The sequence below is a fragment of the Gordonia alkanivorans genome, from assembly GCF_004011905.1.
Lineage (GTDB): Bacteria > Actinomycetota > Actinomycetes > Mycobacteriales > Mycobacteriaceae > Gordonia > Gordonia alkanivorans.
Map to the genome: position 1 here is coordinate 3,042,512 of NZ_CP027114.1, position 56,860 is coordinate 3,099,371.

At 69.2% G+C, this 56,860-nt stretch carries 52 protein-coding genes and 1 pseudogene (2 of these 53 cut by a window edge); 26 read left to right on the forward strand and 27 right to left on the reverse strand.

Annotated features, from left to right (window positions below):
- Together pfkB and C5O27_RS13840 are read right to left on the reverse strand one after the other, a co-directional pair.
- A protein-coding gene (pfkB, locus tag C5O27_RS13835) for a 1-phosphofructokinase (protein WP_127962949.1) crosses the window boundary here: on the reverse strand, window positions 1-879 show its 5' portion. The gene continues 81 nt to the left of window position 1, outside the view; only the first 879 of its 960 coding nucleotides appear in the window; its start codon is at window positions 877-879; its stop codon lies off the left edge, out of view.
- Window positions 876-1,646 (reverse strand): DeoR/GlpR family DNA-binding transcription regulator, encoded by a 771-nt coding sequence (locus C5O27_RS13840; RefSeq protein ID WP_127962950.1) that lies wholly within the window; start codon window positions 1,644-1,646, stop codon window positions 876-878. The genes pfkB and C5O27_RS13840 overlap by 4 nt, the downstream gene beginning before the upstream one ends.
- Window positions 1,647-1,782: 136 nt before the next feature.
- Here C5O27_RS13840 and C5O27_RS13845 point away from each other — a divergent pair, with 136 nt between their 5' ends.
- A complete protein-coding gene (locus C5O27_RS13845) occupies window positions 1,783-3,483 on the forward strand; it encodes a putative PEP-binding protein (protein WP_127962951.1) in 1,701 nt (566 codons plus the stop codon).
- Here the strand turns inward: C5O27_RS13845 and lexA are convergent.
- On the reverse strand, window positions 3,461-4,168 hold the full coding sequence (gene lexA / locus C5O27_RS13850) for a transcriptional repressor LexA (protein WP_042375778.1): 708 nt from the start codon (window positions 4,166-4,168) through the stop codon (window positions 3,461-3,463). The genes C5O27_RS13845 and lexA overlap by 23 nt on opposite strands.
- A 237-nt stretch (window positions 4,169-4,405) precedes the next feature.
- Between lexA and C5O27_RS13855 the strand changes: the two genes are divergently transcribed.
- Together C5O27_RS13855 and nrdR are read left to right on the forward strand one after the other, a co-directional pair.
- Entirely contained in the window at window positions 4,406-4,942 is a 537-nt protein-coding gene (locus C5O27_RS13855) for a LysM peptidoglycan-binding domain-containing protein (RefSeq protein WP_006359511.1), read from the forward strand.
- A gap of 99 nt (window positions 4,943-5,041) precedes the next feature.
- On the forward strand, window positions 5,042-5,509 hold the full coding sequence (gene nrdR / locus C5O27_RS13860; RefSeq protein ID WP_035754175.1) for a transcriptional regulator NrdR: 468 nt from the start codon (window positions 5,042-5,044) through the stop codon (window positions 5,507-5,509).
- Here nrdR and hrpA read toward each other — a convergent pair.
- Entirely contained in the window at window positions 5,483-9,469 is a 3,987-nt protein-coding gene (hrpA, locus tag C5O27_RS13865) for an ATP-dependent RNA helicase HrpA (RefSeq protein ID WP_127962952.1), read from the reverse strand. The two genes, nrdR and hrpA, sit on opposite strands and share 27 nt — an antisense overlap.
- 22 nt (window positions 9,470-9,491) lie before the next feature.
- Between hrpA and C5O27_RS13870 the strand changes: the two genes are divergently transcribed.
- Window positions 9,492-10,769, forward strand: coding sequence for an aminotransferase family protein (locus tag C5O27_RS13870; RefSeq protein ID WP_127963847.1), 1,278 nt, complete (start codon window positions 9,492-9,494; stop codon window positions 10,767-10,769).
- A 72-nt stretch (window positions 10,770-10,841) separates the two neighbouring features.
- On the opposite strand, the gene C5O27_RS13875 is transcribed toward C5O27_RS13870, so the two are convergent.
- Both C5O27_RS13875 and C5O27_RS13880 read right to left on the reverse strand, forming a co-directional pair.
- Window positions 10,842-11,375 carry an alkyl hydroperoxide reductase gene (locus tag C5O27_RS13875; protein WP_006359507.1) on the reverse strand — a complete coding sequence of 178 codons (534 nt, stop codon included), beginning with the start codon at window positions 11,373-11,375 and terminating at the stop codon, window positions 10,842-10,844.
- Between the two features lie 14 nt (window positions 11,376-11,389).
- A complete protein-coding gene (locus tag C5O27_RS13880) occupies window positions 11,390-11,977 on the reverse strand; it encodes a peroxiredoxin (protein WP_006359506.1) in 588 nt (195 codons plus the stop codon).
- A gap of 126 nt (window positions 11,978-12,103) precedes the next feature.
- Here C5O27_RS13880 and C5O27_RS13885 point away from each other — a divergent pair, with 126 nt between their 5' ends.
- Window positions 12,104-13,036, forward strand: coding sequence for a hydrogen peroxide-inducible genes activator (locus C5O27_RS13885; protein WP_006359505.1), 933 nt, complete (start codon window positions 12,104-12,106; stop codon window positions 13,034-13,036).
- Between the two features lie 3 nt (window positions 13,037-13,039).
- Here the strand turns inward: C5O27_RS13885 and C5O27_RS13890 are convergent, their stop codons facing one another.
- Window positions 13,040-15,121 (reverse strand): DEAD/DEAH box helicase, encoded by a 2,082-nt coding sequence (locus C5O27_RS13890; protein WP_127962953.1) that lies wholly within the window; start codon window positions 15,119-15,121, stop codon window positions 13,040-13,042.
- A gap of 20 nt (window positions 15,122-15,141) precedes the next feature.
- Window positions 15,142-16,122, reverse strand: a complete 981-nt coding sequence (locus C5O27_RS13895) for a PAC2 family protein (protein ID WP_006359503.1) — start codon at window positions 16,120-16,122, stop codon at window positions 15,142-15,144.
- A 254-nt stretch (window positions 16,123-16,376) separates the two neighbouring features.
- Between C5O27_RS13895 and C5O27_RS13900 the strand changes: the two genes are divergently transcribed.
- Complete coding sequence (locus C5O27_RS13900; protein ID WP_127963848.1) at window positions 16,377-17,042, forward strand: hypothetical protein; 666 nt, start codon at window positions 16,377-16,379, stop codon at window positions 17,040-17,042.
- 91 nt (window positions 17,043-17,133) lie between these two features.
- The gene (locus C5O27_RS13905; RefSeq protein WP_006359501.1) at window positions 17,134-18,225 is read left to right on the forward strand and encodes a DUF4192 domain-containing protein; all 1,092 of its coding nucleotides are present in this window, start codon (window positions 17,134-17,136) and stop codon (window positions 18,223-18,225) included.
- 49 nt (window positions 18,226-18,274) lie between these two features.
- Here C5O27_RS13905 and C5O27_RS13910 read toward each other — a convergent pair whose 3' ends face one another.
- Window positions 18,275-18,970: an iron-dependent transcriptional repressor DtxR gene (locus C5O27_RS13910; RefSeq protein WP_127962954.1), complete on the reverse strand. Its 696-nt coding sequence runs from the start codon at window positions 18,968-18,970 to the stop codon at window positions 18,275-18,277.
- A gap of 160 nt (window positions 18,971-19,130) precedes the next feature.
- Between C5O27_RS13910 and C5O27_RS13915 the strand changes: the two genes are divergently transcribed.
- Window positions 19,131-20,387 carry an acetoin utilization protein AcuC gene (locus tag C5O27_RS13915; protein ID WP_006359499.1) on the forward strand — a complete coding sequence of 419 codons (1,257 nt, stop codon included), beginning with the start codon at window positions 19,131-19,133 and terminating at the stop codon, window positions 20,385-20,387.
- A complete protein-coding gene (locus C5O27_RS13920; RefSeq protein WP_208651364.1) occupies window positions 20,380-23,217 on the forward strand; it encodes a bifunctional acetate--CoA ligase family protein/GNAT family N-acetyltransferase in 2,838 nt (945 codons plus the stop codon). The genes C5O27_RS13915 and C5O27_RS13920 overlap by 8 nt, the downstream gene beginning before the upstream one ends.
- Window positions 23,218-23,230: 13 nt before the next feature.
- On the opposite strand, the gene C5O27_RS13925 is transcribed toward C5O27_RS13920, so the two are convergent.
- Window positions 23,231-24,169: a sigma-70 family RNA polymerase sigma factor gene (locus tag C5O27_RS13925; RefSeq protein ID WP_174310882.1), complete on the reverse strand. Its 939-nt coding sequence runs from the start codon at window positions 24,167-24,169 to the stop codon at window positions 23,231-23,233.
- Between the two features lie 255 nt (window positions 24,170-24,424).
- Complete coding sequence (locus tag C5O27_RS13930; RefSeq protein ID WP_127962955.1) at window positions 24,425-24,862, reverse strand: DUF3099 domain-containing protein; 438 nt, start codon at window positions 24,860-24,862, stop codon at window positions 24,425-24,427.
- A gap of 133 nt (window positions 24,863-24,995) precedes the next feature.
- Here C5O27_RS13930 and C5O27_RS13935 point away from each other — a divergent pair, with 133 nt between their 5' ends.
- Window positions 24,996-25,268, forward strand: a complete 273-nt coding sequence (locus tag C5O27_RS13935) for a DUF3039 domain-containing protein (RefSeq protein ID WP_005197294.1) — start codon at window positions 24,996-24,998, stop codon at window positions 25,266-25,268.
- A 21-nt stretch (window positions 25,269-25,289) separates the two neighbouring features.
- Here the strand turns inward: C5O27_RS13935 and C5O27_RS13940 are convergent, their stop codons facing one another.
- Window positions 25,290-26,555, reverse strand: a complete 1,266-nt coding sequence (locus tag C5O27_RS13940) for a YihY/virulence factor BrkB family protein (RefSeq protein ID WP_127962956.1) — start codon at window positions 26,553-26,555, stop codon at window positions 25,290-25,292.
- A 268-nt stretch (window positions 26,556-26,823) separates the two neighbouring features.
- On the opposite strand from C5O27_RS13940, the gene C5O27_RS13945 reads away from it, so the two are divergent.
- A complete protein-coding gene (locus C5O27_RS13945) occupies window positions 26,824-28,581 on the forward strand; it encodes a DEAD/DEAH box helicase (protein WP_127962957.1) in 1,758 nt (585 codons plus the stop codon).
- A 95-nt stretch (window positions 28,582-28,676) separates the two neighbouring features.
- On the opposite strand, the gene C5O27_RS13950 is transcribed toward C5O27_RS13945, so the two are convergent.
- The 3 genes from C5O27_RS13950 to ppgK form a co-directional block, all read right to left on the reverse strand.
- Window positions 28,677-28,886, reverse strand: a complete 210-nt coding sequence (locus C5O27_RS13950; protein WP_005197291.1) for a DUF7455 domain-containing protein — start codon at window positions 28,884-28,886, stop codon at window positions 28,677-28,679.
- Window positions 28,887-29,112: 226 nt separating this feature from the next.
- Complete coding sequence (locus tag C5O27_RS13955) at window positions 29,113-30,657, reverse strand: RNA polymerase sigma factor (protein ID WP_279636544.1); 1,545 nt, start codon at window positions 30,655-30,657, stop codon at window positions 29,113-29,115.
- Between the two features lie 56 nt (window positions 30,658-30,713).
- A complete protein-coding gene (gene ppgK, locus C5O27_RS13960; RefSeq protein WP_035754137.1) occupies window positions 30,714-31,502 on the reverse strand; it encodes a polyphosphate--glucose phosphotransferase in 789 nt (262 codons plus the stop codon).
- 131 nt (window positions 31,503-31,633) lie between these two features.
- Here ppgK and C5O27_RS13965 point away from each other — a divergent pair, with 131 nt between their 5' ends.
- Window positions 31,634-32,521, forward strand: a complete 888-nt coding sequence (locus tag C5O27_RS13965) for an inositol monophosphatase family protein (RefSeq protein WP_127962959.1) — start codon at window positions 31,634-31,636, stop codon at window positions 32,519-32,521.
- A gap of 7 nt (window positions 32,522-32,528) precedes the next feature.
- Here C5O27_RS13965 and cei read toward each other — a convergent pair whose 3' ends face one another.
- Complete coding sequence (gene cei, locus C5O27_RS13970; protein WP_035754138.1) at window positions 32,529-33,221, reverse strand: envelope integrity protein Cei; 693 nt, start codon at window positions 33,219-33,221, stop codon at window positions 32,529-32,531.
- A gap of 444 nt (window positions 33,222-33,665) precedes the next feature.
- Between cei and C5O27_RS13975 the strand changes: the two genes are divergently transcribed.
- Window positions 33,666-33,965 carry a DUF4193 domain-containing protein gene (locus tag C5O27_RS13975; protein ID WP_005197286.1) on the forward strand — a complete coding sequence of 100 codons (300 nt, stop codon included), beginning with the start codon at window positions 33,666-33,668 and terminating at the stop codon, window positions 33,963-33,965.
- Window positions 33,966-34,085: 120 nt separating this feature from the next.
- On the opposite strand, the gene C5O27_RS13980 is transcribed toward C5O27_RS13975, so the two are convergent.
- On the reverse strand, window positions 34,086-34,640 hold the full coding sequence (locus C5O27_RS13980) for a DUF3093 domain-containing protein (RefSeq protein WP_035754139.1): 555 nt from the start codon (window positions 34,638-34,640) through the stop codon (window positions 34,086-34,088).
- 23 nt (window positions 34,641-34,663) lie between these two features.
- Here C5O27_RS13980 and dut point away from each other — a divergent pair, with 23 nt between their 5' ends.
- Together dut and C5O27_RS13990 are read left to right on the forward strand one after the other, a co-directional pair.
- Window positions 34,664-35,134, forward strand: coding sequence for a dUTP diphosphatase (dut, locus tag C5O27_RS13985; protein WP_006357275.1), 471 nt, complete (start codon window positions 34,664-34,666; stop codon window positions 35,132-35,134).
- A gap of 76 nt (window positions 35,135-35,210) precedes the next feature.
- Complete coding sequence (locus tag C5O27_RS13990; protein ID WP_127962960.1) at window positions 35,211-36,077, forward strand: DUF3710 domain-containing protein; 867 nt, start codon at window positions 35,211-35,213, stop codon at window positions 36,075-36,077.
- 26 nt (window positions 36,078-36,103) lie between these two features.
- On the opposite strand, the pseudogene C5O27_RS13995 reads toward C5O27_RS13990, so the two are convergent.
- Window positions 36,104-36,826, reverse strand: a pseudogene (locus C5O27_RS13995) (alpha/beta hydrolase); the annotation flags it as partial.
- Between the two features lie 187 nt (window positions 36,827-37,013).
- Here C5O27_RS13995 and C5O27_RS14000 point away from each other — a divergent pair.
- Together C5O27_RS14000 and C5O27_RS14005 are read left to right on the forward strand one after the other, a co-directional pair.
- Entirely contained in the window at window positions 37,014-37,391 is a 378-nt protein-coding gene (locus C5O27_RS14000) for an OB-fold nucleic acid binding domain-containing protein (protein WP_006866415.1), read from the forward strand.
- Window positions 37,388-38,068, forward strand: coding sequence for a DUF3159 domain-containing protein (locus C5O27_RS14005; RefSeq protein ID WP_127962961.1), 681 nt, complete (start codon window positions 37,388-37,390; stop codon window positions 38,066-38,068). Before C5O27_RS14000 ends, C5O27_RS14005 begins: the two co-directional genes overlap by 4 nt.
- A 3-nt stretch (window positions 38,069-38,071) precedes the next feature.
- Here the strand turns inward: C5O27_RS14005 and C5O27_RS14010 are convergent, their stop codons facing one another.
- On the reverse strand, window positions 38,072-38,734 hold the full coding sequence (locus C5O27_RS14010; protein ID WP_035754141.1) for a potassium channel family protein: 663 nt from the start codon (window positions 38,732-38,734) through the stop codon (window positions 38,072-38,074).
- A gap of 43 nt (window positions 38,735-38,777) precedes the next feature.
- The gene (locus C5O27_RS14015) at window positions 38,778-39,443 is read right to left on the reverse strand and encodes a potassium channel family protein (protein ID WP_006357281.1); all 666 of its coding nucleotides are present in this window, start codon (window positions 39,441-39,443) and stop codon (window positions 38,778-38,780) included.
- Window positions 39,444-39,521: 78 nt separating this feature from the next.
- On the opposite strand from C5O27_RS14015, the gene C5O27_RS14020 reads away from it, so the two are divergent.
- The 3 genes from C5O27_RS14020 (at window position 39,522) to dxs (ending at window position 44,930) form a co-directional block, all read left to right on the forward strand.
- Window positions 39,522-41,537 carry an APC family permease gene (locus C5O27_RS14020; protein WP_127962962.1) on the forward strand — a complete coding sequence of 672 codons (2,016 nt, stop codon included), beginning with the start codon at window positions 39,522-39,524 and terminating at the stop codon, window positions 41,535-41,537.
- Entirely contained in the window at window positions 41,534-42,826 is a 1,293-nt protein-coding gene (locus tag C5O27_RS14025) for a class I SAM-dependent RNA methyltransferase (RefSeq protein ID WP_127962963.1), read from the forward strand. Before C5O27_RS14020 ends, C5O27_RS14025 begins: the two co-directional genes overlap by 4 nt.
- Window positions 42,827-42,971: 145 nt before the next feature.
- Entirely contained in the window at window positions 42,972-44,930 is a 1,959-nt protein-coding gene (dxs, locus tag C5O27_RS14030; protein ID WP_127962964.1) for a 1-deoxy-D-xylulose-5-phosphate synthase, read from the forward strand.
- Between the two features lie 48 nt (window positions 44,931-44,978).
- On the opposite strand, the gene C5O27_RS14035 is transcribed toward dxs, so the two are convergent.
- The 3 genes from C5O27_RS14035 to C5O27_RS14045 form a co-directional block, all read right to left on the reverse strand.
- Window positions 44,979-45,407 carry a type II toxin-antitoxin system Rv0910 family toxin gene (locus C5O27_RS14035; RefSeq protein ID WP_006357285.1) on the reverse strand — a complete coding sequence of 143 codons (429 nt, stop codon included), beginning with the start codon at window positions 45,405-45,407 and terminating at the stop codon, window positions 44,979-44,981.
- 80 nt (window positions 45,408-45,487) lie between these two features.
- Window positions 45,488-46,774: an HRDC domain-containing protein gene (locus C5O27_RS14040; RefSeq protein WP_127963850.1), complete on the reverse strand. Its 1,287-nt coding sequence runs from the start codon at window positions 46,772-46,774 to the stop codon at window positions 45,488-45,490.
- A 5-nt stretch (window positions 46,775-46,779) separates the two neighbouring features.
- Entirely contained in the window at window positions 46,780-47,415 is a 636-nt protein-coding gene (locus C5O27_RS14045) for a DUF3000 domain-containing protein (RefSeq protein WP_035751407.1), read from the reverse strand.
- 143 nt (window positions 47,416-47,558) lie between these two features.
- Here C5O27_RS14045 and hemE point away from each other — a divergent pair, with 143 nt between their 5' ends.
- The 5 genes from hemE (at window position 47,559) to C5O27_RS22995 (ending at window position 51,623) form a co-directional block, all read left to right on the forward strand.
- The gene (hemE, locus tag C5O27_RS14050) at window positions 47,559-48,620 is read left to right on the forward strand and encodes a uroporphyrinogen decarboxylase (RefSeq protein WP_081724786.1); all 1,062 of its coding nucleotides are present in this window, start codon (window positions 47,559-47,561) and stop codon (window positions 48,618-48,620) included.
- Window positions 48,620-50,029 (forward strand): FAD-dependent oxidoreductase, encoded by a 1,410-nt coding sequence (locus C5O27_RS14055; protein WP_127962965.1) that lies wholly within the window; start codon window positions 48,620-48,622, stop codon window positions 50,027-50,029. Before hemE ends, C5O27_RS14055 begins: the two co-directional genes overlap by 1 nt.
- Window positions 50,030-50,067: 38 nt before the next feature.
- The gene (hemQ, locus tag C5O27_RS14060; protein ID WP_006357290.1) at window positions 50,068-50,763 is read left to right on the forward strand and encodes a hydrogen peroxide-dependent heme synthase; all 696 of its coding nucleotides are present in this window, start codon (window positions 50,068-50,070) and stop codon (window positions 50,761-50,763) included.
- 185 nt (window positions 50,764-50,948) lie between these two features.
- Window positions 50,949-51,230: a hypothetical protein gene (locus C5O27_RS14065; protein WP_006357291.1), complete on the forward strand. Its 282-nt coding sequence runs from the start codon at window positions 50,949-50,951 to the stop codon at window positions 51,228-51,230.
- 240 nt (window positions 51,231-51,470) lie between these two features.
- Window positions 51,471-51,623 carry a hypothetical protein gene (locus C5O27_RS22995; protein ID WP_244216512.1) on the forward strand — a complete coding sequence of 51 codons (153 nt, stop codon included), beginning with the start codon at window positions 51,471-51,473 and terminating at the stop codon, window positions 51,621-51,623.
- A 203-nt stretch (window positions 51,624-51,826) separates the two neighbouring features.
- Here the strand turns inward: C5O27_RS22995 and msrB are convergent, their stop codons facing one another.
- From msrB to C5O27_RS14090, 4 genes are all read right to left on the reverse strand, one after another.
- Window positions 51,827-52,252, reverse strand: a complete 426-nt coding sequence (msrB, locus tag C5O27_RS14075) for a peptide-methionine (R)-S-oxide reductase MsrB (protein WP_006357292.1) — start codon at window positions 52,250-52,252, stop codon at window positions 51,827-51,829.
- A gap of 122 nt (window positions 52,253-52,374) precedes the next feature.
- Window positions 52,375-53,631 (reverse strand): glycosyltransferase family 87 protein, encoded by a 1,257-nt coding sequence (locus C5O27_RS14080; RefSeq protein WP_127962966.1) that lies wholly within the window; start codon window positions 53,629-53,631, stop codon window positions 52,375-52,377.
- A 71-nt stretch (window positions 53,632-53,702) separates the two neighbouring features.
- A complete protein-coding gene (locus tag C5O27_RS14085; protein WP_231380833.1) occupies window positions 53,703-55,271 on the reverse strand; it encodes an alpha/beta hydrolase in 1,569 nt (522 codons plus the stop codon).
- Window positions 55,272-55,325: 54 nt separating this feature from the next.
- The gene (locus C5O27_RS14090; protein ID WP_035751411.1) at window positions 55,326-56,141 is read right to left on the reverse strand and encodes a dihydrofolate reductase family protein; all 816 of its coding nucleotides are present in this window, start codon (window positions 56,139-56,141) and stop codon (window positions 55,326-55,328) included.
- A gap of 35 nt (window positions 56,142-56,176) precedes the next feature.
- Here C5O27_RS14090 and zapE point away from each other — a divergent pair, with 35 nt between their 5' ends.
- Window positions 56,177-56,860, forward strand: the 5' portion of a protein-coding gene (zapE, locus tag C5O27_RS14095) for a cell division protein ZapE (RefSeq protein WP_006357296.1). 330 nt of this gene lie beyond the right edge of the window; 684 of the gene's 1,014 nt are visible here — the first part of the coding sequence; the start codon lies at window positions 56,177-56,179; the stop codon falls past the right edge of the window.

Consider the following 56,860-nt stretch of genomic DNA (forward strand, 5'->3'; position numbering starts at 1 on the left):
GAGCGCGGCGGCCGCCGAACCGTAGGCGACGGCGGAGCGGAGACATTCCGGAGCCGACGCACCGCGCGTCTGGGCGATGAGGAAGCCGGCCAGGGACGAGTCGCCCGCGCCGACGGTGCTGCGCGGGACGATCGGCGGTGGGGTCGCGCACCAAGTGCCCGCAGCGGTGACGAGGACGGCGCCCCGCGCCCCCAGCGTCGCCAGGACGCTGCCGCCGATCTGCTCGACAAGGGCCTGCGAGGCGGTCACGACCGGCCGGAGATCGTTGCGCGACAGGGAATCACGGAGCTCGGCGGCATCGGCGCCGGTGAGTTCGGCGAGTTCGTCCTCGTTGGGTTTGATCAGGTCGACACGTCCTGCCGCGGCTGCGCGCAACGGTGCTCCCGAGGTGTCCACGGCCACGCGGCATCCGGCGGTGACCAGCGCGTCGGCGACCGTCCGGTACCAGTGCTCCGGCACGCCGGGTGGAAGTGATCCACACAGCGTGACCCACTCCGCGCCGTTCGCGTGGGTGCGGATCAGAGTGGACAGCGACTCGAGCTGAGCTGCTGTCAGGGTCACGCCCGGGGCGTTGATCTTCGTGGTGGTGCCGTCGGATTCGGCGATGGTGACGTTGGAACGGACCTCGCCGTCGACGGGGACGGCGTCGTAGGGGAGTCCGAGGTCGTCGAGCGCGGCGAGCAGGGGGTCGCCGGTGCGAGCGGGCAGCAGGGCCCGTGTCGAGAGACCGGCGGCGGCGACGGTGCGGGCGACGTTGACGCCCTTGCCGCCCGGTTCGGCGCGGACGACGCCGGCCCGCTGGACCTCGCCGCGTCGCAGCGGGGTGGCGAGTTCGAGGGTGCGGTCGACGCTGGGATTGGCGGTGACGGTGAGGATCACGCGATCACGACCTCGACGCCGCGGGCGGACAGTGCGGCCGAGAACTGCGGATCGATGCCGGAATCGGTGATGAGAACGTCGATGTCGTCGATGCCGGCGAAACCGGACAGCTCCTCGCGCTCCATCTTCGAACTGTCGGCGAGGACGACGACGCGGCGGGCTGCGGCGACCATCGCCGCCTTCACCGCCGCCTCGTCGGGATCGGGGGTGGACAGACCGTGCGCCTCGCTCAGGCCGTTGGTGCCGATGAACGCGGTCGTCACGCGGAGTCGGCCGAGCGCGGCGACCGTTTCGGCGCCGACCGTCGCCTGCGTGAGTCCGCGGACGCGACCGCCGAGGGAGTGGAGACCGTCGGCATGGCGTCCGGCGAGCAGCCCGGCGATCGGGAGGCTGTTGGTGATCAGTGTGAGATCGCGGTCGCGCGGCATGGCCTCGGCGGCCCGGAAGGTGGTGGTGCCGGCGTCGAAGAGCACCGATCCGCCGTCGGGCGGGAGGAAACGAAGCGCGGCACGGCCGATCGCGGCCTTCTGCTCGGTCTGTTCCGTCTCGCGCTCGTCGATGCCGAGTTCACCGATCACGCGCAGGACCTCGGGGCGGACGGCACCGCCGTGGACTCGCTGCAGGTGCCCGGCACGTTCGAGCACCGCGAGGTCGCGGCGGACCGTCTCACTGGTCACGTCGAACTTCGCGGCGAGCTCGGCGACCGAGGCGCGTCCTGCGACGCGTACCTCCTCGGCGATGGCCTGCTGTCTCTCCTCGGCGTACACACCGGCTCCGTTCTGATCGTTCCCGTGGCGCTGATCGGGTCGTCCAATGTGGGAACATGCGGCTTTGCGTGTTGTAGTAATTGTGTTTACGCCTGTTTGTGTTGACAAGTCAAGAAGAATTTGTAACCGTGGTCACATGACGCAGATTCTGACGGGGACGCCGGTTGTCGGTGGTGTGGCTCTCGGGCCCGCACTCTGGCCGGGACGCCGACCCGACCACTCCGCAGAGGCACTGGGCGCAGGCGTCGAGATCGCCGAGGACCGTCGCGCCGACGAGGCCGAACGGTTCACCGCCGCGGCGGCCGCGGTCGCCGCGCGCCTACGTGAGCGTGCATCGCAGAACACCGGCGTCGCCGCCGAGGTGCTCACCGCAACGGCCGGACTCGCGGAGGACCGCGGCTGGATCGGTGCCGCCTCGGGTCTGATCGCCAAGGGCGCCTCGGCGCCGTCGGCCGCCGTCGCCGCCACCGAACAGTTCGCCGCCGTGTTCACCAAGCTCGGTGGGCTCATGGCCGAGCGCGTCACCGATCTCAACGACGTCCGCGACCGCGTCCTCGCCGAACTCCTGGGCCTCCCCGAGCCCGGCGTGCCCACGCCGGACGTGCCCTCGGTCCTCCTCGCCGACGACCTCGCGCCCGCCGACACCGCGGGGCTCGATCCCGCCACCACCATCGCGCTGGTCACCCGCCTGGGCGGGCCCACCAGCCACACCGCGATCATCGCCCGGCAGCTCGGCATCCCGTGTGTCGTCGCGGTCCCCGGTCTCGCCGGGATCGACTCGGGCACGGTGATACTCGTGGACGGCACGACAGGCGAGATCGTCGTGCAACCCGACAACGCCGCCGCGCGGGCCCGTGTCGACGAGTACACGCGTCAGGCCGCACGGGTCGCCGGCTGGTCGGGCCCGGGTCGCACCGCCGACGGTGTGGAGGTGGCGATCCTGGCCAACGTCGCCGACGGATCGTCGGCCCGTGCGGCCACCGATCATCCGGTGGAGGGCGTCGGACTGTTCCGCACCGAACTGGCCTTCCTCGAACGCGCCGACGAGCCGTCGGTGGAGGAACAGGCGGACATCTATCGCGAGGTGCTCGACGCGTTCGGCGGCCGCAAGGTCGTCATCCGTACCCTCGACGCCGGCTCGGACAAGCCGCTGCGCTTCGTGTACCAGCCCGAGGAGGCCAACCCGGCCCTCGGTGTGCGCGGCGACCGGATCGCCTTGGCACACCCCGAGATCCGTGCCCATCAGCTCGACGCGATCGCGCGCGCCGCGGAGGGTTCCGAGACGAGCCCCTGGGTCATGGCGCCGATGATCGCCTCACCGGCCGAGGCGGCCGCCTTCGCCGCTCAGGTACGGGAACGCGGACTGGTCGCCGGGGTGATGATCGAGGTCCCCGCCGCCGCGATCCTCGCGCCGGCGATCCTGGCCGAGGTCGACTTCGTCTCGATCGGCACCAACGACCTCACGCAGTACACGATGGCCGCCGACCGGATGTCGGCCGATCTCGCATCGCTGACCGATCCGTGGCAGCCGGCGGTCCTGCACCTCATCGCGACGGTCGCGCGGGCCGGACGGGACCAGGGGAAACCGGTGGGCGTGTGCGGCGAGGCCGCGGCGGACCCGATCCTCGCCTGTGTGCTCGTCGGGTTGGGTGTCACCTCGCTGTCGAGTGCTCCGGTGGCGGCCGCCGCGGTCGGTGCCCGCCTCGGCGGCGTCTCACGGTCGACCTGCGAGAACGCGGCGACAGCCGCGCTCGCCACCACCGATCCGGCTGCGGCGCGCGCGGCTGCCGCCGCGGTTCTCGAGAACGAAGAGGTCAGATACGCCGCATCACGGTGACGACCTTGCCGAGGATCACGGCCTCGTCGCCCGGGATCGGGTCGAACAGCTCGTTGTGCGGCATCAGCCAGACATGACCCTTCTGGCGCTTGAAGGTCTTGACCGTGGCCTCGCCGTCGATCATCGCGGCCACGATGTCGCCGTTGTCGGCCACGTTCTGCTGGCGCACGACCACCCAGTCGCCGTCGCAGATCGCGGCGTCGATCATCGACTCGCCGACGACCTTCAGCAGGAACAGCGAACCCTCGCCGACGAGCTCGCGGGGGAGCGGGAAGACGTCCTCGACGGCTTCTTCCGCGAGGATCGGGCCGCCTGCGGCGATCCGGCCGAGCACCGGCACGAAGGTGGGCTCGGGTAGCGCACCACCGGTCGGTGAGGTGGGCGTCGGCGGCTCACTCGGTGCGATGTTGACCGCTCGCGGACGATTCGCGTCGCGCTTGAGGAGGCCCTTGCGTTCGAGCGTCCGCAGTTGGTGGGCGACGGAGGAGGTCGACGTGAGACCCACCTCGTCACCGATCTCGCGGATGCTCGGCGGGTAACCGCGCTCGCGCACGGATCTGCGGATCACCTCGAGAACTCCGCGCTGCCGCGGCGTCAGCGAGGCCTCGGCCGCCGCCATGTCTGCCGGGGCGACGGGCTCGTCGGCGCCCCGCGCTCCGGTGCGCTTACCGCCGTCATCGCTCATGATCGGGTTCCTCTCGATTCCGAACGTGCTGGTAGATCGCTTGTCTGACGACGACCCTAGCCGAGAATGCCGACCGCATCAAACATTTGTTCGACGTGTTGCGAGACAAGTGTCGGCGTGCCGTGCTACAAATCGAACATCAGTTCATCGAACAGATGATCGACAATCGAACAGTTCGAACGCCGACGACGCAGCCGGAGCACGGACAAGCGTTCGACCGGAAACACGGAGGGCATCATGCGCACCGCCACTCTCATCGACCCCGACCGCTCCACCGATTCGGTCCGTGGTGACGTCCTGGAGCGTCCGCGCCCGATGCGCCGCGGCGACGGCCGCCGGCCCGTCGACGGGCGTCCGGTGCCGGAGTCGGCGGTCCGGGTCCGCCGGGTCGCCTCCACCCGGTGCGCCTCGCCGGTCGGTATGCGGGGTCGTGCACCGGTCGTACCCGTCTCGCGTGTTGCGCATACCGCGCCCTCGGCCGTCATCCGGCGGCGTCGGCGCACGGCGACGGCAATTCTCGCCGGCGTCGGGCTCGCTCTGGCCGTGTGGGTCATCGCGGTCGTCGGTCAGAACTACGCCGCGACGGTCACACCTTCTTCGGTCGGCACCGAGGTCGTACACGTGCGGTCGGGCGACTCGCTGAGCACCATCGCATCGCGCGTCGCCCCCGAGATGCCGCGTGAGGCGGTCGTCGACGAGATCATCCAGCTGAACGACCTCCCGTCGAGCGGGCTGCGCGTCGGTCAGCCGCTGCTCGCCCCCCGGTACCACTGAGCACGGGCGGTATCCTCGATGTCACAGGGACCGGCCGACTACCGGCCTGGCATGCGGCGCGGCTGCACCAGAGTGTCCCGTGACCTGCGTGAGGATACGATGCGCTGCCCCTTCTGCAAGAACGACGACACCAAGGTCATCGACTCGCGTGTCGCTGATGAGGGGCAGGCCATCCGGCGCCGCCGCTCCTGCGTGGAGTGCGGGCGACGCTTCTCGACCGTGGAGAGCGCGGTGCTCGCGGTGGTCAAACGCAACGGCGTCACCGAACCGTTCAGTCGCGAGAAGGTGATGAGGGGCGTCCGGCGCGCATGCCAGGGACGCCACGTCGCCGAGGACGCATTGGCGCAGCTCGCCCAGCAGGTCGAGGACACCGTACGTGCCAGTGGATCGGCCGAGATCCCCAGCAACGAGGTCGGTCTCGCGATCCTCAAGCCGCTGCGCGACCTCGACGAGGTCGCCTACCTGCGGTTCGCGTCGGTCTATCGCTCGTTCGACTCCGTCGAGGACTTCCAGCGCGAGATCGACGACCTCCGAGCCGCCTCAGCCGAGTCGGTCAAGAGTTCGTAGGACCCGCTTCTCCGACACCGGGTACGCGGTGCCGAGCCGTTCGGCGAACAATCCCACCCGCAGCTCCTCGACGAGCCACTGGGCCTCGTCGTTGACGTGCGCCTTCCGGTGGTCGGGCACCTGAGTCAGTCGTTGCGCCCACCGCTCGGTCACCCGGTCGACGACGGCTACTCCGGCCTGATCCCGGGCCGCCGATGCGGGGAGCGCCGACAGGCGGGCCTCGGCGGCCGCGAGGTAGCGCGGCACATTCTCCAGATGTCGTCGTGCGGTGGCGGCGACGAATCCGTCGAAGACGAGATTGTCCAGCTGTTCGGCGACGTCATCGGCCGCGAGTGAACCGGCATGTCGGTCGATCGCGGCACGGACCGGTGCCACCCAACCGAGGGATTCGACGGCGAGAGAGAAGTAGTCCGGTGCCGACTCGGTGATCCGTGGACGCAACTTCTCGGTGAGCACGCGGAATGTCTCGGGAGAGCGCACCGCCGACAGGGTGCCGGCGTCGAGGCCCGCCACGACATCGCGGATGGCGCGACGTGTGCAGTCGGCCAGCAACGCATCGAGATCCGGGTAGGGGCTCTGGCTCAGCGCGAGTCGACCCGCGGCCCCGAGGGAACCGGCCACGCGGCGGTGCAGGGGCGGGATCGCCAGGTCGAGGAGCGCGACGATTCCTCTCGCCGCCAATCGATCACGGGTCTGCTCCGACGCGGCGTCGATCACGACCACCCCGCGCGTGCGTCCGGCGTCGTCGGTGATCGCGTCGATGGTCGGGTAACGGGTGAGGCGTTGTCCGGCGATGTCGACGGTCCGCTGTGCGGCGAGAGTGCCGATGCCCTCGTCGGTCCAGGCGCGATACAGGGTGCGCTTCACCGTCTTCGACGCTGCCGGGGTGGCCGCGCGCTGCAGTTCGGCGATGGAATCGGCTCGCGCGGTGATCTCCCCGGCGTCGTCGGCGACCGCGAAATGCATCCGTAGGTGGGCCGGAATCCGGTCGACGTCGAAATCGCCTGCGGTGACCGTCATCTGCGTGATCGTGGTGAGCTCGCGAGCGAGCCCGACCGTGAGTGGCTCGCTCCGTGGGGTGAGGCGGGCCAGTGCCAGTTCGGCGAAACGCTGTGCCGGCGACATCGACTTGCGTAGCTGCTTCGGCAACGACTTCACCAGTGCGGTGGCCAGTTCCGTCCGCATGCCGGGCACCGACCAGTCGAAACCCGCCGGGCGCACGTGGGGGAGCAGTGCGCGCGGGATCATCACGGTGACACCGTCATCGGGGGTGCCGGGCTCGAACCGGTAGCGGAGTTCGAGTCGGGTGTCGCCCTGCTGCCAGGCGCCCGGATAGTCGGTGGGGGCGGCTTCGGTACTCGCCGCGACGTCCTCCGGCTTGAGATCGAGCAGAGCCGCATCGGAGCGCCGCGCCTTCTTCCACCACGTGTCGAAGTGCCGTGCGGAGGTGACCTCGGCGCCCACCCGCTTGTCGTAGAACTCGAACAGCTGGTCCTCGGTGATCACCAGTCCGCGTGTGCGCATACGGTTCTCGACGTCGGAGGCGGCCTCGAGCAGTGCGCGGTTGCGTTCGAAGAACGGGTGCTGCGTGCGCCAGTCGCCCTCGACGAGGGCGTGGCGGATGAACAGTTCGCGTGAGACGACCGGGTCGATGGGGCCGTAGTCGACGCGACGACGCGCGACGAGGGTGACGCCGTAGAGGGTGACCCGCTCGTAGGCCATCGCGGCACCGCGCTTGGACGACCAGTGCGGTTCGCTGTGCGTGCGCTTGACCAGATCGCCGGCCAGCTTCTCCGCCCACAGCGGGTCGATGCCGGCGACCGTGTGCGCGAACAGTCGCGAGGTCTCGAGGACCTCGGCGGCCATGATGAACGGCGGCGGCTTCTTGGCGAGCGGGGACGCCGGGAAGATCATCAGCGTCGTGTTGCGCGCCCCGGTGAACTCGCGGCCCTCGGTGTTGCGCGCCGCGATGTTGGAGAGCAGTCCTGACAGGATCGCGCGATGGACCGCATCGGCGTCGACCTCGGGCAGGTCGGAACCGGCCGGACTCACCGGCCAGTCGAGATCCTTGACGATCTCGGTGAGCTGGCGATGCAGGTCCCGCCATTCCCGGATTCGCAGGAAGTGCAGGAACTCCCGTTCGCACATCCGACGGAACTTGCTGCTGGACAGCTCCTTGCGCTGTTCGTCGAGGTAGCGCCACAGCTCGACGTAGGACAGGAAGTCCGACTGCGGCACGACGAAGCGCCGGTGCGAGGCGTCGGTGGCCTCGCGATGTTCGGCCGGACGCTCGCGGGGGTCGGGCAGGGACATCGCGGAGGCGATGACCAGCAGGTGGTCGAGGCAGCCGAGTTCGCGACCCGCGATCAGCATCCGCGCGATCCGCGGATCCACCGGGATCCGGGACATCGAGCGCCCGACGGGGGTGAGGCGCGGCGGGCCGCCCTCACGGCTCACGGTGATCGCCCCGAGTTCGGTGAGCACGCCCATGCCGTCGCGGATGGCGCGCTCGTCGGGCGGCTGGACGAACGGGAAGTCCGCGATCTCACCGAGTTTCAGCGAGGTCATCTGGAGGATGACGGCGGCGAGGTTGGTACGCAGGATCTCCGGGTCGGTGAACGCGGGCCGGGCGTCGAAGTCGTTCTCGCTGTAGAGCCGAATGCACACACCGGGGGCGACGCGACCGCACCGGCCGGCGCGCTGGCGGGCGCTGGCCTGCGAAACCGGTTCGATGGGAAGGCGATTGACCTTGGTGCGGGTCGAGTACCGGCTGATACGAGCGGTGCCGGTGTCGATGACGTAGCGGATGCCGGGGACCGTCACCGATGTCTCGGCGACGTTGGTGGCCAGCACGATGCGGCGACCGTTCGACGGGGCGAAGACCTTCTGCTGGTCGGCGATCGACAACCGCGCGAACAGCGGGACGATCTCCGCGCCGCCGTTGCGGCCCGTTCCCGTCCGGCGCTTCAACGCATCCGCGGTCTCGCGGATGTCGCGTTCGGTGGGGAGGAAGACCAGGATGTCGCCGCGGCCGCCGGCCCACAGTTCGTCGATCGCGGCGTCGATGCCCTGGATCTGGTCGAGGTCGGCGTGTTCGCCGCCGCCGGTGTCGTCGCCGCTGTCGGGGCGCTCCTGCAGACTCAACGGCCGGTAACGGACCTCGACGGGGTAGGTGCGACCCGACACCTCGATGACCGGGACCGACATCTCGGGTGTGCTGAAATGCCGTGCGAAGCGGGCGGGTTCGATCGTCGCCGAGGTGATGATCACCTTCAGGTCCGGTCGTTGCGGTAGCAGCCGTCGCAGATAGCCGAGGATGAAATCGATGTTGAGGCTGCGCTCGTGGGCCTCGTCGATGATGAGGGTGTCGTAGCGCCGCAGCATCGGATCGGTGGCGATCTCGCGGAGCAGGATGCCGTCGGTCATCACGCGGATCAGGGTGTCGGCGCCCGAGCGGTCGGTGAACCGGACCGAATAGCCGACCGCGTCACCGAGTTCGGTGTCGGTCTCGTCGGCGATGCGCTTGGCCACCGAGCTCGCCGCGATACGACGCGGCTGCGTGTGGCCGATGGTGCCGCGGATGCCCCGGCCGAGTTCGAGGCAGATCTTCGGCAGCTGCGTGGTCTTGCCGGAACCGGTCTCACCGGCCACGACCACGACCTGGTGGTCCCGGATCGCGGCGGCGATCTCCTCGCGGGCGGCCGAGACGGGGAGTTCGTCGGGGAAGCGCAGCACCGGCACCGTGGCCCGGCGACGGTCGAGGCGGTGCCGGGCCTTCTCGACGTCGGCGACGAGCTGTTCCCATCTGTGCGGATCGGGGGTGCGGCCGAGTTTGTCGACCCGGCGGCGCAGACGGTGGGCGTCGACGATCGCGACCGCGTCGAGCGACCGCAGCAGTTCGGAACGGGAGATGCCGGGCTGAGGATCTCGCGGGGCTGGATCTGAGGACTCGACCGACATGATGACTCCAGGATATGGGTCGATGCCGGGGGCGCTCACCTCGCCCGGCATCATGGTGGGCATGTCTGAAACTTCTGGTGCTCTGTGGCACGGCTTCGCCGACATGGGTGCGGTGACCGCGAGTGGCCCCTTCGTCGTGACCAAGGGTGAGGGGACCCGTATCTGGGACCGCGAGGGCAAGGAATACATCGACGCGACCGCCGGTCTGTGGTTCACCAACGTGGGCCACGGGCGTACCGAGATCGCCGACGCGGTGTCGCGTCAGCTCGGCACCATCGCGCACTACTCCAACTTCGGGGACATCGCGAGCGACGTCACGCTGCAGCTCGCCGACGAGCTCGCCGCGATCGCGCCGGTGCCCGGGTCGAAGATCTTCTTCACCTCGGGCGGCAGCGACTCGATCGACACCGCGGTCAAGCTGGCCCGCCGCTACTGGGTGGAGCAGGGCAAGCCCGCCAAGCGCGTCGTCATCAGCCGCACCAAGGCCTATCACGGCATGCACGCCGCCGGTACGTCGCTGGCGGGCATCCCGCTCAACCACGACGGCTACGGCGAACTCATGCACGACGTGCAGAACGTCGACTGGGATGACGCGAAGAGCCTGCTCGGTCTGATCGAGCGGGTCGGCGCCGAGAACATCGCCGCGTTCTTCTGCGAGCCGATCATCGGCGCCGGTGGCATCTACCTGCCGCCGGCCGGATACCTGGACGAGGTCCGTGCGATCTGCCGCGACCACGACATCCTGTTCGTCGTCGACGAGGTCGTCACCGGCTTCGGCCGTATCGCCGGCAACTCGTGGTTCGCCTCGGCACGTTTCGACCTGCAGCCGGACATGATCACCACCGCCAAGGGGCTCACCTCGGGCTACGTGCCGATGGGTGCGGTCTTCATCGCGCCGCGCCTCGCCGAACCGTTCTTCGCCGGCGGCGTCTGGTGGCGCCACGGCTACACCTACGGCGGTCATGCCGCGGCCGCGGCCGCCGCACTGGCCAACCTCGAGATCATCCGCCGGGAGGACCTGCTCGCGGAGGCCACCCGACTCGAGGGCGACCTCGCGGTGGCCCTGTCCCCGCTGGCCGACCTCGACGCGGTGGCCGAGGTGCGCACCGGGCTCGGTGCGGTCACCGCGGTGCAGCTCGCCGATCCGGCGACGGCGCCGGCCACGGTGGTGAAGCTGCGTGAGCACGGCGTCAGCACACGCGCCGCCGGGCAGGGTGCGCTGCAGATCTCGCCCTCGTTCGTCATGACGACCGACGAGGTCGGCGAGATGGCCGACCGCATCCGTGCCGCGCTGAGCTGACGGCCCGAACACTGTCGAACAACACGAAGCCCGGCTGCCGAAAGGCAGCCGGGCTTCGTCGTGTTGCCTGGATCAGGCGTTCGCGAGCACCTCGGTGGTGGCGATGGCCTGGGCCACACCGGTCACGATCGAGGCGACCTTGAGGGCCTCGAAGATGGCCTCGCGGTCGACGCCGGCCTCACGCAGGGTGTTCTCGTGGGCGGCGACGCAGTGTCCGCAGCCGTTGATCGAGGACACGGCGAACGACCACAGCTCGAACGCGGCCTTGTCGACACCCGGGTTGCCGATGATGTTCATCCGCAGGCCGGGACGCAGGTCGTCGTACTTGCCGTCGAGGAAGCCGCGACCGCGGTAGAACACGTTGTTCATACCCATGATCGACGCGGCACCGAGTGCGGCGTTGTAGGCCTCGGCCGACAGGTTGTCAGCGGCCTCGTCGGCGATCTCGCTGAGCACCTTGGCGCTCTTGGTGGCAGCGGCGGTCGACAGCAGGGTTCCCCACAGCTGCTCCTCGTTCAGCGCGGTGGTGCGGCTGATCGAACCGAGGTTGAGCTTGAGGTCCTTCGCGTACTCCGGAAGGGCTTCCTTGAGATTGTCGATGCTCATCTTGATCTCCTTCTCTAGACGCCCGAGGACATGAGCTCGCCGGCGTCGATCGTCGGGTCACCCTTCTTCCAGTTGCAGGCGCACAGCTCGTCGGACTGCAGGGCGTCGAGGACGCGCAGCACCTCGTCGACGTTGCGGCCCACGGAACCGGCGGTGACCGACACGAACTGGATCTCGTTGTTCGGGTCGATGATGAAGGTGGCGCGATCGGCGACCCCGTCGGCGTTGAGAACGCCTGCAGCGGTGGCCAGCTCACGCTTCAGATCGCTCATCATCGGGAACGGCAGGGTCTTCAGGTCCTCGTGCTGTGCACGCCACTGGAAGTGGACGAACTCGTTGTCGACCGAGGCGCCGAGCACCTGGGTGTCACGATCGGCGAACTCGTCGTTCAGCTTGCCGAACGCGGCGATCTCGGTCGGGCACACGAAGGTGAAGTCCTTCGGCCAGAAGAAGACGACGCGCCACTGGCCGGGGTGGTCGTCGGAGGTGACGGTGGTGAAGTAGTCATCGGGCTGCTGGGCGTTGACCTTGCTGAGGTCGCCACCGATCACGGCGGTGAGGTTGTAGGCGGGGAACTGGTCACCGATGGTGAGCAGGGCCATGTATCGCTCCTTCAGCTGAGGGGGTGTACCGGAATTGCGCGCGAAAGACTTTCGCGACGTACGAGTACTATCGTGCCGGAAATTCGACAAAAGCGAAACGTGATTAGTAGCACTACACTGATAGCCATGCCCGATAAAACTTATCAGCCCACCATCGCCGGTCTGCGCGCGTTCGTGGCGCTCGCCCAGCGCAGACACTTCGGGTCCGCCGCCGCGGACCTGGGAGTGAGCCAGCCGTCGCTGTCGCAGGCCCTGTCGGCGCTCGAGACGGGTCTCGGGGTGACGCTCGTCGAACGGACGACGCGCCGGGTGCTGCTGACCCAGGACGGCGAGGAACTGCTGCCGCGGGCGATCGCGGCCGTGGACGCCGTCGACGAGTTCACCGCGGCGGCCGCGGGTGCCGGTCAGCCGCTGCACGGGGCGATCCGGCTGGGAGTCATCCCGACGGTCGCGCCCTACGTGCTGCCCGCGGTGCTGCGCGGACTCGCCGAGAGGCTTCCGGACCTGCGGCCCCGCGTCGTCGAGGAACAGACCGGGCGGCTCGTCGAACAGCTGCGGGGCGGCACGCTCGACGTGGCGCTCCTGGCGCTGCCGCTCGACGTGCCCGGAATCGCCGAGATACCGCTCTACCGTGAGGATTTCGTCCTCGCCCTGCCGGCCGGGCACGCTCTTGCCGGCAAACGACGGGTGGACCCGAGCGCATTGGCCGACCTGCCGTTGCTGCTGCTCGACGAGGGGCACTGCCTGCGGGACCAGGCGCTGGAGGTGTGTGCTCTCGCTGGGGTCCGGCCCGACCTGGGGCAGACGCGCGCGGCATCGCTGACGACGGCCGTGCACTGCGTCGTGGGCGGGCTCGGGGTGACCCTCATCCCGCAGACGGCGGTCGCGTCGGAGACGGCTTCGGGGGACCTGGCGATCGCCACCTTCGCCTCGCCGCGACCGGGGCGGCGGATCGGGGTCGTCTTCCGCCGGTCCGCACGCCACGACGACGCGTATCGACAGCTCGCGACGATCATCGGGGAGATCGTCGCCGACACCGGCGCCGTCACGCCGGTGTGAGGGTCAGACCTCCGCGGCCTGGGCGGCGAGTGCCTCCCACTCGTCGACGAGACTCGAGTCGACCTCGCGGACCATGGTGCCGAGATCGGCCACGATCTGTTCGATCTCCGGCGTCACCGCACTGGTCGGAACGCCCTGGCGGAGAACCCGATAGCAGTCGGACAGGTAGCGCAGCACCACGCCCTCGCTGCGGGCGAGACCGTAGGCGGAGATCAGCTCGGTGAAGGTCATCGCCTTCTCCAGCATCTCGCGGAGCACCGACTTCGGGTTGGGTGGGAACGACGCCACCCAGGGGTGACCGCGCCGGTAGATCTCGAAGGCGCCGAAGATCTCCTCGAAGAGCGGCTGCGGCCAGGTAATGTCCTCCAGCCGCGTCATCCGTTCCTCGTACTCGATGCCGTCGGCCTTCATCTCGGCGATCGCGGCGTCCCGGGCGACCTTGCGCTGGGCGAGCAGCAACGGTCGCGGGTTCTCCAGCGTCGACTCGAGAACGGAGATGACATCGAGGGCGTACGTGGAGGATTCGGGGTCGAGGATCTCGAACGTGGCCATCGCGAACGCGGACAGCGGGTTGGTCAGCGCGAAGTTCTCCGGCATGTCCACGCTGAGCGCGATGTGCCGGCCGGTCTCGTCCGGTTGGTCGAGCTGCACGACGATGCCGGCATCGCGCAGGCCGCGATAGAGCTCGATGGTGTGCTTGATGTGGCGCAGCTGCCGATCTCGCGGTTCGTGGTTGTCCTCGAGCAGGTGCCGGATGGCGGCGAAACAGTCGCCGGGACGGCCGAGGACCTCGAGCAGCATCGCGGTGGTCATCTGGAAGTGCGACCGCAGCGGCTCGTCGGGCGCGTCGATCAGCTGGGTGAAGGTCTTCTCGCCCCACGACACGAATCCCTCGGGAGGCTTGCGGCGCACCAGTTTCCGCAGCTTCTTCGGATCGTCGCCGGCCTTGGCGACGGCGCGGGCGTTCTCCACGTCGTGCTCGGGTGCCTGAGCCACCACATACCCGACGGTGTCGAAGCCGGCGCGGCCGGCGCGGCCCGCGATCTGATGGAACTCCCGCGCCCGGAGGCGACGGACGCGGCGACCGTCGTACTTGCTCAACCCGGCGAACAGCACCGTGCGGATCGGCACGTTGATGCCCACGCCCAGCGTGTCGGTGCCGGCGATCACCTTCAGGAGTCCCTGCTGCGCAAGACGTTCGACGAGGCGACGGTAGCGGGGGAGCATCCCGGCGTGGTGGACGCCGACACCCGAGCGAAGCAGCTTCGACAGGGTGTTGCCGAAGCCGGTGGAGAAGCGGAAGTCGCCGATCGCCTCGGCGATGGCGGCCTTCTCCTCCTTGTCGCAGATCTTGACGCTCAGGAGCGCCTGGGCGCGTTCGACCGCGGCGGCCTGGGTGAAGTGCACCACGTAGATCGGGGCGCGACCGCGGTCGACGAGATCGGCGATGGTCTCGTGGATCGGGGTCATCGCATAGTCGTGGACGAGCGGCACGGGCCGCTGGGCGCCGGTGACCTCGACCGTGTCGCGGCCGGTGCGGCGCGCGAGATCGTCGACGAAGAACGAGACGTCACCGAGCGTTGCCGACATCAGCAGGAACTGCGTGGAGGGCAGCTCGATGAGCGGGACCTGCCACGCCCAGCCGCGGTCGGGTTCGCCGTAGTAGTGGAACTCGTCGGCGACGAGCGTGCCGATGTCGCTGTCGCCACCGGCGGCGAGGGCCAGGTTCGCGACGATCTCGGCGGTGGCGCAGACGATCGGCGCATCCGGGTTGACCGACGCGTCACCGGTCAGCAGACCGACCTGGTCGGCGCCGAACATCCCGCACAGTTCGAAGAACTTCTCGCTGACGAGGGCCTTGATCGGCGCGGTGTAGAAGGCCCGCTCGCCCCGGCAGCGCGCGAAATACAGTGCGCCGGCGGCCACGAGCGACTTGCCCGAACCGGTCGGGGTCGCCAGGATGACGTGGCTGCCGGCGAGCAGCTCGAGCAGGGCCTCTTCCTGGTGTTCGTACAGGTCGAGGCCACGATCGGTCCACCACTGTGTGTAGGTGTCGAGCGCCTGGTCCTCATCGTCGACGGGCACCAGGGCCGTCGGGCTCGCGGTCAGATCGACGATCGCGGTCCCTCGTCTCCGGGCTCATCGTCCTTCGGGGTCTGCTCGGCTGCCTGCTCGGCGAGGAACCGTTCGAGTTCGGCGCCCAGTTCGTCGCCGCTGGGCAGCGACTCCTCGGCGGCGAGCAGCGACGCGCGCTCCTCGGCGGCCTGGGTGAAGGTGTCGTACTGCGTCTCCAATGCGGCGACGACCGACTCGATCTCGGAGTTGCCCTCGACCTCGGTGTCGACCTGGGCGCGCACCTTCTCGGCGGCGCTCTCGAGCGCGGCGAGCGGCAGGTCGAGACCGGCCAGTTCGGCGACCGCGGACAACAGTCGCGCAGAGGCCGCCGGGTAGTTGGTCTGCGCCAGGTAGTGCGGCACGTGGACCGACAGGCCGGAGGCCCGGTAGTCGTGCTCACCCATCCGCAGTTCGAGCAGCATCGAGGCGCTCGCGGGCAGCTTCATCGCCGAACCCCAGCGCGGGAGGTCGCCGAGGGCGTCGGGGTCGCTCCCGTGCGCGGTGATCGACGGCGGACGCGTGTGCGGCACGGCCATCGGGATGGCGTTGAGTCCGATCACATCGGTGACGCCCAGCCGGTCGGACAGGCGGCGCACCGCGTCGACGAACTGCTCCCAGCGCAGATCGGGTTCGGCGCCGGCCAGCAGCAGGAAGCCCTTCCCCGAGTTGTCGCGGATCGCGTGCAGGGTCAGCGCCGGCATCTCGACCTCGGTGAAGGTCTCACCGCTGAACGAGATCGTCGGGCGGCGGGAGCGGTAGTCCATCAGCTCGTCGGACGAGAACGTCGCGACCAGTTCCGACTCCAGGCTGTCCCGGAGGTGGGCGGCCGCGAGAGCGACGGCGTGGCCGGCGTCGGCGAACCCCTCGAGAGCATGGATCAGAACGGGGCCCGTGCCGTCGGCGCGGGTGACCTTCGGAGCGGGAAAGGCGAGTTCGTACAGCGCGTCGTTCCGCGCGGGTTGCTCGTCCACGTCATCCCTCCTTGTACGTGGCGGCCGTGACACAGCACGGCCGGATTCTCGTCATATGTCCCATTGTCTCGCACCTCCGGTCGCGGTTGGGCACCGGCGTCCGGCGAGACACCGAATATGTAACGACATAGCCGCGCCAGGGATTCCCTCGTCGGGTGTGTCACCCGCACGGGCGGGCTCTCGCGGTGGCACAGTAGATCGCTGTGACCCCGGCAACCGCTGCACCCCCTACGTCCTCCGGACGCCGCCTGCCCGTGCTCGTGCTGGCCGCCGCCTGCGTCTTTTTCGCCGGTGGTGTCCTCTCGGCGTGTTCGATCGCGGGTGACGCCCAGTCGGCGAACCCGGACCTCTCGTCGAGGTCGGTGCTGGCCTCGGACTTCCCGGGTGGACCGGCGAGCCCGATCCCGCCCCAGGCGGTGGCCAACGCACTGGCCGACGTGACCGGCAGCCCGGCGCCGGGGCAGGGGGCCGACACCGAGGTCTCACCGGCCGACTGCGCACCTGCCCCGGTCTCCGCCGACGGCGCCGTCGCCTTCCTCGGCCCCGGCACCGCGGAACGCTCGACCCTGACCATCGTCGTCGCCCACGTCGACACCCCGCTCGCCGAGGTCGTGCAGCGCGCCGAGAGGTGCCCGGAACTGACGACGACCACCTTCGGGGCGTCGTCGACGGTGACCACCGAGGTCCTGCCCGCCCCGCCCGCACGGGACGGCGTCGAGACCGCGACCATCCGCCGCACCATCGTCACCGGCGGTGGTACCGCACCGGTCACCACCAGCTCGCTCGCATTGACAGGCCAGCGCGACGGGGTCCGTGTGTACGCCGAATATCGTTGGCCCGCAGCAGGTCCGGTGCCCGCCGAGGATTCGGCTGCGCTCGACGAGCTGTTCACCAAGGCGGTGTCGGCCGCCTTCGGCTGAGACGACCACGGCCTGTGGACGGGCCGCCGCGGTTGTCCACAGGTCAGCCGGCGCGCCGTCGAGGCGCCCTCACGCGGCCGATGCTTCGTGCATGCCCGCCTTCGCGTCCTCCCGTTCCGTCCGTGACCCCATCGACCCGACGACGCTGCTGACGGCGATACCGGCGTTGCTCGGCTTCATCCCGGAACGCTCGATCATCGTGGTCGCCTTCGCGCCCGACCGGGGGATCTCGGCCACCATGCGCCACGATCTCGCCCTCGACGACGCCGGCGAACCGACATCCGAGCTGTCCACTGTGCTCGCGGGACTCGGGGCGATCACCCACTCCTACGGCGCCGACGAGGTCGTGGCGATCATCGCCGACAACCGCTATCCGGCGGACAGTCCTCGGTATCGACGGGTGCTCGCGATCGCCGACCGCCACTTCGACGCCATCGGGGGTGTCGCCGCCGGATTCGCTCTGTCCGCCTTCGATGCCGGGGCGGCGTGGTCGGTGATCTGGTGTCCCGACGGGCAAGCGTGGTCGGTCGACGTCCTCGACGACCGCGAGGGCGTCCTCGACGATCCGCAGACCTGTCCGACCGCCATCGCCGAGGCGGTGAAATCCGGCCGGCGCATCCTGCCGCGCCGGTCGGAGATGCGGGCCATGCTCGAACCGGTCGCCGGGGAGTGCAGCGCCGGACGGCCCTGCCCGGACTGCACCCGCGGCGTCGTTCCACTCGGGCGGGCGATGTCCGACGCGCAGCTGCTGGACCTCACGATCGGATCGGTCGCCGACGGCGGGGGACCGCTGGACTGCGCGGAGGTCGCCGTGCTGGAACAGGCCGTCCGACGACCTCAGGTCCGCGACGCCGCGCTGGCGCTCGCCGTCACCGACCTACGAGAAGACGCCGAATCGGTGTGGCGAGAACTCACACGCCGCCTGGCCGGACCCGGCCGTGCCGGAGCGGCCACCCTCCTGGCACATCTGCACTACATCGGCGGGGAAGGGGCGTACGCCGGAGTCGCACTCGACGTCGCCCTCGAAGCCGACCCGGACGCGAACCTGGCCCGACTCCTCGACACCGCCCTGCGGGCCGGCGTCCGGCCGACGATGCTGTGGGAGATGATCGACGGTTCCTACGGCACCGCCCGGGAACTCGGGGTCCAGATGCCAGAGATCACCCGGCGCGCCGCCGGGTGATCTCCGAGATTTTGTGGTGCCGGCCTCGTTGGGCCAGATCGCTGCCGCGTCAGACCTTCTCCACGACCTTCTCGACGAAGACCGAATGCGCCATGTCGGCGGAGAGCTCCAGGCCCTCGTGTCCGGGGGTGTTGATCGTGATGGTGCCGGCGACGTTGGTCACGGTCACGCGGGCGTTCGGAACCACGCCGGCCTCCCGCAGATGCGAGATGAGACCCACGTCGGACTGTGCGTGCTCGGACAGTCGCCGCACGATGACCGCCACGGTGTCGCCTGCGGGCAGATCCGCGATCCGGGTCGCACCGTCGTCGGTCGAGGACACCTCGACGCCGAGCAGATCCAGACCCGGGATCGGGTTGCCGTAGGGCGAGGTCGTCGGGTACTCGAGCACGGCGAGCAGACGACGCTCGACGTTCTCGCTCATCACGTGCTCCCAGCGGCAGGCCTCCTCGTGGACCTGGTCCCAGGGCATGCCGATGACGTCGACCAGGAGCCGCTCGGCCAGGCGGTGCTTGCGCATGACCGCGACGGCCAGCGACCGGCCGCGCTCGGTCAGTTCGAGATGGCGGTCGCCCGCGACGCGCAGAAGTCCGTCGCGTTCCATCCGGGCGACGGTCTGGGAGACGGTCGGGCCGCTTTGGTCCAGGCGCTCGGCGATACGCGCCCGCAGCGGCACGATCCCCTCTTCCTCGAGGTCGTAGATCGTCCGCAGATACATCTCGGTGGTGTCAACCAGATCGTTCACTGTGCCCAATCCCTTTCGTCCCCGCCAAGATTACCCTGTTCGCCCACGGTGACAGCCCTCTCACGAGGCCGCGGCACATGGCGACGACCCCGACCGTACCCACATGTGGTCGAACCGACATCGTCCACCCGCCCGCCAGGTGAACCACTAGCCTGAACCTGTGACCGACACTTCCACGACGGCCGTCATCTGGAGCGAGGACTTCCTGTCCTACCGGTGGGCCCACACCCACCCGATGAATCCCGTGAGGCTCGCGCTGACGATGACCCTCGCCCAGAGCCTCGGGGTGCTCGACGACGTCGAGACGGTGCCGCCGCAGGCCATCGACGACGACGCCCTCACCGCGGTGCACACCCGCGACTACATCGACGCCGTCCGCGCGGTGGGTTCCGGCACCGCGTCGCTGTCGGGTCCGCTGCTCGAGCGGCTGTTCGGACTGGGCGACGCGGACAACCCGGTGTTCGCCGGGATGCACGAGGCCGCCCGGCTCCTCGTCGGCGGTACCCTCGCCGCCGCGCAGACCGTGGCGTCGGGTGCCGCGACCCGCGCGGTCAACATCGGCGGTGGCATGCACCACGCGATGAAGGCCCGGGCCGCCGGGTTCTGCATCTACAACGACTGCGCGATCGCGATCCGATACCTGCTGGACAAAGGCTTCGACCGGATCGCCTACATCGACGTCGACGCCCACCACGGCGACGGCGTCCAGGTGGAGTTCGCGGCGGACCCGCGCGTGATGACCGTCTCGCTGCACCAGCATCCCGCGACGCTGTGGCCGGGGACGGGCTGGCCGACCGAGGTCGGCGACGGCGACGCGCAGGGGAGTGCGGTCAACCTCGCGCTGATGCCCAACACCGAGGATCGCCTGTGGCTGCGGGCATTCCATGCCGTCGTGCCGTCACTGATCGCCGGGTTCAAACCGCAGATCATCGTCAGTCAGTGCGGCGCCGACAGTCATCGCGCCGATCCCCTCACCGACCTGTCGCTCACCGTCGAGGGGCAGCGCGCGGCGATGATCGCGATGCGTGATCTCGCCGACAAATACTGTGAGGGACGGTGGATCGCGGTCGGCGGTGGTGGCTACGGCGTCGTCAACGTGGTGCCGCGCAGCTGGACCCACCTGCTCGGCGTCGCTCTCGACCGGGAGATCGACCCGACCACGACCATCGACGAATCCTGGTGCGCCACAGCCGAACAGATCTCCACCCAGGTGCACTCCGACTATGCCCGGCCGCCGGTCGGGGTGATGGGCGACGGCGGCGACGTCGACTATCAGCCGTGGGACGGCGATGCGGGTCAGGAGCCATTCGAGGGGGTGAGTGCAACGGCACAGCGACAGACCGATCGCGCGATCCTGGCGACCCGCCGCGCGGTGTACCCTCTGCACGGTCTCGACCCGGAGGATCCCCGTGACTGATCAGGACGTGTCGTCCACCCCAGAGCAAACGCCGACCACGCCGGAAACACTGGCCGATCAGCCCGAACCCCGTGGCGCGTGGGACTATCCGCGACACTGGATCGCCGACGTGCTGGCCTCCGACGGCGGGGTCGTGCACCTGCGTCCGATCGTCCCCGACGACGCCGAGCGGATCGTCGCCTTCCATTCCAAGCTCTCCGAACGCACCCGCTACATGCGGTACTTCGGCCCGACACCGACGCTGCCGCCCCGCGAGGTCGCCCGGATGACGACCGTCGACCATCAGCAGCGCGTGGCGATCGTGGCGGTGCTCGGCGGCGAGATCATCGCCGTCGGCATCTACGAGGGACTCGCCTTCGACGGCAAGCCGGAATCGGCCGAGGTCGCCTTCGTCGTGGCCGACGAACACCAGGGCCGCGGTCTCGGACCGATCCTGCTCGAACACCTCGCCGGCGCCGCGGCCGAGAACGGTTTCACCCGCTTCGAGGCCGAGGTGCTCAGCGAGAACCCGAACATGGTCGCCGTGTTCCGCGACGCCGGCTACCAACTCGCCCGCAGCTTCGACGGCTCGACGGTGCACGTGGAGTTCCTGATCGACCCGACCGAGGCGCTCCTGTCGGTGCGCAACGCCCGCGAGAACGCGTCGGAGGCCCGCAGCGTCGCGAACCTGCTGCGCCCCACCTCGGTCGCGGTCATCGGTGCGTCGACCGATCCGAACAAGGTCGGCAACGCGTTGCTGGCCAACATCATCGCCGGCGGGTTCACCGGTCCGGTCTTCCCGGTGAACGGACCGGCCCGCGTCGAGGAGGAGCCCGGTATCGACGCGCAGCGGCTCGGTCGCATGACGAGCCCGAGCCGGAAGCGAACCCGCGAACGGCCGCCGTCGGTCCGCGGCATCCGTGCCTACGAGACGGTGCGTGACATCCCGGACCCGGTGGATCTCGCGGTGGTCGCGGTCCCGGCGTCCCGGGTCGACGACGTCCTCGACGACTGTCTGGTGAAGGGTGTGCGGACGCTGGTCGTCGTGTCGGCGGGTTTCGGTGACTCCGGCGAGGAGGAGGGCCTCGAGAACGAGCGTCGCCTCGTCGCGCAGGTCCGCGAACACGGCATGCGGCTCGTCGGGCCGAACGCGCTCGGCGTGGCCAACAACGACGCCGGGATCGCGCTCAACGCCACACTTGCACCGCGGATCCCGGCTGCCGGCCGGGTCGGGTTCTTCTGCCAGTCCGGTGCGCTGGGCATCGCGATCCTCGACACCGCTGCCCGGCGGCAGATCGGGTTGTCGACCTTCGTCTCGGCGGGCAACCGTGCCGACGTCTCCGGCAACGACCTGCTGCAGTACTGGGACAGCGACGCCTCGACCGACGTGATCCTGCTCTACCTGGAGAGCTTCGGTAACCCGCGCAAGTTCGCGCGCATCTCGCGGCGGGTGTCGCGGGCCAAGCCGATCGTCGCGGTGAAGTCGGGCAGGGGAGCGATGAGCCCGGTCCGTGCGGCCCGGTCGACGGCCAACTTCGACGACCAGATCGCGCGCATGATGCTCGAACAGGCCGGTGTCATCCAGGTCGAGACGATCCCCGAGTTGTTCGACTGCGCGGCGTTGTTCGCCTATCAGCCGCTACCGCGCGGACCCCGCGTGCGGATCATCGGCAACTCGTCGGTGCTGGGCAGTCTCGCCGCCGACCAGGCACGCAACGGCGGCCTCGAGGTCGTCGACAACATCGACCTCGGTGCGGGGGCGTCGGAGGAACTGTTCGAAGATGCCGTCTCGGCGGCCATGACCGACACCGGCGTGGACGCGATCATCGTCGTCTTCGTGCCGCCGGTGGCGGTGGACGCCGACTGGCACGCCCGCGCACTCATGGCCGCGGCCAACACGCCGGGTGCCGATGGCGAGAAGCCGATCGTCACGACGTTCCTCGCCGTCGACGGCATCCCGCCGGGTCTCACCAAACCCGGCCCGAACGGTATGCCCGAACGCGGGTCCATCCCGTCATATGCCAGCCCGGAGCGCGCCGCGGCGTCATTGGCCCGTGCGTGGCAGTACGCGAAGTGGAAGTTGCGGCCGGAGTCGGCGATCCACCGGGCCGAGGGCACCGACCCCGAGGCGGCCCGTATGTACGTCCGCGAGGCGATGGACTCGGACGGGCAGTCGTCGGACCGTCTCCTCGGCCAGGTCGAGTCGGCGAGACTGCTGCGCTGGTACGGCGTCTCGGTCGTCCCGTTCCGTGAGGTCAGGACGATGCACGAGGCGTCGGCCGCAGCGCGGGAACTCGGCTTCCCGGTGGCGGTGAAGGCCACCTCGCCCAAGTGGCGGGGTCGTCTCGACCGTGAGGGTGCCCGGCTCGACCTGCCCGACGCGACGGCGGTCGTCAACGCGTTCGCCGAGCTGAGCGAACTCACCGGCGATCACGTCCTGCATGTCCAGAAGATGGCCCCGAAGGGCGTCGGCACGGTCATCCGCGTCCGCGACGACGAGTCGTTCGGGTCGGTGATCTCGTTCGGGTTGTCCGGGCGGACCTTCGACCTGCTCGGGGACCACGGCTACCGGGCGATCCCGCTCACCGAACCCGACGCCCGTGAACTGATCGACGAACCGCGTTCGGCGCCGCTCCTCTCCGGGTATCGAGGTGAGGAACCGGCCGACAAGGAGGCACTCGTCGACCTGTTGCTGCGGATCTCCACACTCGTCGACGACATCCCCGAGGTGCGCGACGTGCTCTGCGACCCGATCCTCGTGTCGGTCGAGGGCGCCTCGGTGCTCAACGCCCAGATACGAGTCGGCCCGGTGCCCGGAAGACGGGACACCGGACCGAGACGGCTCAGCTAGGAGACCGGAAGCGTCAGCTGGCGTAGGCGCGCAGGCGCTCGGCACGATCGCCGGCGCGCAGCTTGCCCATGACCTCGCGCTCGATCTGACGCACGCGCTCGCGCGACAGTCCGAACATGCGGCCGATCTGATCGAGGGTGCGCGGCTGGCCGTCGTCGAGGCCGTAGCGCATCCGGATGACCTGCTGCTCACGCTCGTCGAGGGTTGCGAGGACCGCCCGGATGTCGGAGTGCAGGAGACCGGCGATGACGGCGTTCTCGGCGGAGGTGGCCTCGGCGTCCTCGATGAAGTCGCCCAGCGGCGCCTCCTCGTCACTGCCGACCGGCATGTCGAGGCTCACCGGGTCGCGGCTGTGGTCGAGGAGGTCGGCGATCTTCTCGGCCGGGATGCCCGACTCGTTGGCCAGTTCCTCGTCGGTGGCCTCGCGGCCGAGCTGCTGGTGGAGCTCACGCTTGATGCGGGCGAGCTTGTTCACCTGCTCGACGAGATGGACGGGGAGCCGGATCGTGCGGCTCTGGTCGGCCATGCCGCGGGTGATGGCCTGACGAATCCACCATGTGGCGTACGTCGAGAACTTGAAGCCCTTGGCGTAGTCGAACTTCTCCATGGCGCGGATCAGACCCAGGTTGCCCTCCTGGATGAGATCCAGGAGCGGCATGCCGCGACCGGTGTAACGCTTGGCCAGCGAGACGACGAGACGGAGATTCGCCTCGAGCAGGTGGGCGCGTGCCGCCTCACCCTCGCGGACGATGGTCGCCAGGTCACGCTTCTTGGTGGCCGAGAGGCGCTTCTTGGTTGCCAGGACGTGCTTGGCGTAGAGGCCGGCCTCGATCTGCTTGGCGAGTTCGACCTCCTGCTCTGCGTTGAGGAGAGCGGTGCGTCCGATCCCGTTGAGGTAGACGCGGACGAGGTCCGCGGCCGGCGACTGGGCGTCGAGATCCTGCTCCGTCATCGCCGGGCGGGTGCCCGGGGCGGCGGGATCGGCGAAACCTGTGGTCGGGGTCGAACGTGCAACTGTCGAGCGTGACATGCGGCCTCCTGACTTGAATGCGTTCACTGGGTCCAACGTCCATGTGATGGCGATAGTTCCCGAAAGTCATTCGGCGCAAACCCGAAGGAGGCTTGGTGACCTGCGAAGACTTTCGCCGATTCGCAGGAGCGGCTGAGAAGTTGCTGAGATGTCGAACTCGGGGGAACCGCGAGCGCGTCAGTCGTCGGGATCGACGACGTGCCCCTCGACGGTTCCCCGGTCGAGTTGCTGATCGGTGTGCGAGAGGGCGGGCGGGCCGACGACGTGATGGTCGGCGCCGTACTTATAGTGCGGTACCTCGCCGCGCTTGCGGGGCGGGCGGTCGTTGGCGATCAGCACGGCCATCCACGGCAGCGGGATGGAGATGGCGACGATGGCCAGGGCGAGGAGTCCGGAGCCGGTGATCGAGTAGGCGATGCCGGCGACTATCAGTGCGGGGACGCGGAATGCCATCATGATCAGGTACTTGCGGACCCGGGCCTTCTGCTGCGCTTCGAGCGAGTCCTGGGCGTCGGTGATCAGGAAGGTCTCGGCGGGCACGGCCGGGTGTTCCGACCTGCCGAATCGTCTCGAGTCCTCGTGGTGGTCGTGCGGCTGACGGCCGGTCGCGCCCATGGAATCCCTTTGTTCGAACACCCTCTCCACTGTCCCACTTTCGGTTGCTCATTGCACTGACGGATTCCGGGCACCTGACGGCTGCCGCGGAGCAGCCTGTGCTTCGGGTTCCCCGGTGACGCACAATAGAGCAATGGCAACTGAAACCATCGAACGCCCCGATCTCGACGAGTGGACCGACACCGAGACCGACGAGAGGTCCGACGCCGACGCCACCGACAGCAGTGACGACGACCGGCCCAAGTTCTTCCACTACGTCAAGAAGGACAAGATCGCGGAGAGCGCCGTGATGGGCAGCCATGTGGTCGCGCTCTGCGGCGAGACCTTCCCGGTGACCCGTGCGGCCAAGCCGGGTTCGCCGGTGTGCCCGAAGTGCAAGAAGATCTACGCCAAGCTGCGCAAGTAGCGAGGGGGTCGCCGGGACCGGTCAGTCGCTCTCGCGGTCGCGCGTGGGACGTCGGATCGGTCCCGACGACAACCGGTCGGGAATCGTCTTGAGCTGGCCGGTGAAGTCGGAGGTCTGCGAGTTGACCCAGTGCCGGACCTGGGTCGTCGTGGACGCCTTGGCCGGCCAGAACTGTTGCACCGCCGCGTTGAACTCGGCCCCGATGACGATGCCGAAGCCGAGCGAGAAGGTGAACAGCAGGAAGGCGATCGGTGTCGCCAGCGCCCCGTAGGACACGCCCGCCTCGGTGATCTTCGTCAGGTAGATGCGCAGCACATAGCTGGCGACCCAGAAGAACACGCCCGCGACGATCGCGCCGCCGATGAGCCGGTGCCACGGCAGCGGATTGGGCAGGGCCAGGTGGTAGAGCGTGGTGAGCACGAACAGCAGGAGCACCGCGACGAACGGGAAATAGCCGAAGTCGATGAGTGTGGTCACGAACGACCCCCACGACTCCGGGACGATCGCCCGCAGATAGTTCGGTCCGAGTGCGACCAGCGGCAGCAGGAACACCGCCACGAACAGGAAGCCGACGTAGAGGAACAGCGCGAAGAACCGCTGCCACACCGGATGCCGGACCTCGTGCTGATCGTGCGCCTTGGCGATGGAGGCGATGAAACACGACATCGCCGACGAGCCGGCCCACAGCGACAGGATGAAGCCGACCGACATGAGTCCGATGCGGCCCCGTCCCAGGACGCTGTCCACGGTCGGGGTGATCAGGTCGTCGACGACCGTCTCGGTGAAGGTGCGCTGCGCGAACTCGATGATGCGGTCGTAGACGATGTCGACGGTGCCGGGTCCGAACCAGCCCGCGACGTAACCGACCGAGCCGAGGAGCCCGAGCAGCAGCGGGGGCAGCGAAAGCGCCTGCCAGAACGCGGCCTGCGCCGCCCAGCCGATGATCCCGTCGTCCCAGGACTTCACGATCGTCCGCCACACCACCCGGTGCATGTTGGGTAGGACCGGGGGACCGGGTTCGTTCTCGGCGTCGTCCGAATCCGAAGCCGCCTTCGCGCCGTTCGCCGGGACGGGCTCGTCGACTCCCTCGGGCTTCTCCGGCCGGTCGTGCACGACCGCGACGTCACGGGAGGCGGGTGCGGTGACGCCGGGGACGTCGGTGTCACCGGCGAGCGGGGCCGGCCGGCGCGGCGTCCGGATCGTCGTGTCGAGCGGTGCGGTCACCGCGCTCGACGGATTCGGGCGCACGGCAGTCACCGGCGACGTCGCGTCGTCGGTCAGTGGCACCGGATTCCTCTTTCGCGTTGTGATGAGTTCAATATCCCCGATCGAAGGCCGTAAAGGGTACCCGGGTCACCAGGCGCGTCGTTCGGAGCGACCACACGGTGATGCCCGCGTCGGTGTCGGCGAGCCGCGGCGAGGGGGTGTCGCGATGCGGGTGCGGGGGCGGCCCGGCGGTACGATTGCCGGGTCCCCTTCGGCGCGGGTCCTCCCAACGCGAGGGGTCATTTCATGCCCGGTAGGGAATCCGTACGCCGTCAGGAGCAACACACACGTGACGTCCGCCGAACCCTCCACCAGCAGTGCCGATGCGTCGGGAACCGCCGCTCCCAATCTCGGGTCGCTCCGTGCCTGGCAGCGCCGTGCGCTGACCAAGTACCTGACGCGCAGGCCGAAGGACTTCCTCGCGGTGGCGACGCCCGGCGCCGGCAAGACGACGTTCGGCCTGCGTGTCGCCCGCGAACTGCTCGACGATCGGACTGTCGAACAGATCACCGTCGTGGCACCCACCGAGCACCTCAAGCACCAGTGGGCCGAGGCGGCCGCGCGCGTGGGTATCGCCCTGGACTCGCACTTCTCGAACTCGGCCGGACAGACCAGCTCCGACTACAACGGCGTCGTCCTCACCTACGCCCAGGTGGCCGCGCACCCGACCAAGCACCGGGTCCGCACCGAGAACCGCCGCACCCTGGTCATCCTCGACGAGATCCACCACGGCGGCGACGCCAAGTCGTGGGGTGATGCGATCCGCGAGGCCTTCGACGACGCGGAACGCCGCCTGCTGCTCACCGGTACGCCGTTCCGCTCCGACGACTCGCCGATCCCGTTCGTCGTCTACGAGGCCGAGGCCGGCGGACACCAGCGCTCCAAGGCCGACCACACCTACGGCTACGCCGACGCGCTGAAGGACGGCGTCGTCCGTCCGGTGGTGTTCCTGGCGTACTCCGGCGAGGCGTGCTGGCGGACCAGCGCCGGCGAGGAGTTCACCGCGCGTCTCGGTGAGCCGTTGTCGGCCGAGCACACCGCGCGCGCCTGGCGGACCGCCCTCGACCCGCACGGTGATTGGATTCCGGCGGTCCTCACCGCCGCGCACACCCGACTCGGCCAGCTGCGTGCCAGCGGGATGCCCGATGCCGGCGGCCTGGTCATCGCGACCGACCAGTCGACCGCCCGCGACTACGCCGAACTGCTCACCGCCATCACCGGCAAGCAACCGACTCTGGTCCTCTCCGACGACCCCAAGTCCTCCTCCCGGATCGCCGAGTTCTCCGCGTCGAAAGACGAGTGGATGATCGCGGTGCGCATGGTGTCCGAGGGCGTCGACGTGCCGCGGCTCGCGGTCGGCGTCTACGCCACCAGCTCGTCGACCCCGCTGTTCTTCGCGCAGGCGATCGGTCGCTTCGTGCGATCGCGGCGCCCCGGCGAGACCGCGAGCGTGTTCCTGCCGTCGGTTCCCGTGCTGCTCGACCTCGCCAGCCAGATGGAGGCTCAGCGCGACCACGTCCTCGGCAAGCCGCACCGCGAGAGCGACGGCCTCGACGACCAGCTGCTCATCGACGCGAACAAGCAGAAGGACGAACCGGGGGAGGACGAGCCGGCGTTCCAGTCGCTGCACGCCGACGCCGAACTCGACCAGGTGATCTTCGACGGAGCGTCGTTCGGCACCGCCACCTTCGCCGGCAGCGATGAGGAATCGGACTACCTCGGCCTGCCCGGACTCCTCGACGCCGATCAGGTGCGCGCTCTGCTGCAGAAGCGCCAGGCCGAACAGGTCGTCGCCCGGTCGACCCCGGCGGCCGAGCCCAAGTCGGAAACCCCTGATCCCGGTCGTGCGCCCGGTACCACCGGGGAGAACCTGCACGCGCTGCGCAAGGAACTCAACACCCTGGTCGCCATGCACCACCACCGCACCGGGAAGCCCCACGGCATGGTGCACAACGAGCTCCGAACCCGGCTGGGTGGTCCGCCGACCGCGATGGCCACCGCCGAGCAGCTCAAAGAACGTATCGCCGCGCTGCGGACGTGGCGCTGAGCGCCCTCGGGGACCCGAACATGAGAGAACCCGGCCGGATGTTCCGGCCGGGTTCTCTCATCGTCTGTGGCTCGCCCGTCAGGCCATGACGAGTGTCAGACCAGTTCGCCCTCGGCTTCGACCACGGTGGCGCTGAGCTCCACCAGTCGGGCTTCGTGCTCGTTGAAGTGATGACGGCAGAAGAGAAGCTCGCCGCCCTTGGGCAGGACGGCACGTACCTTGGCTGCGGCACCGCAGCGATCACAGCGATCGGCGGCGGTGAGCGGTAGGTAGATCGGGGCTGTGGTGGTGGCGATGTCAGTCATTGTTCCTCCGTCCCGGTCCGGCGCCGGTGTCCGGACGCCTTCCCTTCGAGCCGACACATCCGGGCGATGCGTCAAACCTCACTCTGTCAGACGCTCGGCGGCTTCGTATTGTTCCGGCAGGTGCTATCGGTGTGTCGTCACTCACCGTTAACCCCAGGCAACAATCCGACAACGTCTCCCGGAATCAGCCGTCCGGGGTCGGCGACCGGTTTTCCGGAGTGCGGAACTAGTCCAGGTAATCCCGGAGAACCTGCGACCGCGACGGGTGGCGCAGCTTCGACATCGTCTTGGACTCGATCTGACGGATGCGCTCACGCGTGACGCCGTAGACCTGACCGATCTCGTCGAGGGTGCGGGGCTGGCCGTCGGTGAGACCGAAGCGCAGACGCACCACGCCCGCCTCTCGCTCGGACAGCGTCTCGAGGACCGACTGCAGCTGATCCTGCAGGAGGGTGAAGCTCACCGCGTCGACCGCGACGACCGCCTCGGAGTCCTCGATGAAGTCGCCGAGCTGGCTGTCGCCCTCGTCGCCGATGGTCTGGTCCAGCGAGATGGGCTCCCGGGCGTACTGCTGGATCTCCAGCACCTTCTCCGGGGTGATGTCCATCTCCTTGGCGAGTTCCTCGGGAGTCGGCTCGCGGCCGAGGTCCTGGAGGAGTTCGCGCTGGATGCGACCGAGCTTGTTGATGACCTCGACCATGTGCACCGGGATACGGATCGTGCGGGCCTGGTCGGCCATGGCCCGGGTGATCGCCTGACGGATCCACCAGGTGGCGTACGTCGAGAACTTGTAACCCTTGGTGTAGTCGAACTTCTCGACCGCGCGGATCAGACCGAGGTTGCCCTCCTGGATCAGATCCAGGAACGCCATGCCGCGGCCGGTGTACCGCTTGGCCAGCGAGACGACGAGTCGGAGGTTCGCCTCGAGCAGGTGGTTCTTGGCGCGGTTGCCGTCGCGGGAGATCCAGTTCAGGTCGCGCTTCTGCGCGGTGCTGATCTTCTCGCCGGAATCCATCATCCGACGGAGACGCTCGGTGGCGAACAGGCCGGCCTCGATGCGCTTGGCGAGCTCGACCTCCTCTTCGGCGTTGAGGAGGGCGACCTTGCCGATCTGCTTGAGGTAGGCGCGCACGCTGTCGGCGGAAGCGGTGAGCTCGGCGTCCTTGCGGGCCTGGCGGAGTGCCTCCGACTCCTCTTCGTCCCAGACGAAGTCACCGGACTTGGCGGCGGCGTCGGTCTTGGTCGGCTCCTTTGCCGCGGTCTTGGCGCCGGCGGGTGCCGCCTCGGCCTCCTCGGACTCGTCCGCGTCGTCGGAGTCCTCGGTCTCGTCCTCGTCGTCGACCTCGATGTCGTCGATCTCCACGTCCTCGAGCTCGCCGTCGGCGACGTCGATGTCGTCGATCGAGTTCGGGTCATCGGGCTCGGCGTCGGCGACACCCTCGGCGGAAGTGGCCTTCTTGGCTGCCTTCTTGGGGGCTGCCTTCTTGGTGGCCTTCTTCGCTGCTGCCTTCTTCGCGGGCGCCTTCTTGGCAGCGGTCTTCTTCGCAGCCTTCTTGGCGGTCCGCTTGGCCGGGGTTTCGGTCGAGGCGGTGGTCGACTGGGTCTCGTCGGCCTCGGCGTCCCCCTGGCGGGTCTTGATGGCTGCCACGTACAACCTTTCGAACTTCTCTTCAGCGGAGTCTTTGTCGGGTCCCGTGAGACGTGACACGGCAGCACGAGCCGCCGTGGACAAGGGCTTGGTTTCTCGGTTCAGATGACCGGTGACGACCATTGTAACGACATCGGCTCGCCCGATGTGACAAAGCCCTGGTCAATCGACGCGGCGGCCTAGGTTTTGATGCCCTGTGAGACCGCCATCGCCGCGCCCACGATACCGGCGGTGTTCAGCAGCGTGGCGGGCACGACCGGGGTCTTGTTGGTGAGCAGGGGAATCCACTTGTCGGCCTTGCGGCTGATGCCGCCGCCGGCGATGAACAGCTTGGGCCAGAACAGCGCCTCGTAGGCCTTGAGGACGTCGGACACCTTCTCGGTCCATTTCTCGTAGGACCAGTCCTTCTCCTCCTTGATCCGCGACGACGCCTGGTGCTCGGCCTCCTTCTTGCCGACCTGCATGTGACCCAGCTCGGTGTTGGGCACGAGGTTGCCGTTGATGAGGATCGCCGAGCCGATGCCGGTGCCGAACGTCAGCAGCATCACCACGCCGTCGACGCCCTTGCCCGCGCCGTAGGCGTCCTCGGCCATCCCGGCCGCGTCGGCGTCGTTGAGCACCGAGACCGCGCGCCCGCCGAGGTGGCGGCTGAACAGCTCGTAGACGTCGGTGCCGATCCACGCCTTGTCGATGTTCGCGGCGGTCCGCATGATGCCCTCGGTGACCACGCCCGGCAGGGTGATGCCGACCGGACCGGCCCAGTCGAAGTGGGCGACGACCTCGGCGACCGCGGCGGCGACCGCCTCCGGGGTGGCCGGCTGCGGGGTGAGCACCTTGAATCGCTCGCCGACGAGTTCGCCGGTGTCGAGATCCACGATGCCGCCCTTGATCCCGGAGCCGCCGACGTCGACGCCGAAGCCCGGATTCCTGGGGGTCGGCGAGCTGTCGGTGGCGGGCGTGTCGGTCATGGCGGAGTCCCCTTCGGCGGCCGGCGGTGATCGACATCAGGCTATCGGCGCCCGCCGCCGCACGCGCGGCATCCCTCCAGATGCGTTGCTTCGCCTCACCGGTGCGCGGTCCCGGCCGCCGATGTGCTGACATGGAACACGTGGATCAGACAATTCCGGTGGACGAACTGGCCGCCATCGCGGTGGACGTGGCGCAGGAGGCGGCCGCCCACGTGCGACGCCGCCGACCCGAATTGTTCGGTGCGACACCGGCACTTAACCCGGTGTCGACCAAGTCGACGGTGAGCCCGGTGTCGACGAAGTCGACGGAAACCGATCCGGTCACCGTCGCCGACACCGAGACCGAACGCCTCATCCGGCAGCTCCTGCACCAGGCGAGGCCCGACGACGAGGTCCTGGGGGAGGAGCACGGCGGGAGTCGTGCCGTCCCGTCCGGTGTGCGCTGGGTGGTCGACCCCATCGACGGCACGGTCAACTTCATGTACGGCGTCCCCGCCTATGCGGTGTCGCTGGCGGCGCAGGTCGACGGCCGCTCGGTCGCCGGTGTCGTCGTCGACGTGGCGCGCGAGGTCGTCTACGGGGCCGCTCTGGGCGGCGGTGCCTGGGTCGCCGACGGTGACGGCGACCGAGTGCCGCTGCGCTGCAATCCTGTCGACCGTGCGGAACTCGCCCTCGTGGCAACGGGTTTCGGTTACGCAGCCGACCGTCGGCGCGCGCAGGGACGGATCGTCGCGGAGCTGCTCCCGAAGGTGCGGGACATCCGGCGGATCGGTGCCGCGGCGCTCGATCTGTGCATGGTGGCCTCCGGCGCGGTCGACGCCCATTACGAACACGGCCTGAGTCCCTGGGACTGGGCTGCGGGCGGTCTCATCGCCGCCGAGGCGGGTGCGGTCGTGGTGACCCCGCCGCCGGACTCCCGGGCGGACGAGGGGCACATCACCGTGGCCGTCGCACCGGGTATCGCCGACGAGTTCCTCGGACTGCTGGACGAGGTCGGGGCGCGGGAACCGCTGGTCTAGGACGAACTCAGCACGGGGCCGAGTGGACCGCCTTCACCAGGGCGGGATCGGCACCGGTCTCGGGGTTGGTGGGATCGGCCGACCGCAGCGCCTCGAGCGCCGCCTGCGCGTCCTGGGAGAGCTCACCACCCGAGTGGTAGGTACCGAGTGCGACGTCGACCGCGGTACCCCGGCGTCCGTCGTCGACGAGCTGCGCGCAGGGGAACGCCAGCCAGGCGGCCGCGGCGGAGGCGCGGCCCGCAGGACCGAACCGGATCTGCGCGACGCAGTTGAGATCCCGGTTGACGTAGACGGGATCGTCGGCGAACGGGGTGTCGACGGCCGGCGTGAAGCCCTGGGCCGCGAGGTCCTCGGACACCGATCGGGCAGCGCCTCGTTCCTCGGAGGCGTTGAGGACGCGGACCTGGAAGGTCGACAGGGCGGCGGGTGCGACCTCCAGCATCTCGTCGCGGGGGACCGGGGTGAGGGCCGGCGGCTCCGCCGGCTCCGGCGCGCCGGCCTCCGTGGCGGTTGCCGGGGACGGCTGATTACAAGCCGTGGGAACCGATTCGCTGTCGTCGCTGCCGAGCACGACCGCCCAGACGATCACGCCGAGGACCATGAGGACCACCACCGTGATGATCGCCGGGGCATACCGGCGGCGCGGGTACGGGCGGCCCTGTTCGTCGGTCGGGTAGCCGGTCGTAATCTTCGAGACCACCGTGGAACGACTCCTCACTGGGGAAACTCACGAGCGGGTGTACTGCACCGGGAACGACGCCCCGCGCGATCTCCGCAACACTCTAGAGGGTCGATCGCGCCGCGGGTGCGAGCCTCGCCGCCGGTGCCGTGTCGTGACCTCTCCTACGGGCCCGACCTGCGTCAAACGCCCGATTTCGGACAAATTCGCGGTGCCGCATTGACGATTGACTGGACGTGGTCTATTCTTCGGGCGCTCGCGCTTCCAGACTCGGGGTGCAGCCGACATCGAACCGTGACCGAAGTCACACAATACGCCGGATTCTCGGGAACGAATTGCGCTCGAGCCGGTGTTGTAGTGACCCCACCGGCTAGACAATCCCGGCGGAGTCGTGCGCACACCCCTGGTGACGGCCGAGCCGGAACCGAGAGCGCCCCCTCACACTCGCAACAAGTAAGGCACACAATGGCTACTGATTACGACGCGCCACGACGCACCGAGGCCGAGGACCTCAACGAAGACTCGCTCGAGGAGCTGAAGGCCCGTCGGAGCGAGGCGCAGTCCGCGGCGGTCGACGTCGACGAGAGCGACACCGCGGAGTCCTTCGAACTGCCCGGGGCCGATCTCTCCGGTGAAGAACTGTCGGTCCGGGTCATCCCGAAGCAGGCCGACGAATTCACTTGTACCAGCTGCTTTCTCGTCTACCACCGTAGCCGGTTGGCCGAGGAGAACGGCAACTCGCTGATCTGCGTCGACTGCGCGTGAGTTCCGCGGATCACCCGCGGATGAGCACGACGAGTCCCTGACAGACAGGGCCTGACGAAGAAGGGGCCGCGCCATCAGGCGCGGCCCCTTCGTCGTGTCCGGTGTGACGTCCCGGTGTCGTCAGGCGGTCGTCGACGGGCGATCCGCGGCGGCGTCCGGGATGTCGAGCGCTGCCAGCAGCTCGGCCGGGCGACGGGTGGACACCAGCCAGTACGGGGTCGGGTCGTCGGGATCGTCGAGGACGATGAGGACCATGGTTTTCACCCAGAAGCGGTGCACCAGGTAGGCGGCGGGGTCGAGCTGCCGGCCGAGGGCGGCGCTCTTGGCGGTCGCCGGGATCGAGGCGCCGCGCGCGACGACGGCCCGCGGCAGACGCGCACGATGCGCCTGCAGTTCGCGGTCGGCGGTCACCCGGACGCGGGTGCGGCCCATCGACCACAGCACCAGGACACCGAGGATGGCGGTGACGACATAGCCGATCACGCTCCACTTGCTGCCGTGGGCGGACAACTGGATCTCGTAGCCCACCACGCCGGTCACGACGGCGGCGGCCAGCCACCACCACCACGGCACGTGCAGGCGCTCGTCGAACAGGTCCGCGGACCCGGAGTCGCGGCGCGTCGCCGGATTCTCCGACGTGCCGCCGGTGTTGTCAGGCGATTGAGGTGCGGTCACGTTGACCAGCGTAGTCTGCGTGCGTGACCCCAGATCTCCCCCCTCTGCCGCCCATCGCGGTCCGTCGACTCGACCCCGATCTGCCGTTGCCCACCCGGGCTCATCCCGGGGATGCGGGCGTCGACCTGTGCTCGACGATCGACCTGGAGCTGCCCGCGGGACGCCGGCAGCTGGTCGGCACCGGGATCGCGATCGCGCTGCCGTTCGGCACCGTCGGGCTGATCCATCCGCGCTCCGGGCTGGCCGCCCGCGCCGGCCTGTCCATCGTGAACACGCCCGGCACGATCGACGCGGGGTATCGCGGGGAGATCAAGGTCTGCCTGATCAATCTCGACCCCGAGCAGTCCATCACCATCTCGCGCGGTGACCGGATCGCGCAGCTGATCGTGCAGCGCGTCGAGCTGCCCGACTTCGTGGAGGTCGACGAACTCGACGACACCAGCCGCGGCGACGGCGGATACGGGTCCAGCGGCGGCCACGCCGTCCTGGGCTGAGCGCGACACGCCGGGCGTCGTCTGCCCCCGCGTCGATTAATCTTCAACACGAATGCGGATCAACGAGGAGTAGGCGATGACGAATAACGGTTCGGACGAACTGCGGGTCGGACAGGCACTGGGCCCCTACGACATCGACGCCCTCGCGACGGAGACGAGCGAGCTGGAGAACTCCCATCTCGACCTGGGTTCCGTGCTCGTGCCGGTGGTCGAGGGCGGGCAGGTGACCGTCGAGATGTCGGAGACCCACCAGCCCCAGAACGTCTACCTGGTCACCCCGATCGGCCGGATCTCGGTGAGTGCCTTCGCGGCGCCCAAGTCGCCGGGGATGTGGCGTGAGGTGGTCCGCGAACTGGCCGAGTCGCTGCGCGACGGCGGTGCGGCCACCAGCATCGAGGACGGCCACTGGGGCCGTGAGGTCGTGGCCGAGGTCGAGGGCGGCACGCACCGCTTCATCGGCGTCGACGGCCCGCGGTGGCTCGTGCGCTGTGTCGGCAGCGGTCCGTCGGAGAGCGCCGAGGATCTCGCGCGCCTGAGCCGGGCCGTGCTGGCCGAGACCGTCGTGCGTCGCGGTTCCGAGCCGCACCCGCCGCGCGAACCCCTCCCGATCGTGCTGCCGCCGGTGCTCGCCGACCAGGTGGCCGCCGCGCAACAGCAGATCTTCGCCGAGGCGGAGGCGGAGGCAGGGGCCGCGTCGCAGGCCCAGGCGCCCGCCCCCGAGGTCCCGGCCGCCGACGAATCGGACGGGGTTGCCGGGGGAGCACTGGACCAGGTCGCACACGCCACCGTCTACGGCGAGAACTCCTACACCGAGACCCCGGCCGAGGGCGGGTCGGGTGGACATGACGACCCGTCGGTCACCGCCGACCCGGACCCCGAGGACGACGCTCCGTTGCCGCCGTCGTCGGGCTCGGCGATGCAGCGCTTCTTCCGTCGGCGCTGATCCCGCTGCGGCCCGGCCGACGGCTCGACGCGTAGGTATGCATCGAGGCAACTCGCACCGAGCAGCGCGGGATCACGGCCCCACCCCTCGAGGGTGACCTCGACCAGCGCCGAATGCGGTGCTGCGTCCTCCCAGGCTCGGGCAACGGCGATCGGATGGATCGCGTCGTCGGGCGCCGCGACGAGTGCCAGCGGAACGGTGAGCCCGGCTATCCGTGCGGGTGTCGGGGCGCAGTAGCGCGCCGCGTCACGCAGCTGACCGATGACCTCGGGGTGCAGTCTGCGCCAGGAACGGGACAGCTCCTCGGCCAGCCAGTCCGGACTGCTCGCCGCCATCTCGGCGACCGTCGCCTCCAGTCCGTTTCGTTCCATCGCGTCGGCGGTCGCCCGTGCGCTCGCGGCGGCGAGCGCGGAGTCGGCGTCCCCGCTCCAGGCCGGTAGGGCCGCGAACACGCCCGCACAACGTCCGACGTGGTCGGCGAGGGCCCATTCGAGGGCGATCGCGGCGCCGATCGACACTCCTCCGACCAGAACGCAGTCGTGCTCGGCCGCCGCGCGGTCGAGGCCTCGACGGTGTCCGTCGACGAGAGCCGACGTCGGCTCGAGTGCCACCAGCTCCACCCCGAGCGTCGCGGCGGCGTGACCGAAGGCACGTGTGACGTGGTCGGCATCGGAACCGGTCCCGGGAATCACCACCAGCGCGGTGGGTTTTCGTGTTTGCGGACTGTCCACGACGGCATCAACTGTCATTCGGATGCGAGGCACCCAGAGATCATCCCTTAGGGTGTCCCGGGACTGCGGGTGCGCCCCAGTCGTCCACGTTGTCACCGGAGGGTGCCGGGTCTACGCTGGCGGACAGCCACCGATCATTCGTTCGGTGGCCACGGACGCTACGGCGGAAGCCCTGGCGCCGGTTGAAATCCATTGGGAGGTTGGGATGCCCACAGCTGGTTATCTCAAGCGACTGACCCGCCGACTCACCGAAGACCTCGGGGACGTCGACGCGGAGCGAATCGCCGAGGAGTCGAAGGCGACGGGCGCACAACGCGCGTCGGACTGCACCCGCGGCGAGGAGGTCACCATGCACGGCGAGCTGCGCGCGGTGGAGACCTGTTCACGCACGGCCAAGGCCGGCGTGAAGGCGGAGTTCTTCGACGGCTCCGACATCGTCATGCTGAAGTGGCTGGGCCGCAATCGCATCGCCGGCATCGAACCCGGCCGCAAGGTGACCGTGCGGGGCCGACTCGCCCTGCAGGACGGCCACAAGGTGATCTACAACCCCTACTACGAGCTGCAGGGCAGCGACGACGAGTGACACCCACGAGTGACACCGGCAGGTCGGACGACGAGTCCGCCGACCACGACGTCGAGCAGGAACCGGGCCTCGAGCCGGCCCCCACGGTGCTGGAACAGATCGGCGGCGTCTCCGGCCTGATCTACTCGACCGTCCCGGTCGTCGTGTTCGTCCCCGTCAACTCGTTCTTCGGCCTCACGGCCGCCATCGTCGCCGCGCTCACCGCCGCGGCCCTCGTCTTCGGAGTGCGGCTCGTCCGCCGCGAAGGGCTCTCCCCGGCGATCTCCGGCCTTCTCGGCGTGGCGATCTGTGTCTTCATCGCCAACCGGGTGGGGGACGCCAAGGGATACTTCCTCTTCGGGATCTGGACCACCCTCGCCTATGCGATCGTGTTCGTGATCTCCATCGTCGTGCGCTGGCCGCTGATCGGTGTCGCCTGGCACCTCGTCAACGGGCAGGGGACCGCCTGGCGCAAGCATCGTCGGACGTTGCGCGCCTACGACATCGCCACCGCCCTGTGGGCCCTGGTCTTCGCGGCGCGGTATCTCGCCCAGTCCGAGCTCTACGACCTCGGTGCCACCGGATGGCTGGCCTTCACCCGGATCGCGATGGGATGGCCGCTCACGGCTCTCGCGGTGCTCGCGACGGTCCTGCTCGTCCGCCGCGCGGTCCGCGAGGAAGAGACCGTCAGCGCGTGATCGTCAGCGTGTGATCTGCATGGCGTCGTAGAGGGCAGGTTCGGCCTCCGACGGGGCGATGAAGATCAGCTCGTCGCCGCCCTCGATCGGGTCGTCGCTCTGCGGCACGATGACGCGCCCGCCCCGCAGGATCGTGACCAGAGCCACGTCGCGCGGGAGTTCGAGCTTGCGTACCGGCTTGCCCGCCATCGGGGTGTTCGACGGCAGGGTGAGTTCGACGAGGTTCGCCTGTCCCTGGCGAAAGGTCATGAGGCGGACCAGGTCACCCACCGATACCGCCTCCTCGACCAGGGAGGCCAGCAGGCGCGGGGTCGACACGGCGACGTCGACGCCCCAGTCCTCACCGAAGAGCCACTCGTTGCGCGGGTCGTTGACCCGCGCGACGACGCGGTTGATCGCGAACTCGGTCTTGGCCAGCAGGCTCACGACCAGATTGGCCTTGTCGTCGCCGGTCGCGGCGATCATCACGTCGAAGGTCTGCAACTGCGCGTCTTCGAGTTTCGCGAGTTCGCAGGCGTCGGCGAGGATCCACTTGGCGCCCGCCACCGAGTCCGGGTCGATGTGGTCGGCCTTGCGCTCGAACAGCGTGACGTCGTGCGAGTTGACCAGGAGTTCGCGGGCGATCGAGCGCCCGACCGCGCCGGCTCCGGCGATGGCGACCTTCACAGGATGACTCCTCGGTGTTCGGGGCTCTGGTGTTCCGGGGTGTTCAGGACTCGGCCTGGGTGAACGGTCCCGCGGCGATGCTGCGCGCGTCGGCCAGGTGGTCGAGCAGGACGGCGCCGTAGACCACGTCGTCCTGCTGGAGAACGGTTTTGGACTCGGGCAGGATCGGCCGGCCGACCCGGTTGAGGAAGGCCACGCGAGCGCCGGTCTGCTCCTGGAACTTGGCGACCGACACCCCGATCCACGACTCGTCGACGTCGATCTCGGCGACGGCCAGGGAACCGGACGGGTCACGCCACTCGGCCGTCGCGGTCTCGCCGAGCGCGGAGACGAAACGTTCGGTCGTCCACGGCACGGTCGCGACGGTCGGAATGCCCAGACGCTCGTACACCTCGGCACGCTTGGCATCGTAGATGCGGGCGACGACGCGCTCGACGTCGAAGGTCTCCCGGGCCACGCGGGCGGCGATGATGTTGGAGTTGTCGCCGGAGGACACCGCGGCGAAGGCGTCGGCGTGCTCGATCCCGGACTTGACGAGGATGTCCCGGTCGAAGCCCACGCCGGTGATCGTGCGGCCCGCGAAATCGGTGGACAGCCGGGCGAACGAGGACGGGTCCCGGTCGATGATCGCGACGTCGTGTCCGCGTTTCTGCATCGCCATCGCGAGCGACGATCCGACGCGCCCGCAACCCATGATGACTACCTGCACGACATTCCTCTCCCGACGCGACCTGCGTGCCGCGAGTCGAACCTACCCGCCACGACGCGGACGCTCTAGGGTTGCCTGGTGTCCACCGTCTCCAAGGTGTCCGTCGCGACGAAGCGCCTCCTGCTCGGCAGGCCCTTCCGCAGCGACAAGCTGGGTCACACTCTGCTCCCCAAACGGATCGCCCTCCCGGTTTTCGCGTCCGACGCGATGAGCTCGGTGGCCTACGCGCCCCAGGAGATCTTCCTCGTCCTGTCGGTGGCCGGTATCACCGCGCTCGCGTTCACCCCCTGGGTCGCCGTCGCCGTCGCGGTGGTCCTCGCGGTCGTGGTCGCCAGCTATCGGCAGAACGTGCACGCATATCCGTCGGGTGGTGGCGATTACGAGGTCGCCACCGTCAACCTGGGCCCCAACGCCGGCCTGACGGTCGGCAGCGCTCTCCTCGTCGACTACGTGCTGACGGTTGCGGTGTCGGTGACGTCGGCGGCGGAGAACATCGGTTCGGCCGTGCCGTTCGTCAACGAGCACAAGGTCTGGTTCTGCGTCGGCGCGATCCTGATCCTGGCGGCGGTGAACCTCCGCGGCATCAAGGAATCCGGTGCGTTCCTGGCCATCCCGACCTACGCCTTCATCGTCGGCGTGCTGGGCATGCTCGTCTGGGGGTTCACCGAGATCTTCGTCCTCGGCGAGGAGATCCGTTCGGAGACGGCCGACTTCGGTATCGTCGCCGACCAGGACAACCTCACCGGACTGGCGCTGGTCTTCCTCGTCGCGCGCTCGTTCTCCTCCGGATGTGCCGCGCTGACAGGGGTCGAGGCCATCAGCAACGGTGTCCCCGCGTTCCGGAAACCCAAGTCCCGCAACGCCGCGACCACCCTCCTCATGCTCGGCGCATTCTCGATCACCCTGCTGCTGGGCATCGTCATGCTCGCCCAGGAGATCGGCGCGAAGTACGTGATGGACCCGTCGAAGGACCTCGTCGGTGCCCCCGAGGGCTACCAGCAGAAGGCGATGATCGCGCAGCTGGCTCACGCGGTCTTCGACTCGTTCCCGGCCGGTTTCTTCTTCGTCGCGGTGGCCACCGCGCTGATCCTGTTGCTGGCCGCGAACACGGCGTTCAACGGTTTCCCGGTGCTCGGTTCGGTCCTGGCGCAGGATCGATACCTGCCGCGACAGTTGCACACCCGTGGCGACCGCCTCGCGTTCAGCAACGGCATCCTGTTCCTGGCGGCCGCGGCGATAGTCTTCGTGGTCGCGTTCGGGGCGCAGGTGACGGCGCTGATCCAGCTCTACATCGTCGGCGTGTTCGTCTCGTTCACGTTGAGTCAGACCGGCATGGTGCGGCACTGGACACGACTGCTGCGCACCGAGACCGACCCCAGTGCCCGGCGGCGGATGATGCAGTCGCGGGTGGTGAACTCGGTCGGCCTGGTGATGACGGCCACGGTCCTGGTGGTGGTGCTGATCACGAAGTTCACCGCCGGTGCCTGGATCGCGGTGCTCGCCATGGTCTCGATCTTCGTGCTGATGAAGCTGATCCACCACCATTACGCGTCGGTTCAGCGCGAGCTCGACCGGGCCGAGACCGACGACGAGGGCGTGCTGCCCAGCCGGACGCATTCGATCGTTCTCGTGTCGAGTCTGCACATGGCCTCCAAGAGGGCCGTGCGCTACGCCCGGGCGACGAGACCGGACGTCCTGGAGGCGATCACGGTGAACGTCGACGACCGGGACACCCGTAAACTCGTCTCCGAGTGGGAGGCCAGCGACATCACGGTCCCGCTCAAGGTCATCGCCTCCCCGTATCGCGAGATCACCCGGCCGGTCATCGATTACGTGCGACGCATCCGCCGTGAGTCCCCGCGCGACGTGGTGACCGTGTTCATACCCGAATACGTCGTCGGACACTGGTGGGAGCAGATCCTGCACAATCAATCCGCGCTGCGGCTCAAGGGACGCCTGCTGTTCGAACCCGGGGTGATGGTGACCTCGGTGCCCTGGCAGCTCACGTCGTCGGACCGCCGCAAGGAGACCAAGAGGTACTGGGCGCCGGGTGAGACCCGCCGCGCCCTGGGCGAATCGGAGCGCACACTGTGACACCCCCGGCACCGACGCGGCGCGTCGAGGTCACCGTCGATCGTCCCGCGAACGGTGGGGAGGCGGTCGGACGTGCCGACGGTCGGGTCCTGTTCGTGCGCGGCGCGATTCCGGGCGAACGCGTGGTCGCCGAGATCACCGACGACCGCCACGACTCGTACTGGCGTGCCGAGGCCGTCGAGATCCTCGACGAGTCCCCTCATCGGGTTCCGGTGGTGTGCCCGGCGGCGGCCGGGGGAGCGGGATGCTGCGATCTCGGGCACATCGAGCCGGGGCACGCGCGCGACCTGAAACAGGCCGTGCTGCTCGACGTCCTGAGCCGGATCGGCCACCTCGACGAGGCGACGATCGCCGGCACCGACCTCGCGACGCGGGGGGTCGACCGGTTGCCGGGAACCGACACCGGCTGGCGCATCAGGACACGGCTGGCCGTCGACGGACGGGGTCGCGCCGGACAGCACGCGTTCCGCGGTTCCGCGGTGATCCACGACGTCTGCGTGCAGCCGGCGCCGGGAATGGTCGACGACCTCGCCGGCCGCCGGTTCACCCCGCACGCCGAACTGGCCGTGGTCCTCGACGCCGACGGCACCCGCCACATCACCGAACTCGCACCCGTCGCCGAGGTCCGGCACGGTGACGCCCGACGCCGCGCACAGCAAAACCGTCGCCGCCGCTCCCGACCCCGCGCACAGGTGGTCGTCGAGGGCGCCGAGTCCGCGGTGCATCGCGTCGGTGACCGGTCGTGGGACATCCCGGTGACCGGGTTCTGGCAGGCGCACCGCGCCGCGCCGCAGACCTACGCCGACACCGTCGTCGGCTTTGTTCGAGACCATCTCGGCACCGGCCCGCGGGTCGCATGGGACCTCTACGGCGGCGCCGGGGTCTTCGCCGGCGCGTTGCTCGACCACCACCGAACGGGCCTCGAGGAGGTCCACATCGTCGACTCCGACGCGGGCGCACTGGCGGCCGCGGCCCGGACCTTCGACGCCGACGGCGATCGCGTGGTCACTCATCAGGGTGAGGTGGCGGCCCGGGTCCACGACCTCGGGGCGGCGCCCGACGTCGTCGTCCTCGACCCGCCGCGCACCGGCGCCGGCGAGCGGGTCGTCGAGGCGATCGCGGCCGCCGAACCGGCCGTGGTGGTGCACGTCGGCTGTGATGCCGCCCGCTTCGCACGTGATCTCGGTCTCTTTGCCCGTGCCGGATATCGCGTCGCGCAGGTGCGCGGCTTCGACGCGTTCCCGCTCACGCACCATGTCGAGGCCATCGCGTGCCTGGTTCCGGTCTGAGCTCCACCCGCCGAGTGAGGTCGTCGACCATCCGAGGGGCGGGGTCGTGCCGAATGCTTCCGTAGACTGACGGGTTATGAGCCGGGGGGTTTCTCCCGGAATCGCGAACCGGGGTTCCCGGGGGCATCACGTGATGGAGGAAACGATGGGTGTGCTCGACCGGATCAGCTCGCCGGCCGATCTGCGGTCACTGTCGGAAGCGGAGATGGAGACTCTCGCCTCCGAGATCCGGACGTTCTTGATCGAGAAGGTGGCGGCGACCGGCGGTCATCTCGGCCCCAATCTCGGCGTGGTCGAACTGACCCTCGGAATCCACCGGGTCTTCGACTCGCCGCACGATCCGATCCTCTTCGACACCGGCCACCAGTGCTACGTCCACAAGATCGTGACCGGCCGCAAAGACGGCTTCGATCATCTGCGCCAGCGCGGCGGTCTGACCGGCTACCAGGAGCGCGCCGAATCCGAGCACGACTGGGTCGAGTCCTCCCACGCCTCGGCCGCGCTGTCCTACGCCGACGGCCTGGCCAAGTCCTTCGAGCTGACCGGACAGAACGACCGCACCGTGGTCGCGGTGGTCGGCGACGGCGCGCTCACCGGCGGCATGTGCTGGGAGGCGATCAACAACATCGCCGCCTGCAACCGTCCCGTGGTGATCGTCGTCAACGACAACGGCCGGTCCTACGCCCCGACCATCGGCGGTCTCGCGAGCCACCTGTCGGGTTTGCGCCTGCAGCCCGGCTACGAGAAGTTCCTCGACGAGAGCCGCCGCGTCGTCAAGCAGATGCCCGTGGTCGGCGAACCCGCCTACGCGGTCCTCCACGGCATGAAGAGCGGTCTCAAGGACCTGCTCGCACCCCAGGCGATGTTCACCGACCTCGGTCTCAAGTACGTCGGCCCCGTCGACGGACACGACATCAACGCCGTCGAGTCGGCACTGCGGCACGCCCACGACTTCGGCGGACCGGTCATCGTGCACACCGTCACCCGAAAGGGCATGGGCTACGCCCACGCCGAGAACCACGTCGCCGACCAGATGCACGCCACCGGCATCATCGACCCCGTCACCGGGCGACCCACCAGCGTCGCACCGCAGGACTGGACCAAGGTCTTCTCGGCCGCGCTGCTCGACGCCGGCGCCAACCGCCCCGACGTCGTAGCGATCACCGCGGCCATGCCCGGCCCCACCGGCCTGACGCCGTTCGGCGAGCGCTACCCGGACCGCATGTTCGACGTCGGTATCGCCGAACAGCATGCGATGACCTCGGCGGCCGGCCTGGCTCTCGGCGGCCTGCATCCGGTCGTCGCCATCTACTCGACCTTCCTCAACCGCGCCTTCGACCAGCTCCTGATGGACGTCGCGCTGCTGAAGCAGCCGGTCACCCTCGTCCTCGACCGGTCGGGCATCACGGGGCCCGACGGCCCGAGCCACCACGGCATGTGGGATCTCTCGCTCATGGCGATGGTCCCCGGTCTGCAGGTCGCCGCGCCTCGGGACGCGGTCCGGCTGCGCGAGGAGTTCGACGAGGCGCTCGGCACCGACGACGGCCCGACCGCCCTCCGCTTCTCCAAAGGTGCTGTCCCCGAAGACATCCGCGCGGTCGAACGTCTCGACGACGGGGTCGACGTGCTTCACCGCAGCGATCGCGATCTCGGCCCGGCCTCCGGTGACGTGCTCATCGTGGCGGTCGGTGCCTTCTGCAGCCTCGCCGTCGACACCGCCGAACGTCTCGGGCAGCAGGGCATCGAGGCCACGGTCATCGACCCGCGCTGGGTGCTGCCCGTGCCGACCTCGGTGGTCGAGGTCGCCCGTCGTCACCGCCTGGTCGTCACCCTCGAGGACGGCTGCGTCAGCGGCGGAGTGGGATCGGCTGTCGCGGGAGCACTCTCGGCGGCCGAGGTGACTGTTCCGGTGCAGATCAAGGGAATCCCGCAGGCGTTCATCGAACATGCCTCGCGCGGGGAGATCCTCGGCGACCTCGGTCTGACCGCCCAGGATCTCGCGCGCTCGATCACCGCGACGGTGTCGGGCATGCAGGCCGGTCCGGCGCTGGAGCGCCAGATCGAGAGCCCCGCGGATCCCGCACAGAGTCGCGCCGAGGACTGATGCCTCAGGTCGGCGCCGGAGGTCGGCGCCGACCTGTGACCATCGATCTCAGCGCAGGGTGGCCAGATTCGAGATCGACTTGTGCACATCGGATTCCAGCACCCTGGCGACGAGACGCCCGACGGGTCCGTTGAGCAGACCGCCGGACACGTCGGCGGACAGGTCGAAGTGCGAGCCGTCGACGATCTCGTCGACCTTCATCGCGAGGTCGATGTCGATCCCGCCGCGGCCCGTGCCGGACAGTGCGATCAACCGTGGTTCGTCGTACTGGATGACGGTCCAGTGGATGACGTTGCGGAACCCCTTCACCTTGATCAGCGACGAGACCTTCGTCCCCTCGGTGATCGAGTCGGGGACCGGGGACTTCCACCCGCCGAAGATGGTCATCCACTCGTCGAAGCGCGAGAGGTTGCCGGCGAGTGCCCAGGCTGCGCCCGGGTCGAGGTCAGAGTCGATGCCGACGGAGACTGTGGCCACTGAGTGCTCCCATTCCGTGAGGTCGTGCCTGTTGCGAGGTCGTGCCTGTCGGAGGGTCTCTTACCCAACTCGGAGCGGGGCTACTCCGACGATGTGGTCTCGGTCGTCCCGGCCTCGCGCAACGCCTCGGTCAACGCTTCCACGCTGAGCTGCCGCTGCCACGGACGAGCTCCGGCGGCGGTGAGGTGTGCGTCCATCGCCTCGGTGGTGACGGGCTCGGCCAGTCCGTCCCAGCACAGCTGGCGGACGACGTCCGGGGCGAGGATGTTCTCCACCGGGAGGGTGTGGTGCTCGGCGACCTCTTTGAGCGCCGGGCGGACCTTCTGCATCCGCGCCGCGGCCTCCGGGTTGCGCTGTTCCCAGCGGCTCACCGGGGGAAGCCCGGGGCCGGTGGTCTTGCGGGCCGGCAACTCGCTGTCGGGGAGTTCGCGGGCCCGTTGCAGGGCGCTGAGCCAGATCCCGGCCTGGCGACGCTGGCGGGGGCCACCGAAGACCGGCAGGCGGGTCAGTTCGCTGTTCGATTTCGGGTCGACGGTCGCGGCGTTGACGATCGCGGTGTCGGGCAGGACGCGGCCCGGAGCGACGTCCCGGCGCTCCGCCAATTCTTCGCGCGCCGTCCACAATTCGCGGACCGCCGCGAGTGCACGAGCCGACTTCACGGTGTGGATGTTGGAGGTCTTGCGCCAGCGGTCGGTGCGCGGGGGGGCCGGCGGGCGGGACAGCACGTAGGCGAACTCCTCGCGGGCCCAGCCGTCCTTGCCGGACTCGGCCAGTGCCGCGTCCATCGCGTCCCGGAGTTCGACGAGCACCTCGACGTCGAGGGCGGCGTAGTTCAGCCAGTCGTCGGGGAGCGGTCGTCGTGACCAGTCCGCCGCGCCGTGACCCTTGAGCAGGCCGAGCCCGAGGAACTGGGCGACCATCGCGGCGAGGTTCACCTTGGCGAGGCCGAGCAGGCGCCCGGCGAGCTCGGTGTCGTACAGCTCGACGCATTCGAAGCCGAGCTCGCGTAGGCAGGGGAGATCCTGATCGGCGGCGTGCAGCACCCACTCGGGCCCGCGTAGCGCGTCGATCACCGGGGCGAGTGCCTCGGGATCGGCGATCGGGTCGAGCAGGAAGCTGCCCGAGCCGCGTCGTTTGATCTGGATCAGGTAGGCGCGCTGGGAGTAGCGGTAACCGGAGGCGCGTTCGGTGTCGACGGCGATGGGTCCCTCGCCCGCGGCGAGTGCTCGCGCGGCGTCGGCGAACTCCGCCGCGGTCGAGAGCACCGGCGGGACACCGCCGGCGGGGGCGAGCAACGGCTCGACCTCGGGGGCTTCGTCCCCTGGGGGGGTGTTCTCGGCTGCTCGGTTCTCGGGTGGTGTGTCCACAGTGCTCACGTCGCGCCGAGTTGGGTCACGCCCGTCGGCGGGAGGCCGGCAGCCGACGACAGAACCTCGCAGAACGCCTCGAGGTGTCCGTTGAGACCCTCGGCGGTCAGCGCGGTCCACGACGCCCGGACCTCGAGCTGGTGGGCGCGCGGCGGTCCGGCGATGTCGCCGTAGCGCACCGACGTCGTCGACGTCACGGTGCCGCCGAGGGCGGTCACCTCGATGCGGTGTGCGGTGCCGTTGGGGGAGGCGGGGGTGCTGCTCTCGCCGACCGGCACGCCGAGGGCGTCGGACAGCCAGCTCCAGGCGACCTCGGGCAGCAGCGGGTCCATCGCCAGGGCGGCCTCGACCTCTGCCTGCAGGTAGGCGACGAGGCGGATCGTCCCGTTCCAGGCGTCCTGGCCGGCCGGGTCGTACAACAGGATCAGCCGTCCGAAGGCGGTGCCCTGAGAATCGGTGGGGACGACGTCGGGGTCGTCCGGCGGGCGCACCTCGGCGCCGACCGCATAGCTGTACGGCGCCAGCCGCTGCGGCGGGCGGATGGGGCCGACCTCGATCTCACGGCGGACGCGGGCAGCATGCAGCGACTCCACCGCCGCGCGGAAATCAGCAGGCTCGTCCGGAGCTCCCGAGGAAGTCACCGTTCGACCGTAGGTGTGTCGTGCCTGGCAGCGGCGGAGGCGCGCCGAGTCACCGGCCCCAGAAATGGGGACGCGGACCGGGAAGGGTGGCGCGAGGCGACCCGGGGCGGGTCAGATCGCCGAACATGGCAGAGTAAGCGGTGATGTCGAACGTAACTGGTACCCGGGTCCATCGGTCGCACCTGCCGCTCGTCGCCGCGGCCACGGGTGGGACCCCGTCACGCCGTCCGGTGTGGTTCATGCGGCAGGCGGGCCGATCGCTGCCCGAGTACCGCGCCATCCGCGCGAACCACGGCATGCTCGAATCCTGCTTCGACGCCGAGCTGGTCTGCGAGATCACCATGCAGCCGGTGCGTCGTCATGACGTCGACGCCGCGATCCTGTTCTCCGACATCGTCGTCCCGCTCAAGGCCGCGGGCATCGACCTCGACATCGTCGCGGGCACCGGTCCGGTGATCGCCGAACCTGTGCGGTCGGCGGACGCCGTCTCCCGCATCCCGCGCCTGGAACCCGCCTCGGTCGGCGCGATCTCCCGCGCCATCGAACTGTTGCTCGCCGAACTCGGCGACACCGCGCTGATCGGTTTCGCGGGTGCACCGTTCACCCTCGCGTCGTACCTGATCGAGGGCGGACCGAGCCGCAACTACGAGCGCACCAAGGCGATGATGCACGGCGACCCGGAGACCTGGGCCGAGCTGATGGCCCGCCTCGCCGACATCACCATCGTCTTCCTGCAGGTCCAGCTCGAGGCCGGCGTCGACGCCATCCAGCTCTTCGACTCCTGGGCGGGCATGCTGTCGGCAGCCGACTACCAGCGTTTCGTGGCACCGCACAGCGCCCGCGTCCTCGCCGAGGTCGCCGGATACGGCGTTCCGCGCATCCACTTCGGTGTCGGGACGGGTGAACTGCTCGCGCCCATGGCCCATGTCGGGGCCGACGTCATCGGCGTCGACTGGCGGGTGCCGCTCGACGAGGCCGTCCGTCGCGTGGGCCCCGGCAAGGCCGTCCAGGGCAACCTCGACCCGACGATGCTCTTCGCGGGACCGGAGGTCGTCGACAGCGAGGTGCGTCGTGTGGTCGCCGACGGTGACCGGGCGCTCGCGGCCGGCGCGATCGGCCACATCTTCAACCTCGGACACGGCGTGCTGCCGGGCACCGACCCGGACGTCCTCACCCGCGTCGTCGAACTGATCCACAGCCTCTGATGGCTGCCCGGCGCCGGATCGCGGTCGTCGGCGGAGGTGTCTCCGGCCTGACGGCGGCGTACCGGCTGCGTCGCGAACTCGGCGCCGACGCGCAGATCGACGTCCTCGAGGCGAGCGAGCGGCTCGGCGGCATCCTGCACACCACGACGGTCGGTGGCCAGTCGGTCGACGTCGGGGCCGAGGCGTTCATCGTCCGACGACCCGAAGCGCTCGGCCTGGTCCACGAACTCGGTCTGGGGGACCGGGTCGTGTCACCGACCGGCCGGCGTCCGTCGGTGTGGTCCGGCGGCCGCCTGCACCCACTGCCGGCCCCGGCGCTCATGGGAATCCCCGCGACCCCCGAGGCGGTCGCCGATCTCGCCGACCCCGCCGACCTGGAACTCCTCCGCACCGAGCCGCATCGTCCCTGGAGTTGGGACGCGTCCGCGGACCCGACGGTCGGGGACCTCGTCGCCGACCGTTTCGGTCCGTCCGTGGTCGCCCGCAGCGTCGATCCCATGCTGGGCGGCGTCTACTCGAGCCTCGCCGCCGACATCGGTCTGCGTGAGGCGCTCCCGGCCCTCGTGGCGCGTCTCGACGGTGGTGCGCCCAACCTGACCGCGGCCGTTTCCGGCCTCGTCGCCGACGCCACCGGTTCGGGTCCCGTGTTCGGCACTCTTGTGGGTGGCTACCGGATCCTGCTCGACGCGCTCCGGTCCGCCGCGGCCGTCGAACCCGAACTCTGCTCGTACGTCCGCGGCCTGGAGCCGACCGCCACCGGCTGGACGCTCGATGTCGCCGGCGGTGCCCGCGAGGACATCCGGGACTACGACGGTGTCATCCTCGCGATCCCCGCGTGGCAGGCCGGGCATCTCCTGCGCGGTTCGCTACCCGACTTCGCCGCCCCGCTACGTGCGGTCCGGGGTGCGTCGTCGGTCGTGGTGTCGATCGCGCTGGCCCCTGGGACGCCGGTACCCGATCACTCCGGCGTTCTCGTCGGGACCGGGGACAGTCTGCGCGCAAAGGCGTTCACGCTCAGCTCACAGAAGTGGGGACACCTGTCGCACGACGACGCGCCGGTGTCGGTGCGGGCGTCGTTCGGCCGGTTCGGCGCCCCGGTACCGAGCGTCGACGAAGAACCCGGTGTCGACGACCGGCTGCGGACCGAGGCCCTCGAGGATCTCGACGAGGTGTGCCGGGCCGCCGGCGTGGCACCCGCATCGCCGAACGTCGTCGACACCTACGTGCAGCGTTGGACCAACGGCCTGCCCGTCTACGGTCCCGGACACCTGGCCACGATGGCGCAGGTCGCCGCGTCCCGTCCGCGTCGGCTCGCGCTCGCCGGGTCGTCGTATGCGGGGGTCGGTGTCCCGGCCTGCATCGGCCAGGCCGGACGCGCCGTGTCGGCTCTGCTGACCGACCTGACCTGACTGTTCGTCCCGCCGGACACGGTGGCACCATGTCAGTCATGGCCCGCTTGGATTATGCAGAACTCAATTCCACGATCCGCTACCTGATGTTCTCGGTGTTCGCCGTTCGCCCCGGCGAGCTCGGCACCGACCGGGACCAGGCCAAGTCGGATGCCGCCGACTTCTTCAAGTCCCTCGAGGACACCGGCGTCGTGGTCCGCGGCGTGTACGACGTGTCGGGTCTCCGCGCCGACGCCGACTTCATGATCTGGTGGCATGCCGCCGGCGTCGAGTCCATCCAGGCCGCCTACGCGAAGTTCCGGCGCGAGACCGTCCTCGGCCGTGCCTGCAACCCGGTGTGGAGCAACGTGGCGCTGCACCGTCCCGCGGAGTTCAACAAGAGCCACATCCCGGCCTTCCTCGCCGGTGAGGAAGCGGGCAACTACATCTGCGTGTACCCGTTCGTGCGATCCTACGAGTGGTACCTGCTGCCCGACGAGGAGCGTCGCAAGATGCTCGCCGACCACGGCAAGGCCGCCCGCGAGTACAAGGACGTCCGCGCCAACACGGTGTCGTCGTTCGCCCTCGGCGACTACGAGTGGCTGCTGGCCTTCGAGGCACCGGAACTGCATCGCATCGTCGATCTGATGCGTGACCTGCGCGCCACCGAGGCCCGTATGCATGTTCGGGAGGAGACGCCGTTCTTCACCGGGCCGCGCGTCGAGGTCTCGGCGCTCATCGACGCCCTGCCCTGACCGAGAGACCTCCAGCAGGGGCACCCGCGATCACCGCGGGTGCCCCTGCTTTTTGTGGGGAGTGACCTGTGTCGCCCGGTTAGATGAAAAGCGGACAAAACTCCTGCGGATCAGATCACGGTGAGCGAAAGGTGAATGGAGCCTCAAGAAGAGGTAACGAATTGCTCTCGATCTGGAGGAAGCACATGGTCCGAATCGCTCCCGCGGCCCGGGTTGTCGCCGGCCTGATGTTCTCGGCGGCGCTCGCCGGTGGCGTCGCAACCGCGAATGCCGAACCGTGCAAGATGAATCTCGCCAACGGTCAGCACGCTCCCTGCGCGCCTGAAGTCATCTCGCATGTACCCGGCGACCCGGGCGGCGGCAACGACCCGGCATCCGATCCGGCGTCGTTCGAGCATGTGCTGGTGGAGCCGGCTTGGCCCATTGTCGAGGAGTCGACCGAACCCGAGCGGTCGCCCGCGGTGTGATGGCCCAGTTGCCTACCGTTGAAGGGGGCACCCGCGGACACCGCGGGTGCCCCCTTTTTCTGGGTGGAGTTTCCCGATTCTTCTTGAATATGGCTGTGGCACAAGCGACTTGGTCGACCGACCCAGGTCGCCGCAAAGGGTGAAAAACGGACAAAACGCCATAAGTTCTGTTATGACGGGAGTGTGAGCTTCGTCTCACGAGGGACACAGCACCGTTTTACCCGACGTGAAGGAACCCCCATGACCCATCTCGTCCCCGCGGTCCGCATCATCGCAGCACTGATGTTCTCGGCTGCACTGGCCGGCGGCGTCGCGACCGCGAACGCTCCGATCCTGGCTCGTTCGAACACACGCCGCTGGACCGGATCTCGCCTGTCGCGGCTCCGCCCGTAGAGGAGCCGGTCGACGACCACCAGATCGACATCCCGCAGCCCGAGGAGAAGGACCCGGACAAGGAGAAGGAAGAGAAGGCGCAGAAGGAGAAGGAAGAGCGGGAGGCCAAGGAAAAGGAAGAGCGGGAGGCGAAGGAAAAGGAGCAGAAGGAGAAGGAGCAGAACGGCTAGTCCTGCTCCCTCCGAACCTGCTGTGCTACAGCGCTACTCGGCCGGCTCGAGTTTCAGGCTGATCGAGTTGATGCAGTAGCGCAGGTCGGTGGGGGTGTCGTAGCCCTCGCCGGCGAACACATGCCCCAGGTGACTCTTGCAGTTCGCGCAGAGCACCTCGACCCGCTTCATGCCGAGCGAGTTGTCCTCGACCTCGATGATCTTGTCGCCGGCGAGGGGTGAGAAGAACGACGGCCAGCCGCAGTGGGATTCGAATTTCTGCTCGCTGCGGAACAACTCCGTGTCGCACGCCCGGCAGCGGTAGACGCCGACCGTCTTGGTATCGGTGTACTCACCGGTGAAGGGTGCTTCGGTGCCGGCCTGGCGCAGGACACGGTACTCGGCCGGGGTCAGGCGCTGCTTCCACTCCTCGTCGGTGAGTGTCGCGAGGTTCTCGGTCTCGGGCATGCTGTCGGTCATGGGTTCCACGTTAGCGCGGCATGCACCTCGGTAGCGCGGCGCGCGGCGGCGCTACTTCGAGAGCGACAGCGAGTCGTCGGACTTCGCCGTCGGCGCCGGGGGAGCGTCGGTCTCCGACCGCATCACCACGTCCTCACCGGCGACGCCGTCGGCGCCGGGGGAGCGTCGGTCTCCGACCGCATCACCACGTCCTCACCGGCGACGCCGTCGGATCGCATGTCGAGCCAGCGGAACAGCAGCGAGCAGAACACCGCGATCATGAGCAGCGACCATCCCCAGGTCACCTTGTTGTACTCGACCATCCAGCCGAAGGCCGTCCACCGCTGCGAGTAGAAGCTGTCGAACGTCATGCAGCCGTACACGCCGAGCCAGGCAGGCCAGTTCCGCATCGCCGACCCCGGAAGCAACACCGTCATCAGCAGCGGGAACAGCAGCATCGAGTAGTAGCCCTGGCCGAGCGAACCCACCAGGAACGCGGTGCCCAGCAGCACGCCCGACGATGTCGCGAGCCACAGCAGCTCGTTGGTCTTGCGGTAGTAACGGTAGAGGAACCACAGGGAGAACGCGGCCATCACCACGAAGGCGGCGCGCAACAGCAGCACCAGCCACGGCGAGACCCCGAAGTAGGCGCCGTTGCCGGCGATCGAGCTGTTGTAGTAGTCGCGGGCCTCGCCGAGGTAGGGAACAGTCCGGCTGATGAATGCGTCGGCGTCGACCGAGAGCGGCCAGGCGACCGCGGTCAGCACGAGGGGGACCACGACGGCGAAGACGAACACCCGCCACTGCCGGTTGAGCAGGGGGAGAAGCATCAGTGGAGCCAGAATCGGTTTCACCGCGATCGTCAGGCCCATCGGGACACCGGCCCACCAGTCGTGCCGTGAGCGCATCAGCATGAGGAATGCGATCATGCCGAGAAGGACGAACGAGTTGAAGTTCGTGAAGATCAGGGTGTGCGAGACGGTTTCGGTGAAGAAGAACACGAACAGGACCGTCGGCATCACCCAGGAGTTCAGGGCGTACCCGAACATCCGGGTCAACAGGTAGGCGGAGATCAGCAGTGCCACCACGCTGACCGCGATGAACGCCCAGCGGGCACGTTCGTAGTCGATGATCGCCACCGGCGCCATCAGCAGGGTGCCCGACGGCGGGTACAGGTAGTGCGGGTCGACGGTGGCGTAGTTCTCGCCGTAGACCGGCAGGTTGTTCAGGAAGTTGTAGGCGGCGGCGTACACCGGCTTGAAGTCGTCGGTGCGGTCGCCGTTGACACCCAGGAACACCGAGCGGTGCACGACCATGAACAGGCTGATCGGCCACAGGATCATCGGGATGATCCGCTGCGCACTCATCTGGGGATAGAGATACCTGTCGAGATTCGCCACCCGCGCACCGTACTACGGGTGGCCTCCGGCTCTCCGCAGAACCCTCCGGGCCAGCACCGATCCGCCTCGGGTCAGGTGGGGCAACCGCGCTGGGTGGGTCCTCCGAGAGGGGTCTTCTTCACGTATTCGACCGCCACCTGGGCAGCACAGACGCTGCGACCCAGGACCGAGAAGCCCAGTCCGTCCCAGCTGACGGTGACGGGCTCGGCCCCGGCGTTCATGAACAGCGGGACGAGTGTGTTCGCGCCGTTGCCGCCGTTCACCGGGTCCCGTGTGCCGTTGAGGACCAGCGGGTCGGCGGGCAGTGACGACGGGGGACGGACGGCGGTGCCCGACGCCCAGCCGTTGCAGCGGACCAGCGACAGCGCGCTGTCGGAGCCGGTCAGCGGACTCTGCTTGGTCCAGGCCTCGACGAGGCCGGGGATCTCGTTCTGACCCACCGGGCCGGTGACGTCGTTGCAGCGCGAGACCAGGGCGCCGTCGGTCGTCCGTAGGGCTGCGGCCCGGTCGGCCAGCCGGACCAGCTCACCGGTGTCGCCGCGGTCGGCGGCGGTGATGGCTCGGGACAGGTCGAGCAGTGCCTCGGGGCGATCCGAGGCGACGGCGAGCGTGGTGGTGATGGCGTTGAGAGCGGTGGTGTCCGACAGTCCGTCCAGGCGTCCGGCGCGCGCCTTGGTGAGCAGACCGGTCATCACCCGCACTCCGTTGGTGCCGAGCGTGCAACCGTCCAGCGTCGAGCATCGCTGCGCGAATCCCTGCAGCGCGGTCTGCACACCCTGGGCGCGCAGGAGCGCGCGATCGCGGGCGTTCGCGCCGAAGGGCGTCGGGGTGTCGAGGATGATGCGTCCCGCGCGGCCGCCGTAGAGGGAGGAGTACGCGAGGACGACGTCGGAGCCCTCACCGACGCCGATGAGACCCAGGTGCTCGACGCCCCACCGCTGCCGGAGTGTCTCGAGGTCGGCCGCGGCGAACTGTGCGCCGAAGTTGAGTTGGTAGGGCGTCAGTGTCTCGGTACAGCCGTCCGAGGCCGACGACGCGGCCGCGGCGAGCCGCGAGATGCGTGCCTGGGTGGTGGTCCCGCGCGTGGTGAGCCCGTTGTCGGCGATCGTGCTCCGCTCGAGCCGGGTCATGCAGTCGAGGTCCCCGCTCTGGGGGATGCCGCGATGGTCGACGGCCACCACGGGGTGGGCGTCGACGAAGGCCCGGCCCGGACCGGACGACATCACCATCAGCGTCCGCGACGACGGGAGATCCGATCCCGAGGTGAGGACGAGCGGCGGCGCGTCGGCGGGCGTCGCCGCGGTGCGGGCCCGGGTCGCCGCGATCCGCACGACCTCACCGTCGGGCTTGTTCCGGTCGACAGGGGAGTCGAACTCCGCGCATTCGATGGTCACCCCGGCCGGACGGGCGACCCCGTAGCGTCCGGCCGTCCCTGCCGCACAGTCCGACCACTCGAGGTCGGACTTCGGTACGGCGAGCGCCGGCGCCGGGGGCGGTGCGGACGACGAGGGTGCGGGACCCTGACCGCCGCCGCCACCGGGGATGAGTTCGGGGCCCCGGTCGGGGCCCACGGCGCACGACGACACGAGGATCGCGACGATCACACCCAGGACTGCCGTGACGGCGTGCGCTCTTCGCATGTCCGCGAGCGTAGTCAACGACGCCGGGCGACGGTCGTGCAGTGATCCGTTCGGTCAGTGGATGGACGACCGGCCGTGACGCAGCCAGCGCGTGAAGACGTAACCGTCGTCGTCGGTGATGATCGCGGCCGGTGACATCCCCTTGAGGGTGGCGGTGTCCTCCCCGTCCTCGGTGCGGGTGACGATGCGTCCCGCGCGCCCGCCGGCCAGATGGGGGCTGGTCGTCAGGCACAGTTCGTCGAGCAGGTCGTCGGCGATGATCGAACCGAGCAGGCTCGGGCCGCCCTCGCAGAGCACCCGCGGCCGGCCCCGCTTCCCGCACGTCTCGATCAGTGTCGACGTCTCGACGTCGTCCTCGCCGCAGTCGATCAGGGTGGCACCGGCGTCGACGAGCGCGGCGCGACGATCCGCGGGGGCCGACGCGCAGGTGAGTACGACGGTGTCGGGGTGACTCAGCGGCGGGTAATCCGGCGGGATCGAGAGCGACCGCGACACCAGGGCGAGCGCGGGCGCGGGTGTCTGTCCGTTCTCCTCCCGGAGGTCCGCGAACGCCTCGTCGGGTTGCGGTTGGCGGTATCCCTCGGTGGTCGCCGTCCCGGCGCCGACGAGGATGACGTCGGCGAGTCCGCGCAAGACCCGGAAGACGGTCTTGTCTCCGTCGCCGCCGAGGCCGCCCGACTTCCCGTCGTGGGTGGCGGCGCCGTCGATCGAGGCCACCATGTTGGCCCGCACGAAGGGGGCCGCGGCGCCGGGCCCCTCCGACGGCCGTGGTGGATAGCGGTAGTGCTCGGCCAGCCGGAGCAGAATGTCGTTCCCCGTCTGATCGGACTCCGCGGATGTGACCTGGGTCGCTTTCTGCAGGTGGAACATGCATCCATCATTCCGCGGATGGCTACTCTCCACACATGGCGGCCCGACTTTGCGATCGCAACCCTGCGACCTCGCCGGACGCACTCATCGACGAGATGGTGCCTCCGTCGACCTTCGACGAGGTGAGTTTCGACTCCTACATTCCCGATCCGAAGGAGCCCTCGCAGGCCCAGGCGGTCGCGAAAGCGCGCGACTTCGTCGCGCGGGCGTCGAAGGCGCGCTCGGGGAAGAAGGGGCTCTTCTCGCGCAAGGCCCCCGCGCAGGGCATCGGGCTGTACCTCGACGGCGGGTTCGGCGTCGGCAAGACCCACCTCCTCGCCTCGATCTACCACTCCATGCCCGAGCCGAAGTCGTTCGCGACCTTCGTCGAGGTCACCCACGTGGTGGGTGCGCTCGGCTTCGTGAACGCGGTGGAACGGCTGTCGAAGCACACGGTGCTCTGCATCGACGAGTTCGAACTCGACGATCCCGGTGACACGATGCTGGTGTCCCGACTGCTCACCGAGCTCACCGCCAAGGGTGTGTCGGTGGTCGCCACCTCGAACACCCTGCCCGGCCAGCTCGGCGAGGGCCGCTTCGCAGCGCAGGACTTCCTGCGCGAGATCCGCAAGCTCTCGGCGGTGTTCGAGACCATCCGCGTCGACGGCCCCGACTATCGTCACCGCGACCTGCCGCCGGCCCCGGACCCACGCACGGAGTCCGAGCTGGCCGACATCGCC

What these genes read in the sequence shown, in the direction of transcription:
- C5O27_RS13885 (WP_006359505.1), top strand. Translation starts at nt 12,104, where the DNA reads ATGCCCGATAAAACTTATCAGCCCACCATCGCCGGTCTGCGCGCGTTC.
- C5O27_RS14065 (WP_006357291.1), top strand. Translation starts at nt 50,949, where the DNA reads ATGGTCCGAATCGCTCCCGCGGCCCGGGTTGTCGCCGGCCTGATGTTC.
- C5O27_RS13965 (WP_127962959.1), top strand. Translation starts at nt 31,634, where the DNA reads ATGGAACACGTGGATCAGACAATTCCGGTGGACGAACTGGCCGCCATC.
- nrdR (WP_035754175.1), top strand. Translation starts at nt 5,042, where the DNA reads ATGCGCTGCCCCTTCTGCAAGAACGACGACACCAAGGTCATCGACTCG.
- C5O27_RS13930 (WP_127962955.1), bottom strand. Translation starts at nt 24,862, where the DNA reads ATGGGCGCGACCGGCCGTCAGCCGCACGACCACCACGAGGACTCGAGA.
- msrB (WP_006357292.1), bottom strand. Translation starts at nt 52,252, where the DNA reads ATGACCGACAGCATGCCCGAGACCGAGAACCTCGCGACACTCACCGAC.
- C5O27_RS22995 (WP_244216512.1), top strand. Translation starts at nt 51,471, where the DNA reads ATGACCCATCTCGTCCCCGCGGTCCGCATCATCGCAGCACTGATGTTC.
- C5O27_RS14085 (WP_231380833.1), bottom strand. Translation starts at nt 55,271, where the DNA reads ATGCGAAGAGCGCACGCCGTCACGGCAGTCCTGGGTGTGATCGTCGCG.
- hrpA (WP_127962952.1), bottom strand. Translation starts at nt 9,469, where the DNA reads ATGTCGGTCGAGTCCTCAGATCCAGCCCCGCGAGATCCTCAGCCCGGC.
- C5O27_RS13880 (WP_006359506.1), bottom strand. Translation starts at nt 11,977, where the DNA reads ATGGCCCTGCTCACCATCGGTGACCAGTTCCCCGCCTACAACCTCACC.
- dxs (WP_127962964.1), top strand. Translation starts at nt 42,972, where the DNA reads ATGGGTGTGCTCGACCGGATCAGCTCGCCGGCCGATCTGCGGTCACTG.
- C5O27_RS13845 (WP_127962951.1), top strand. Translation starts at nt 1,783, where the DNA reads ATGACGCAGATTCTGACGGGGACGCCGGTTGTCGGTGGTGTGGCTCTC.
- C5O27_RS13990 (WP_127962960.1), top strand. Translation starts at nt 35,211, where the DNA reads ATGACGAATAACGGTTCGGACGAACTGCGGGTCGGACAGGCACTGGGC.
- C5O27_RS13875 (WP_006359507.1), bottom strand. Translation starts at nt 11,375, where the DNA reads ATGAGCATCGACAATCTCAAGGAAGCCCTTCCGGAGTACGCGAAGGAC.
- hemQ (WP_006357290.1), top strand. Translation starts at nt 50,068, where the DNA reads ATGGCCCGCTTGGATTATGCAGAACTCAATTCCACGATCCGCTACCTG.
- ppgK (WP_035754137.1), bottom strand. Translation starts at nt 31,502, where the DNA reads ATGACCGACACGCCCGCCACCGACAGCTCGCCGACCCCCAGGAATCCG.
- C5O27_RS13955 (WP_279636544.1), bottom strand. Translation starts at nt 30,657, where the DNA reads ATGGTCGTCACCGGTCATCTGAACCGAGAAACCAAGCCCTTGTCCACG.
- C5O27_RS13975 (WP_005197286.1), top strand. Translation starts at nt 33,666, where the DNA reads ATGGCTACTGATTACGACGCGCCACGACGCACCGAGGCCGAGGACCTC.
- lexA (WP_042375778.1), bottom strand. Translation starts at nt 4,168, where the DNA reads ATGAGCGATGACGGCGGTAAGCGCACCGGAGCGCGGGGCGCCGACGAG.
- C5O27_RS13905 (WP_006359501.1), top strand. Translation starts at nt 17,134, where the DNA reads ATGCCCGCCTTCGCGTCCTCCCGTTCCGTCCGTGACCCCATCGACCCG.
- C5O27_RS13855 (WP_006359511.1), top strand. Translation starts at nt 4,406, where the DNA reads ATGCGCACCGCCACTCTCATCGACCCCGACCGCTCCACCGATTCGGTC.
- C5O27_RS13870 (WP_127963847.1), top strand. Translation starts at nt 9,492, where the DNA reads ATGCCGGGGGCGCTCACCTCGCCCGGCATCATGGTGGGCATGTCTGAA.
- C5O27_RS14090 (WP_035751411.1), bottom strand. Translation starts at nt 56,141, where the DNA reads ATGTTCCACCTGCAGAAAGCGACCCAGGTCACATCCGCGGAGTCCGAT.
- C5O27_RS13950 (WP_005197291.1), bottom strand. Translation starts at nt 28,886, where the DNA reads ATGACTGACATCGCCACCACCACAGCCCCGATCTACCTACCGCTCACC.
- C5O27_RS13935 (WP_005197294.1), top strand. Translation starts at nt 24,996, where the DNA reads ATGGCAACTGAAACCATCGAACGCCCCGATCTCGACGAGTGGACCGAC.
- hemE (WP_081724786.1), top strand. Translation starts at nt 47,559, where the DNA reads ATGTCGAACGTAACTGGTACCCGGGTCCATCGGTCGCACCTGCCGCTC.
- C5O27_RS14055 (WP_127962965.1), top strand. Translation starts at nt 48,620, where the DNA reads ATGGCTGCCCGGCGCCGGATCGCGGTCGTCGGCGGAGGTGTCTCCGGC.
- C5O27_RS13925 (WP_174310882.1), bottom strand. Translation starts at nt 24,169, where the DNA reads ATGACGGAGCAGGATCTCGACGCCCAGTCGCCGGCCGCGGACCTCGTC.
- C5O27_RS14000 (WP_006866415.1), top strand. Translation starts at nt 37,014, where the DNA reads ATGCCCACAGCTGGTTATCTCAAGCGACTGACCCGCCGACTCACCGAA.